Genomic DNA, 56,144 nt, shown 5'->3' on the forward strand with positions numbered 1-56,144 from the left:
TCAAGAGCAGACGCGGCGACGCTCCGCGTCGCAGCCACTGGAGGCGATTCCTCCCCGGCGTAAACGCCGGGGCATCCTCGCCAGAATCAGGTGAACTGACCGTCCACACAAGACCGTGGGCGCCGGTGCTCCCTCAAGCACCGGCGCCCACTCACCCCTGCCCGAGGTGGTCTTGATGAACTTTTTGTTCAGCTACGGGTTCTGTTCAGGTGTCAGGGGACGAGGATGAGGCGGATCGGGTCGCCGATCTTGTTCTCCAGCCGGTTGACCGCGTCGGCGGCCTCGGCGAGCGGGATGTGGTCGGTGATGGAGGGGGCCAGGTCGAGACGGCCTACCTCGGCCAGCCGGACCAGCTCGGTGACGGACTCGGGGCTGCCGCCGTAGTGGCCACGCACCTGCTTGCCCAGGTAGTTGAAGGTCAGACCCTCGGTGATGGTGAGGGGCCTGGGGCTGATGCCGACCAGGATGAGGACTCCGCCCAGGCCGAGTGCGGCGGCGGCCTGCTCGCGGACCGCCGGCACGCCGGCGCAGTCGAAGGCGAAGTCGAGGCCTCGTCCGGCGGTGGCCGCGCGGACCTGGTCGGCGAAGTCGGGGGCGGCCGGGTCGAGGGCGAAGTCCGCGCCGAAGGCCAGGGCGCGTTCCCGGGCGCTGGGCAGCGGGTCGACGGCGATGATCGGTGCGGCGCCGGCCAGGCGGGCGAGGCGTACGTTGTGGGCGCCGACTCCGCCCACGCCCCAGACGCCGACGGACTGGGCGGGGCGTACGCCCGCGGTGGTGACGACGGCGGCGTAGGGGGTGGAGACCGCGTCGGGGATGATCGCGCCCTGGTCGAAGGGGAGGTGGTCGGGAATGGGGATGAGGGTGTCCTCGCGGGCGACGGTGTACTGGGCCCAGCCGCCGTCGTAGTCGATGCCGGCGGTGAGCATCTGGGTGCAGGGGCGGCTGCGCACGCAGCCGGCGCACTGGCCGCAGGTCTTGCCGGCTTCCAGGGTGACGCGGGTGCCGACGGTCAAGCCGCGCTTGAGGTCGGGGCCGAGGGTGTGGATCACACCGGAGACCTCATGCCCGACGGTGACCGTGTCGGAGGTGGCGAACAGCGGGACGAGGGAGCCGTCGAGCAGGTGGACGTCCGAGAGGCAGACGCCTGCGGCCTTGACCTCGATGAGGACTTCGCCCGGGCCGGGCACGGGGACGGGGACCTCTTCCACAGCGAACTTCTTGCTGTCCAGGTGGAAGCGTCCGGCGAGCATGGTGTCCATGGTGCTCTGCTTTCTGTGAGCGGCACTCCCGGCGGTTCGGGCCGACGGGTGCCGTGTGGTGCCTCGTGGGTGAGTGGTGGCCGGGAGGGGTGCGGGGTGTCAGGACCGCCGCACCCTCCCGGCGTCTGGGGGTCAGGCGAAGACGTCCTGCTGGTAGCGCTCGTCCGCTTCCAGCTGGGCGAGCCACTGCTGGGCGGCCTCGTCGTCGCTGCCGGTGTGCTTGCGGTAGATGGCGGCGAGCGCCTCGCGCACGGCGGGTGCCATGCGGCGGCCGTCGCCGCAGACGTAGACGTACGCGCCGTCCTGGATGGCCTGCCACACGGTGTCGGCGGCACCTACGATGGCGTCCTGGACGAACCGGGCCGGGTGTCCGGTCACCGCGGAGAAGGCGGTGTGCACCTGGGCGATCCCGGCCTGCTCCCAGTCCTGCATCTCCTGCCGGTAGAAGTAGTCGTGCTCCGGGTGGCGGCAGCCGACGAAGACCTGGGACAGGCCCACCTGGGTGCCGTTCGCGTGCTGGTGGGCACGCTCCTCCAGGAAGCCGCGCAGCGGCGCGATGCCGGTGCCGGGGCCGATGAGGAGCAGCGGCGTGGCGGGGTCGGCCGGCGGGGCGAACGTCGGGGAGGGCACGCGCACGTAGCCGTAGAAGACGTCACCGGGATTGAGGCCTGCGATGTAGGAGGAGCAGGTGCCGCGGTACCGGCCGTCGCCGGACAGGGCCGGGCCTTCCAGCAGACCGACGGTCAGCCGCACGTGCCGGGGATTGGCCAGCGGGGCGGAGGAGATGGAGTAGAACCGCGGGCGGATCGGGCCCATCATCTCCAGGAAGACCCCCAGCGGCAGTTCGACCGCCGGGAAGCGCTCCAGCAGGTTGAGCACGGAGACTCGCTTGCCCAGGACCTCGGTCTGGTAGCGCTCCTCGGCCTCGGCGGTGTCGGCCGTGTAGGCCTCCAGCTGCGGCCGGGTCCACGGGCACTCGGTGTGCCCGGCCAGCGTCTGTATCTGTGAGCGGGTGGCCACGTCCTGCAGCTCCACGAACTCGGTGAACAGCAGACCCGCGGTGACGGGCGTACCCACCGGGAGGTGCGTGCGGCCGCCGGCGGGCTGGTCCAGACGCAGGACCTGGTCGCGGTCGACGCCGAGCCGCGCGAGGGCGCGGTTGACCAGCGCGGGCTCGTTCTTGGCGAAGACGGCCAGGTGGTTGCCGGTGTCGTAGGTGACACCGTCGGGGAGTTCGATGGTGATGGACTTCGCGGCCGGGCGCGGCGGCTCGATGCTGAAGTCCCACAGCCCGGTCGCGTCGCTGACCAGCTCCTCGTTGGCGACCACGGTGAGGGGGTAGGCCTGCTCGGAGACGATCGCGGGACGCACCTCCGCCTCGGTCAGCAGCTGCACCTCGAAGCGCGGCCCGGTGGTTTCGGAGGTGTCGGCGGCGTACTCCTCGGCCAGGGTGGCCCACAGGGTGTCCATCCAGCGGGTGGCCATGCCGTCGAAGTCACCGGCGGCGTCCGCGATGCCGCGCTCGATGACGCGGGTGGCGCCGGCGGCCAGCAGGCCTGCCTCGATCCGCTTGGGGAAGCCCTGGTAGGTGGCCACCCACTGGGTGTTGCCGGCACCCAGCAGCGCGAACCGCACGTTGGACAGCGAGCCCTCCGGGAGTCCGGCGGCGAGCAGGTCGTCGAAACGCTGCGCGTTGTCCGGAGCCTTGCCGTTGTAGCTGGAGGCCACGACGACGAGCAGGCCCTCGGTGGGCAGGTTGTCACCCAGCTCGTCCAGGCCGACCAGGGTGGTGCCGAATCCGGAGCGCTCACCGCGGTCGGCGATGGTGTGCGCCAGGTCCTCGCACGAGCCCAGGCTGGAGCCGTAGGCGACGGTCAGGTTCACCCCGACACCGCTGACCGCGGCCTGCGCCCGCGTGTCGTCCGTCTGCAGGTCCACTGCGCCGAACACGGTCCGCTCGTGCTCCTGACGGGCCCGCACGTTCAGTTCGAAGCCGCCGGGCTTGCGCGTCAGCGCCTCCTTGACGTCCATCTTGTAGTCGTCGGTGTCGGCGAACTTGAACTTCTGCAGCACCAGCGCGAGGGCCAGACGGGCCTCGGTGAGCGCGAACTGCCGGCCGATGCAGGCACGCACGCCGTTGCCGAATGGCTTGTAGGCGTGCGGGTGGTGGTTGACCCGGTTCTCCGGCAGCCACCGGTTGATGTCGAACTCCTCCGGCCGCTCCCACGCCTTGGGGTGGGTGTGCAGCGGACCTTCAAGAATGTTGACCCGCGCTCCCTTCTTCAGCCCGTAGCAGCCGCCGATGACGGTGTCCTCCAGCGGGGACTTGCCGATCATCGGGATGGGAGCCCACAGGCGCAGGGTCTCCTCCAGGATCCGCGGGATCACGTCCATCTGCATGATCGTGTCGTAGTCCGGGACCGTGTCGCCCGGCAGCAGCCGGTCCACCTCGGCGTATGCCTGGGCCAGGATGTGCGGGTTGCGCATCAGCGAGTACGTGGCGAACGACAGCAGACCGCTGGTGGTCTCGTGACCGGCGATCAGGAACGTCAGCACCTGGTCACGGACGTTGTCGTCCTCCAGCCCCTTGCCGGTCTCCGGGTCGGTGGCCTCCAGCATCAGGCCCAGCAGGTCATCCTCACCGGTGCCCTTCCCATCACGGCGCTCCTTGATCACGTTCTCGACCAGGTCCCGCATCAGCCGGATGTTCTCGCGGTACTTCCTGTCATCGGCCTTGCGCATCTTGGTCATCATCGGCAGCTCCTGCGAGCGCCGCAGCGACTCAACCAGCGCCTGCAGCAGTGCGTTGAGGAAGGGGTGCAGATCCTCCTTGGCGAAGGAGTCGAACCGGTAACCGAACCCCGTCAGGGCGATGGTGTCCAGGGTCAGCCGGGTGTAGTCGTCGGTGATGTTGACCGGCTGGCCCTCCTTGCGCTCCCACTTGCCCACCAGGTTCTGGGCGATCTCCAGCATCTGCCCGAAGTAGCCCTTCATCGCCCGCTGACTGAAGGCCGGGAGGAGGACTCGGTGCGCCATACCCCATTCCTCTTCGTGCTGGTGGGCCGTGAACAAGGCGGCTCCCGCGTAGTCCCGGACATGGGCCAGCGGCGTCTTGTCGATCTGCTTGAAGAACCGCGTCTCGTCACAGACCTCGGCCACCAGGTCCGGGTCCCAGACGAAGACCTGCTCGATGCCGGCGATCTCCATGCCGTAGAGCCCCTCGGGGAACTGCTTGGACAGCTTGCCGAAGTACTCCACCGGGTTGGTGCTGGGGATCTGCGGCGTGTGGCCGAAGAGCGGGACGCCCCGCGGAGACCGGATGGGCCGCAGGTCGGTCTCGGGCTGTGTGGTCATGGCTGGCTCCTCCAAGGGGAAAGGCGGGCAGGGCGCCATTCGGTGTGCCGGGGCGCCGGTACGGCAGCACCCGGTTTCCATACGCTGTATGCCTACAGTAGTACCATACGACGTATGGACACTCAATCGGCAGACCTGGGGTCGAGAAACAGGAATGTTTCGGCTCATCAGGGACGGCGTCGCTCGCCAGCGGGGTCGCATCAAGATCAGGCGCTTCCGAACGCGCTCCCGGCTGGAGGAGGCCAGGAGCGAGGCCGGTCGTCGTCAGCCGGCGGCTTGACCGGGCTTCTCCTGGTGGGTGCGACCCGTGGAGGACATCTACGGTCCGCGACGGCGGCCGCGGCGACATCCCGGTGAGCAGCCAATGCCCCTGCCGGCCAGTACGCATCGCGGCGGTCGGTCCGCACCCCTGCGCGTTGGCGACTGACGGCAGCGCCGGAAAAGCAGGCGCGTGTGCCGCCTCGCGGCGGCGCCTCTGATCTCTACGCCGCGCTCGATCGGTCCGGCATCAGTCCGTGAGAGCGGGCAAGCCGGGTTCGCCAGAGTCCCCTCGGCAGGGCATACCCACGATCTGCTGCCGCAGGCGAGCACACCAGGGAAGGGGGACGGTCGACACGCCTCGCCTGGTTCTATGCCCGCACGCGTCAGGCGGCAGTGCGCCGAGGCCGCTGCTCGAGCGTCTTGTCGCACTCCTCGAGCGCAGGTTCCAGTCGAGCCTTTTCCTGTTCAAGGCGCGCCTTGGGGACCTCGTCGCCCACCAAGGCCAACCGGTCCGGGACTGTCCGCGAAGCCGGAGGACGGGGGGCTGAAAAAGGTGCCACTGCCCTCCACATTGGCGAAGGCTGGTACCGTACACCGTATGGCGACTGAACGGAAGCCCCCTCGGGGCACGAGAAAGCGGGACGTACCGCTCACCAAGGACGGCATCTACGCCATGGCGTTGCAGCTCATCGACGCCGACGGGGTCGAGGCGCTCACCATGCGCAAACTCGCGACCGCGCTCGATGCGAACCCGATGTCGCTGTACCACCACGTGCCGAACAAGGACGCCGTGCTGCGCGGCGTGGCCCAGCGGGTCGGTTCGCAGTTCAGCGCGGAGGAGCGGGGAGACATCCCCTGGCAGGACCGACTGCGTGAACTGGCCCGGGACTTCCGCGAACTGTCGCACCGTCACCCGAAACTGATGGGGTATTCCTTCACGCGCCCCGACTACGTGCAGCCGGAGGACCCCTTCTGGCAGGCACTGATCGACATCCTGGCCACCGCGAAACTGCCCGAGGAGGAGATTCCGCGCGTCGCCGCGACCCTGGTCGGTGTGTTCACAGGTTTGCTGCTCAGCGAACTGAACGGGGCACTGCAGCGGTGGGCCACTCTGCCACCGGCACCGTCGGGCCCCGACGAGGAAGAAGCGCCCCCGCCCTCCAAGGACGTGATCGACACCATGTTCAACTCCACGCTGGACGCCGCGGTCTCCGGAGTGGAGAACCATGTCGCACGAGCCCGCGAGAGGGTGTGACGGAAGCGGAACGGCTCCGGTGGGGCGGTGCGCGGTCGCGGCGTCCCCGCCGGGCCGGCCTGGTGCCGCCGCGACAGCGAAGGGCCATAGTGGAGGCAGGAGCATAGAGAGGCCGCTGCGATGTCCGGAGCGCCGACACAGCAGACGTCAGCCCGGTACCTGCCGATCGCCGAGCACGGCCTGATCGGGGATCTACGCACAGCGGCCCTGGTGGGTACCGACGGGACCATCGACTGGTACTGCTGCCCGTCCTTCGACTCCCCGAGCGTGTTCGCCGCCATCCTGGACGCGGACCTGGGCGGGGCGTTCGAACTGTCCGCGGCCGTGCCTGCCGGCACGAAGCAGTTCTACTTCCCCGACACCAACGTACTGATCACCCGGTTCTTCACCGAGGACGGGCTCGGGGAGATCCAGGACTTCATGCCCGTGACACACGCCGACGAGTCCGACCGCCACCGGCTGATCCGGCGGGTGGTGTGCGTCCGCGGGACGATCCCGTTCCGAGCCCGGGTGGCTCCCCGCTTCGGCTACGGCACCCAACCGCACACCCTGCGGATACTGGAGGGCGCCGCTCTGTTCGCTTCCGAGGCGCTGTCGCTGACGCTGACCGCGACGGTGCCGCTCGAGTCCGACGGGAAGGACGTACGGACCGAGTTCACGCTGTCCCAGGGCGACACGGCGGTCTTCGCGCTCGACCGGGTCACCGACGAGACTCCGCCGCGCGGCTGCCCGCACGCCGAGGCCGAGCGGGAGTTCACCGCCACGGTCGCCTTCTGGCGGCGCTGGCTGCAGCAGTCCCGCTACCGCGGCCGCTGGCGGGAGATGGTGCACCGCTCCGCCCTCACCCTGAAGCTGCTCACCTACGCACCCACCGGTGCGATCGTGGCGGCCCCGACCACGAGCCTGCCCGAGCAGCTCGGCGGCGGCCGCAACTGGGACTACCGCTACACGTGGATACGCGACTCCGCGTTCGCCGTCTATGCGCTGCTCAGACTCGGCTTCGCCGAGGAGGCCGAGGCGTTCATCGGCTTCCTCACCCAGCACATCGACCGGCGCGACGACGGACCGTCCGGCCCGCTGCAGATCATGTACGGCATCGACGGACGGGCCGAGCTCCCCGAACACGAGCTGCCCCACCTGGAGGGCTACCGGGGCTCGGCGCCCGTGCGGGTCGGCAACGGCGCGGCCACCCAGCTGCAACTCGACATCTACGGCGCGCTGATCGACTCCGTGTACCTGTACGACAAGTGGTGCCGGCCCCTGTCCAGTGGCCACTGGCGCGCGGTGTGCGCCCTGGTGGACTGGGTCTGCGAGCACTGGGACCAGCCGGACGAGGGCGTGTGGGAGACCCGCGGCGGGCGGAAGAAGTTCCTCTACTCCCGGCTGATGTGCTGGGTGGCCATCGAACGCGCCATCCGCATGGCCCTGCGCCGCAGCCTGCCCGCCGAACTCGGCCGCTGGGGTCCGGTCCGGGACCGGATCTACTGGCAGATCATGGACAAGGGCTGGTCGCCCACCCGGCAGGCCTTCGTCCAGCACGAGGGCGGCGACGTACTGGACGCGGCGGTGCTGATGATGCCGCTGACCAAGTTCGTCTCCCCCACCGATCCCGTCTGGCTGTCCACCCTCGATGCCCTCGGCAACGAACTCGTCTCCGACTCCCTGGTCTGGCGCTACGACCCGGAGGCCAGCCCCGACGGCCTCGAAGGCGACGAAGGCACGTTCTCCATCTGCTCCTTCTGGTACGTCGAGGCCCTCACCCGCGCCGGACGACTGGACGAAGCCCGCCTGGCCTTCGAGAAGATGCTCACCTACGCCAACCATGTCGGCCTGTACGCCGAGGAGATCAGCCACACAGGTGAGCAACTGGGCAACTTCCCCCAGGCATTCACCCACCTCGCCCTCATCAGCGCGGCCTTCAACCTCGACCGTGCCCTGGGCTGACGACCGACCGGCAGCGTTCCTCGATGAGTCGCCGTGCGAGCCTCCCCTTCCGCCCTCATGCGGGAAGAGGGGGCGGTCAGGAGGTGGTTCCCCTGACTGGCCCCTCGGTGTCAGCGGCACCGAGGCCGGCCCCCGGTTGGCGAACCCGAGAGCGGCCACCTCGCTATGCAGTCCAGTGCGCCTCCAAGGCCGCAGCGACCTCGGCCGGCTTCTGGACTACCGTCCAGTGGTTGCAGTCCAGCTCGACGACGCGCGACGCTCGCACGGCTCCGCCGAGCTTTCCGGCGAACTCGACCGGAGAGGCGGGGTCGAGCGTGCCCCAGAAGACCAGGCACGGCGCAGACACGTTCGCCAGTTCCGGCTCCCACTGCGCACCCACCGTCTCGGCGGAACGGTACAGCTTGAGGATGCTGTCCCTCATGGTCCCGTCTACGCGCAGAACCATGTCCCCGGCCACCTCAGCCGGGACATCGAAGTTCTCCATCAGATCCTTGGCGAAGGACGCCGGGTGGAGCTCGTCCATGAACCGGTTGCCCTCGACCGGGTCCTGCCAGATCTTGGCCAGCGGATGCCAGACGTACTCGGCACTGACCGGAGCGCTGCTGCCGGCCCACGTACGAACGAGATCCGGCCGCAGGGAAGCGACGCGCGCGGTGAGGATGCAGCCCCAGTCGTGGCCGACCAGGTCCACCGGCTCGCCCACCCGCTCCAGCCGTTCGATGAGCCAATCGACGTACTCCTCTTTGGTGGAGCCGAAGCCGCGCGGCCGGGGCGTGCCGAAGCCGGGCAGATCCCAGGCCTCGACGTCGCTCCGGATCAGGTGTCGGCGCACGCCGTCCCACACACGGTGGGTGTCGGGGACACCGTGGATCAGAACTGCAGGCATGACTGAACTCCCTTATCACTGAACAAAAACAGCATGTCTGGGCTTTTGGTACTCACTGCTCTTTCAGGTCGAAACCGGCCGCCATGTCCGAGACGGGATTCCCCGGGGACTCTCCTTCGCAGCGTGCGGCCGGTGGTCGGAGTTGACGGGGGATACGTCCGGAGGCGCGCAGGGAGTCCTGCGGGGGCTGGCCGTCGCGCCCACCGGCGTGATCGGCCGCGAGCCGACTTTCCATACCGCTGATGATCGTGTCGAGCACCAGGCGGAACATCCGGTCCTCGCCAAAGCCCTCGTTCGTCGGCCCGTCCTCGCCGGAGGCGGGTGTGATGGGCTGGAGGTTCGACCACCGGTGGAGCGCGCCGTTGAGCTCGGCGATCATCACGCCGATGACGACGGCGCACACGAGCGCGGCGAGCTGCGGGATATCCGACTGCGGAACCCCTGCGGCGTCCAGCACGGCGGTGAGCGCGACCCAGAAGGGATCTTCGGGCTGGATGAAGTCCGGCTGGCTGAACGAGTAGGCCATGAGGTTGGGATGGCGGTGTGCCAGCGTCCGGAAATCCGTGGCAAGCAGGCGCATGCGCTCCTGCCAGGGAGCGTCCTCCAGTGTCACGGTGCGGAACCGGGCGCCGACCATTCCCGCCACGCCACGCAGCAATGCTTCCTTGTTCGGCACGTGGTGGTACAGCGACATTGGGTTCGCGTCCAGCGCGGCGGCGAGTTTGCGCATCGTGAGCGCCTCGACCCCGTCCGCGTCAATGAGCCGCAGGGCGGAGGTGCAGATCCCTGCCTCGGTCAGAGGCACATCCCTCTTCCGAGTACCTCTAGGGGTACGCTTCGTTCTTTCCATACGGTGTATGTTATCAAGCCGTAGGCCAGCAAGGGGGACTCGCCGCCGTGGTGGCGGTCACTCCTGCGGACCTACGTACGGCACCCGAATGGGCAGGACGGGCCGTGATTCCTGTCCCTGGAGGTCGCCTGCGGCCCGAGGTCGGGCGGGCTGAGGCTGCGGCGCATGAGGAGGCACCCATCACATCCGGGAAGGCCCTCTCCATGCGGCCGCTGCAGATGCGCGGTGTGCTGCGGCTGGGCCGGGCGACCGATCCGTGGCCGACCTGATGGTTACACCGTCGGCGGATCCACGTGCGCGCTCTCCGGACGACAGCCCGCCCTGAGCCACCTCGCGCTCACCCTTGCCGCTGGTTCGCTCGCTTACTGACACGCACTCAACCGGCTCTTCCGCAACTCCCCCGACCTCGCCGATCTCACCCACGCCCGCTGCCTTCCGGCGAGCGCCTTGGCCGAGTTGCACGGCGTTCTGAAACGAACGACAAGTCCCTGCAGACTTCGAGCGGCTCGATACCTGTCACTGCAAGGGTGAGTCGGCGGTGGGCGTCAGCACGGACTCGGCGACGCCGACGATCTGACTGATGTCGAAGCCCTCCATGTCTGCGCGGAATTCGGGGCTGGAGAGGTACGCCTCCAGCCGCTCCTGAACGTCGTCGGCGTCCCGGTAGGAAACGAGGGCATACAGCTGAGGCGCCTCACTCCCGGGGGACGCAGGCACCGTCCAGACGCCATGTGTGGCGATCCTGTGCTTGGCCATACCGGGAATGTGCTTGGCCCAGATGTTCTCGTAGGCGACGAGCGCCTCAGGGCTGCGCAGCGTGTAGACACGAAGCTGGTACTGGGACATGAATACTCTTTCCTTCTCTTCTGCCGCCGGGACAAAGATCCCCAGCGGCACGGCGGTTGGGAGGCTTCTCTCAGCCTTTCGCGAACAGGTTCGCCAGTTCGAGCTCCCAGTCGATGTGCCCGGACTCGGTACCTCGCGGCACCAGCGCCTCCGTGTCCGCCAGGAAGGTCCTGACGTCCTGGATGGGAACCTCGAGCAAGGCGGTGCCCGCGGGAGCCCCGAGGACGATGTACATCACCTGGTCACCACGGCCGGACGCCGGCCAGACCCGGATGTCCCCACAGCCTGCGGAACCCCTCAGGCCATCGGCCAGAAGATCACGCCCCAGGACCCATTCGGCCGGCTCGTCAGTGCCGGTGAAAAAGGCGGCACGGACGACATAGGGATCAGTGGGCTCGTAGCGCAGGCTCATGCACATGGACAGCGAGTAGGTGCGCGAGACGACAAGCTCTACGGCCACCCCCTGCATGACGGTCTTCAAAGACTCCATCGATTTTCACTCCTGCCTGGGCGGCGTTCAGCGACCGCTGATCTCATCCGGGCCGTCGTAGTGCCAGCCATGGATCTCGTCCCAGGAGTAGCCCAGTTCGAGCAGGTAGCCGACACCGTGGTCCCAGCGGTAGTCGCCGGCGTTGACGCTCAAGGCCGGGCGCTGGACGTGCGCGGATGCAGAAGTCGCGGCCGAAGCGGTGCCCCCGGCACCGAGAACGGCGACACCCGCGACCGCCACGGAGAAGGCGGTGACGGCAACGCGCCTCGTGAGCTTCTTCATGATCTTTCCTTCCCGATTGTGCGATCTGCACCATCGGCTGCATGCAGGCGATGTGCGGCGCCTGGCGTGGTCCGAGCTGTTCCATACGGCGTATGGAAGCACTCCCCCAGGATTACCATACGACGTATGGAACTGTCGAGGCGGCGAAAATGGCCCCGCACGGCCGGCAGCGGCATGAACAGCTCGACGTCCTCGCCGAGACCGCGTCGGCCGCCTGGACGAAGCCCGACTGGCCTTCGAGAAGATGCTCACCTGCATCGACCATCTCGGGCTCTACACCGAGGAGATCAGCCACACCGGCGAGCAACTGTGCAGCAATTCCCCGGCGTTCACCCAGCTTTCCCTCTTCGGCGCGGCCTTCGCACTCGGCCACGCCCTGGGCTGAGCCGTCGCCCTGGGCGGACGAGCTCCCCGGGATTTCCGTCTCCGGAGCCGCGGCGTGCGGGCGCCCGGGTCCGGCCCCATGCTGGAAACGAGGGGGTGAGACAACGGAGGGAGTGGTGGGGATGCAGACCGTTGTGGATCTCACGCGCTGCCAGGGCTATGCGCAGTGCGTCTTCCTCGCGCCGGAGGTGTTCGAGCTGCACGGCGAAGAGGGGTTGCTGTACGCCACGGCCGTCCCCGACGACCAGGTCGAGCGCGTGCGCCAGGCCGCGGCGGCGTGCCCGGTGCAGGCGATCCTCCTCGGTGAGGAGGTGAGCGCCGGTGCCCGGTGACCTCAAGGAGGGCCGTATCGTCATCGTCGGCGCGTCGCTGGCCGGGCTCAGGGCCGCGGAGGCGCTGCGCGAGGAGGGCTTCACCGGCTCACTGACCGTGGTCGGGGACGAGCCCCACCCGCCCTACGACCGACCGCCGCTGTCCAAGCAGGTGCTGCTCGGCCAGGCGACGGCGGACACCACCGGGCTGCCGATGCGCCGGGACCCGAACGCCCATTGGCGGCTGGGCGTGCGCGCCACCGGCGTGGATCTGCTCGCGAAACAGGTGCTGCTGGAGGACGGCGAGTCACTGCCGTACGACCGGCTGCTGATCACCACCGGGACCCGCGCGCGCCCCTGGCCCAACCCGGAGGAATCCGCCCTGGACGGGGTGTTCACCCTGCGCACCCGCGAGGACGCCGGGGGACTGGCCCAGCGGCTGGCCGCCGGGCCGGAGCGCGTGCTGGTGATCGGCGCCGGCTTCACCGGCTCGGAGATCGCCTCGGCCTGCCGGGAACGGGGACTGGAGGTCACGGTCGCCGAACGCGGCCCCGCACCCCTGGTGGGCGCGCTCGGTGGCACCCTGTCGAAGCTCGCGGCCGTCATGCAGCGCAACCACGGCGTTGACCTGCGCACCGGGGTGACGGTCACCGCCCTGCGCGGGAACGGCAGCTTCACCGGTGCGGAGCTGTCCGACGGCAGCCGCGTCGACGCCGACGTCTGCGTCGTGGCACTGGGCGCGGTCCGCAACGTCGAATGGCTGGCGGAGTCCGGGCTGGCGGCGGGCCCGCGCGGGATCGCCTGCGACGCCGGATGCCGGGCCTTCAACATGTACGGAATCGTCACCGACGACGTCTTCGTGGCCGGTGACGTCTCCCGCTTCCCCCACCCACTGTTCGATTATCAGATGCTCTCCCTGGAGCATTGGGGCAACGCGGTCGAGCAGGCCGAGGTTGCGGCCCACAACATGGTGAATCCGGGGCCCCTGCAGCGCCCGCACCTGGCCGTCCCGTCGTTCTGGTCGACCCAGTTCGGGCTCAACATCAAGTCGGTGGGCGTGCCCACCTACTCCGACCACGTGGTCATCGCCCAGGGCTCCCTGGAGGCGCGCCGTCTGGCAATGGTCTACGGCTACAAGGGGCGGGTCACCGCCGCGGTCACCGTCGACATGGCCAAGTCGCTCGACTACTACCGGCACCTGATCGAGACGGCTGCTCCGTTCCCGCCCCCGCCCGGCGCCCAGGACCGTGCGATCGCGGCCGACGTCGCGATTCCGTCCGACGTGCCGGATCCGAGCGGGCTGTCCCACGGCCCCACCGTGGCGCTCACCGGCTACCTGCCGGATCGCCGGCTGACGCTGGTGCAGCCCGGCTGACCCACGTCCCGCCCCACCACGAGGAGCCACCATGGCCTCCGACACCCTGCTGGCCCGGATCACCGACTACGCCAACCGCCCCGACCCCTACCCGCTGTACGCCGAACTCCGCGAGGCGGGGCCCGCGGTGCGGCAGGCGGACGGCAGCTACCTGATCGGCACGTACCACGAGATCGTCGCGCTGCTGCACGACCCCCGGATGAGTGCCGATCCGCGCTCGCGCACCGCTCCCGCTCCGTACGAGGTGACACGACAACCGTCGTTCCTGCGGCTCGACGACCCCGAGCACCACCGGCTGCGCAACTCGGCCATGCGGCCGTTCGGCCCGCCGCACAGTCCGGGCCGGGTCGACTCCATGCGCGGCGAGATCGTCCAGCTGACCAAGGAACTGGCGGAAGTGTTCCAGGAGGGCAGGCAGATCGACGTCGTCGACGACTTCGCCTACCCACTGCCCGTGACCGTGATCTGCCGCCTGCTCGGCATCCCGCACAAGGACGAGCAGCTCTTCCAGGGCTGGACCGACACCCTCGTCGCGTCCGCCGACATCGGGCCCGAAGGTGACACCGCCGAACGGGACCAGGCGGCCGGCCAGGCGGAGCAGGAGATGGGCCAGTACCTGGTCCAACTCGCCGAACAGCGCCGCGGTCGGCCCACCGGCGACATGCTCTCCGACCTCGTCAACGAACCGGACCCGGCCGTACGGCTCAGCGAGGAGGACCTGGCGGTGAACACCATCCTGCTGTTCATCGCCGGACACGAGACCACGGTCAATCTGATCGCCAACGGCGTCCTCACCCTGTTGCGCCGGCCCGACCAGCTGGACCGTCTGCGCGAAGACCCCGGCCTGCTGCCGCAAGCGGTGGAGGAACTGCTGCGCTACGAGCCCCCGGTCCACATGCGCGAGCGGGTTCCCCTCGTCGACATCGACGTCGCCGGCACCACGATCCCCGGCGGCACGTCCGTCATCCTGGCGCTGGCCTCAGGCAGCCGCGACCCCATGCGGTTCAGCGAACCCGACCGGTTCGACCCCACCCGCCCGGACAACCAGCACGTCGGCTTCGGCAGCGGTATCCACCTGTGCTTCGGCGCGCCACTCGCCCGTATCGAAGCCGAGGCCGCGCTCGGCGCACTGCTCCCCCACCTCGGCACGGCACGCCTGGTCCAGGACCCGCCCCCCTACCGCCAGAACGCCATGCTCCGCGGACCCCGCCACCTGCCCATCCAACTCTGAGGCTGCGGGGCGGCGACAGCAGGCGAGAGCGGCCAGCCACCCCGGTCCATTACGCAGGCTGCGGGAACCGGTGCGAAGTCGGCGCCAGTCGGCCGGTGCGCGACAGGATCCTCTTCACGCTGCAGCGGGAAGGGGCCGCCGGGCGAGGTCACGGGCCTCATCCGGGGAGAGGCCGAGCATGTGCAGGATCATCTCGGCCATCGTGCCTGCGGCCTGGTCGCTGTCGGCCTCGGGCTGGTTGCACCACAGCTCCAGGAGCGCCAGCAGGCTGCCGTTCAGCACGGTCAGGGCGATCACCGGGTCGACCACGGTGAACCGGCCTGCGGCCATGCCCTCCTCCACGTCGCGCTTCGCCCGCGGAGCCAGTCCGTCGCCGGCGCATATCCGACCGAGCTGGCTGTGGCACAGGATCTGCATGATCTCCGGGTATGACTCGGCCATGCGCGCGCTGAGCCGCACGCCCCCGGCGAGGCGCTCGGCGGGGTCGTCGACGCCGTGCAGGCGTTCGTCGACGGCTTGGCCGTACTCCTCCAGCGCATCGGCCACGGCCGCGTCGAACAGGTCCGGCTTGTCCGTGAAGTGGTTGTAGAAGGAGCCGAGGCCCACGTCCGCGCGTTCCGCGATGGCATGGATGCTGGCGCTGACGCCACCGGACTCGGCCAGGATCTGCCGCGCGGCGCGGACGAGTGCCTGGCGGGTCTCGGCGCGACGGCGTTCGAATCGGTTCCTGCGTGGGGCTGGCATCGGCGTGCTCCATAAATAAGAGCAGCAATTCTGATGAATTCATCATTGCACTGCCCGTCTCAACTGTCCACCCTGGCCCAACAGTCCCGACTCCGCGATGGCGTGACGTGACAGCGCACGGCCATATCTGGGCATTTGATCAGTTTCGGGGGACTTGACGATGAAGCGGTCGTATCTGACTATTTCATCAGAACTGGACAAAGTCGTCCAAGGTTGGCAGACGTCGTGCCGGCTTCCACCACGGCCACAGATCGGGCCGACGCCGCACATGCCGACGCTGTCTCACACCCGTACCGATGGGAAGAACCGGATGACGAAGACCGACCACATGCCACTCGCCGTACCGGTGAGCCCCCGAGAGACACCCGATGCGGCAATAGCGATGCTCGATGCGGAGGGGACCGTCATGGGGTGGACGCACGCCGCCGAGCAGCTTGTCGGGTACTCGGCCGGGGAAGTGGTGGGCCGGTCCGCCGCACACGTGCTGCCACCCGCCGCCGAGGACGCCCCGAGTGCTTCGGCGTTCGCCGAGCAGTGCCGTGCCCAGGAGGGCTGGTCCGGCACCGTGACGGTCCGCCACCGCGACGGCCACCCCATCAAAATGACGCTGCGGATCTCGCTGCTGTGGGGGCAGGACGCCGTCACCCGGTGGCTGGTGTCCGTGACCGACATAGGCACTCTGTCCTCAGGGACGTCCAACGGAGCTGTGCGGGAGTCGCTCCTGGCCCACGCACCGATCGGCATCGCCGTCTATGACCTGCAGCTGCGCTGTACCTGGGTCAACGACGTCATGGAGCGCCACGACGGCACTCCTCCTGAGCGACGGTTCGGACGCCGCCTACGGGACTCACTGCCCGCCGTCGAGGCCGAAGCGCTCGAGGTGGTGATGCGGCAGGTACTGGAGAGTGGCACCACCACGGTCCACGAGTACCGGGCGTGGTCGTCGACGGACCGGCGCCGGGAGCACGCGTTCTCGGCCTCGTTCTTCTGCCTCCAGGACGCGGACGGCACGGCAATGGCAGTGTGCTCCATGAGCGTGGACGTCACCGGCAACCGGCGGGCGCGCGAGCGCCTTGCCATCCTCAGCGAAGCCAGCACGTGCATCGGCAGCACCCTCGAGGTCATGCGGACCGGGCAGGAACTGGCCGACCTTGCCGTGCCCCTGCTGGCCGACCACGCAGTCGTCGACCTGATGGAGTCGGTTCCTTTCGGCGTGGATCCCTCGGCGGTGACCGGCAAGGCGAACGGCCGCCCACCTGTGCTGCGCCGTGCCGGTGTGGCCTCCATCGACCCGGGTGTCCTCAAGTTGCCGTGGGTGCGCCAAGAGGTGATCCGCCCCTTCCCGACCTCGCTGTTCGCCACCGCCCTGCACACGGGCAGGTCTTACCTGGAATCGGTGCTGGACACCTATTCAGGCCCCTGGGTCAGTCACGACCCTGTGCGGACGCAGAAGCTCCGTGACAGCGGCGTCCACTCTTTGATGGTCGTGCCCATCCGTGCGCGGCGCTGTGTGCTGGGACTGGCGGTGTTCGGCCGCTCCGAGGAGACGACGCCGTTCCAGGAGGACGACCTCCTCCTCGCCGAGGAGCTCGTCACCCGGGCCGCGCTCAGCCTGGACAACGCTCTCCAGTACGCCCGCCAACGCACCGCGGCCCTGACGCTCCAACGCGACCTGCTCCCCCACCATGTGGGAGGCGGCGCCGCCCTCGATGTGGCCTCGCGCTATGTGCCGGCTGACATGGACCACGGCGTGGGGGGCGACTGGTTCGACGTGATCAAGCTGTCTGGCGCCAGGGTGGCCCTCGTCGTCGGAGATGTGGTCGGACACGGCATCAACGCCGCAGCGACGATGGGCCGATTGCGCACCGCCGTCCGCACGCTCGCGAACATGGAACTGCCTCCCCACGAACTGCTGGCGCACCTCGATGACACGGTCAAGCGGCTGAGCGACGAAGATGCCGACGCTCCGGACCAGCTCCCCCCGGCGGTGGGCGCCACCTGTCTGTATGCCGTCTACGACCCGGTCACCCGGCGGTGCACGATGGCGCGGGCCGGGCATCCCCCGCCCGCGATCATCGACCCGCAGGGCCGTGCCACTTTCCCCGACATGCCCGCCGGGGCCCCGCTCGGCCTCGGCCTCGGTCTGGTTCCCTTCGAGTCCGTGGAACTGGAACTGCCCGAGGGCACTCTGCTCGCGCTCTACACAGACGGTCTGGTCGAATCCCGGGACGACGACATCGACGTGGGCCTGGATCGACTGGGCGCCGCCCTGGCAGAGACCAGTTCGTCCCTGGAAGACCTGTGCTCTCAGGTGATCGAGACCTTGCCGACTCAGGCCCCGGCCGACGATGTCACCTTGCTCCTTGCACGGACTCGCGGACTCGAACCGGCCCAGGTCGCCTCCTGGGAACTACCGAACGAGCCGGCCGCCGTCCCCATCGCCCGGCAGGCAGCCGCCCGTCAGCTCAGCGAATGGGGGCTTGATCATCTGGTGACCACCGAGGAGCTGATCGTCAGTGAACTGGTCACCAACGCCATCCACTACAGCGGCGGGCCGATCCGCCTACGGCTCATCCAGCACCAGGTCTTGACTTGCGAAGTCTCCGACAGCAACCCCAGCCACCCACGCCCCCGTCAGCCCCACATCACCGACGAGAACGGCCGCGGTCTTTCCCTCGTCGCTCACTTGTCCCGCAGGTGGGGCTCCCGCTCCGCAACGGACGGCAAGGTCGTCTGGGCCGAACAAGACCTGCCCTCCAAAGCCGTTGCGGTGTGACGCGGTTCCGGCCGGGCGGCCGACGGCCGCCACAGCCTGCCGATCTCTCGAGCCGCAGGCTCCCGCAAAGCAAGCCACAGAAGGAAGCCACACATGGACATAGAGAATGTCAAAAACGCCTACTCGGCAGCCGCCTCCCAAGGATCGACAGGCGTCTCCGGTTCCGGTCCCAGCGGCAGGTCGCACGCCTTCGACGGTCCGGCAGCCGCCGTGCTCAACAATCGAGGCGCGGTGGTGCGGTGGACCGAGGCAGCAGAGGAGCTGACGGGGTTCCGCGCCGAGGACGTCTGTGGCCGCCCCGTGCAAGAACTGGTGGCCGACCTCCCGGACGACCTGCGCGACGCGGAGATCCCGGCGTCCGGCCGGGCACGGCTGTGGCACCAGTGCGGCGACACCATCGATGTCACCTTCCGGACCACCAAGGTGGAGGGCTCCGGCTCGGCGGAGATCCTCGTCCTGGCGGCCCCTACACACCACGTCGCCGGCCACGAGCAGGGCGCGGCGCTCCTGCGTGCATTGTCCGCACAGAACCGGATCACCATCGCTGTGTACGACACGGATCTCACCACTGTGCAGACGAACGCCGCGCCGGACATTCTCGACGGCCGTCCAGTACGGCCCGGCGCTCGGCTGAGCGACGTGCTGGACGCCAAGGACGCCGAGAACCTCGAGGCACTACTGCGCCAGGTAATCGAGACGGGTGCCCCAGTGGTCCGCAGAGACCAGCACGTGGGCTGTCGGCACGGTTCGGCGCGGCAGCGCGCGCTGTCGCTGTCCGCCTTCCGTCTGGAGGACGCGCGAGGACGCCCCACGGGGGTCGCAGCCCTGTACTTCGACAACGCCGACCAGATGCGTGCCCGCCGCCATCTGGATCTCGCCCGCGAGGTGGCCGAGCGAGTAGGGGGATCTCTGGATGTCCTGCACACTGCGCAGGACCTTGCGGACGTTCTCGCACCTGCGTTCGGGGATCTCGCCGCAGTCGACCTTGCGCACCCCGTTCTCGACGGGGACGAACCCTCCAAGCAGCTGGGCGGTGGAGACATGAACAACGCGGCCCTTGCGCCGACCACCGCGGTGTGGCCGGCCGGCATCAAGCGCGGCGGGTCCATCCCGCCCCTTCCCGACCACCCCCTGCTGCGCAGCTTCCGACACGGCGAGCCAGTCGTCTTCGGCCTTGACGACTTCATCGCCATGGTCAGAGACCCGCAGCTGGTCGAGTATCTCGTCCCGAAGGACACCCATTCGGTGATGGTGGCACCGTTGCATGCCCGCGGGCACACGCTCGGCGCCATATCGGCCTGGCGCTGCGGCCGATCCGAACCCTTCGCCGAGGACGAGGTGGATCTCATGAAGCAGATCGCCTCGCGGGGTGCGCTCGCCATCGACAACGCCCGCCGTTACACGCGCGAGCACCGGGCGGCCGTAGCGCTGCAGCAGCGCCTCCTTCCCCCGGCCACGACCGACACGCCGGGAGCCGAGACCGCCGGCGTCTACCTGCCCGCGGGCGGGGGAGCGGTCAGTGGCGACTGGTACGACGCCATCGCCCTGCCCTGTCTCAGGGTGGCCCTTGTCGCCGGAGACGTGGTCGGCCGCGGCATGTCCGCAAGTGCCACCATGGGCGGCCTGCGCGCCGCCATCAGGACGCTCACGGAGCTGGAACTCGAACCGGACGAGGTGCTCACCCGGCTCGCGGACCTGGTCCAGCGCCTCGCGGCCGAAGCGCCGCCCGGCGACCGCGATATCGTCGGCGCCACCTGCCTGTACGCGATCTACGACCCGGTCACCAGGCGCTGCGCCATGGCCAGTGCCGGGCACCCGCCACCCGTCCTTATCCGGCCCGACGGGACCGCCGAAGCAGTCGCGATCTCCCCGGGGCCACCACTGGCCCTCAGCGGCATGCCGTACGAGACCACCGTGATCGACGTCGAGCCGGGCAGCGTCCTCGCTCTCTACACCGACGGCCTGGTCGAACGGGGCGACCGCGACACCGGCCAAGGCCTGCGGCGCCTGACGGATGCCCTCGCCGCGTCCTGCCGTCCGGATCGTGCCCTGGACGAGACCGGCCGGGCCCTCCTCGCCGACCTGGCAGACCAGGCGCCGCGCGACGACGCGGCCCTGCTGCTGGCCCGCACCCGCGCCGTCCCAGCGGCGGACACCGCTCACTGGGAGATCCCGGCCGATCCGGCCGCCGTCTCCAAGGCTCGAAAGTGGATAACCCGCCAACTCACAATGTGGGGCCTGGACGACCTCCTCTTCACCACCGAACTCATCGTCAGCGAACTGGTGACCAACGCCATCCGCTACGGTCGTCCGCCGATGGACCTCCGTCTGATTCGCCACAACGTCCTGGTGTGCGAGGTCACCGATTCCAGCAGCACCCAACCCCGCCTGCGGCGTGCCCGCATGACCGACGAGGGAGGACGCGGCCTGTTCCTCGTCGCTCAACTCGGCGGACGTTGGGGCTGCCGCCATGGCCAGAACGGCAAGACGATCTGGTCCGAGCAAGCCATACAGGCTTCCCCCTGAAGCTACGGCGCACCGAGGTGGGTAGCGGCAGAGTCACTCACAGCTCTGATGTCTCTCGACCCGGTGTGCCATGACAGCAGCTAACAGGGGGGGGGCGTGTACGGAACTTGTGTAAGTCCTCGACTTTCACTTGGGGTTGAGCCGGTCCTCGAAGAAGAGTGAGAACTGGTTCAGTGCCTTCTTCCAGTGTGCCGCGACCTGGTTGACATCGCGGGCCTTGGGGGTGATCTGCTCGCGGACGGCGAGGTAGAGCACCTTCAACGCGGCTTGCTCGGAGGGGAAGTGTCCGCGGTTGCGGGTGGCTTTCCGCAGCCGTGCGTTGATCGACTCGATGAGGTTCGTCGAGTAGACGACCTTCCTTATCTCCGGCGGGAAGGCGAGGTAGGGGGTGAATTCGCTCCACGCGGCCTGCCAGGTCCGCACGATCGCGGGGTAGCGCTGGCCCAGCTCGCCTGCGGCGAAGTCGGCGAGGGCCTGCTCGGCGACCTGGTCGGTCGGGGCTGTGTAGATGGCCTTCAACTCCGTGACCAGCTTTGCGTGGTGCTGTTTGGAGGCGAACCTCAGCGAGGCACGGATCAAGTGGATCACACATGTCTGAACGGTTGCTTTGGGCCAGGTCGCGGTGACCGCGTCGGGCAGGCCCTTCAGTCCGTCGCAGGCGACGATGCACACGTCTTCGACCCCGCGGTTGCGGAGCTCGGACAGCACGGTCATCCAGGTTGTGGCGCCTTCGCCCTCGTCGCCGGCCCACAGGCCGAGCACGTCCTTGCAGCCGGGTTGGCCCACGACTCCTCCACCAAGTCAGCGCCCCACCAAGGAAACCCGCCAAGGACGCGGGGCCTGGCGAGAGGAACTACTAGGACAGCGCCAGCCGCCGCCATTCCCGGCGGCGGATCATGATGGAACACGCCATCGCCGAGCCGAAGCAGTGGCGGTCGCTGCGATGCTGGATCGGCCGTCGCGAAATCCTGCCCGCAGTCATGGCCGCCATTGGCAGCCTGCTGATGCTTGGACCCAAATCGCCAGGCGAACACATCGCAAGCTCAATGTTTTGACGACCCGTCGGAGAACTCGGCATCGGGTGTCAGCATCCGTCCGGCCAAAGCTGCCCACACCCTGGAAACGCGGACAGCCTCGGAGGTGTCCGTGCGGCCGCATCCGAGGGCCCGCGCCACCGGAGATCGTCGCTGAAGGACAGGCGGAGAGTTCCCGGACTCCTCGGACCGGAGCCCGGCTCTTCCCAGGTCAACGCACCCTTCCGCGCGCCTTCAGTGGCACCGGCGGGAGTCCGGGAGCAGACAGTGGGTCACCGTCGTACCCCTTCACTTCTCCGAAGCGCGAGCCCGTCATCCAGTCCTGGCGTGCCTGCTCGATGTCCTCCTGGGTGCGGCCGATGAAGTTCCACCACATGATCAGCTCCTCCTCGAAGGGCTCGCCACCCAGGAGCATGAGGGCCGCGTCCGACTCGGCGCGCAGGGGGAGTTCGGTGCGGCCGCAGCCGAGGTAGAGCATCGAGCCCGGGAGTACCGGTACGCCGTCGACGTGGGCCTCGCCGGACATGGACAGGACGGCGTACTCGAAGTCGGGCTCCAGCGGCAGTCGTACGTCGGTGCCGCTCGCCAGGGCCAGGTCGGCGCCGACGATCGGGGTGTACGTCGTGCCGGGCGAGGTGGTGCCGTCGACGGTGCCCAGGATGAGCGTGGCCTTGAGGCCGGGAGCCGTGACGACGGGCAGTTCGGCGTGGTGCTCGAAGTGCGGGTCGGTGTGGCGGTGGGGGTCCGGGAGGGCGACCCAGAGCTGCGCGCCGTGCAGGATGCGGGCGTGCGACTTGGGACTCTCCTCGGAGTGGCTGATGGCCCGGCCCGAGGTCATCAGGCCCAGCTCGAGCGGGCGGATCGTCTGGAGGCTGCCCGTGGAGTCGCGGTGCAGCACCTCGCCCTCGTGCAGCCAGCTGACGGTCTGCAGGCCCATGTGCGGGTGCGGCGGGACCTGCATGCCGGGCTCGTCGGCGATGTCGTCAGGCCCGTAGTGATCGACGAAGCACCACGCGCCGACCATGCGACGGCCCAGGTTGGGCAGCAGACGGCGGACTTCAGTGGACTCGCCGAGCTTCACCCGGCGGGGGCTGAGGAGTTCGCGCACCGGCTCGGCCACCACAAACCCGCGGCCACCGCAGAGGGAGGGAACCGCCTCGCGATCAAGATTGCTCATGGCGCCAAACCTAACCCTGTCGGGGACCATCCGTCAGGCCATCGACCCGCCCATTGAGGGGCGCTTGACTCAGAACGGACGCGGTCCTACGACCTCGGTCCCAGGTGTGTACGCCGCTGGGCGGACCAGCCTCCGAAATAGTAGCCATGGATATAGTAGCCATGTACTGTTTCTCGCATGAGTTCGGTGACCTCGGTATCCGAGAACGCGACGCCCGGCTTCCTCGTCTGGCGCCTGTCGATGAAATGGCGCGTGGCCGTCGACCGGGCCCTCGTCCCGCTGGGCCTGACACACGCGCAGTACTCGCTGGTGGCGTCGCTGTACGGCATGCACAGGGACGGGCGGCGCCCCAGTCAGCGCCAGTTGGCCGACCACACCGGACTCGAAGCGCTCTACGTCTCGAAACTGGCCCGCGCCCTGGAGACGGCCGGCCTTGTCGATCGCACCCGGGATCCCGCGGATCCCCGGGCGGTCCAGTTGGCCCTCACGGCGGAGGGGCGCGAGATCGCCCGCCGTGCGATCCGGGTGGTCCAGGGCCTCCTGGACCAGCTTCTCGAGCCCCTCGGCGGGCTCGACGGCGAGCGCACCAAGGCGTTCAGCCACGAACTGGCCACCTTGCTCGACGTACCACTCGATCCACCGTCAGAGAAGACGCATTCCACGAGCGAGCACTCCGAGAAGGAGCAGTCATGACCACCACCACTCCCCTCGTCAACGGCCAGGTCATAGGCCTGGCCCACTATGCGAGCCGCGCCGCCCTGGAGGCCGTGCTGGCCCGCACCGGGACCACCTTCAACCAGTCGGTGGCCCTCAGGGCCGTCTCGGACAACGGCGGGACGGTCGAGCGCGACCGGCTCGTCGGGCGGCTGACCGGTGCGTTGAAGATCGAGGAGGCGGCGGCCCGGGAGACCGTCGACGAGATGACGGCCCTGAAGCAGTTGACGGAGCCGACGCCCGGGCAGGTGTCGCTCACGGACAGCGGCCGCGAGCTGTTCGAGGCGATCCGCGCCGGCGGCAACGAGATCGCGGCACGGCTGTACGCGGACATTCCCGCCGAGGATCTGGCGACCGCGGGTCGTGTGCTGACCCTCATCACGGAGCGGGCCAACGCGGAGCTCACCGGGGCATAGCCGCGACCCGAGGTCGTGGAATATTCAACCAACACATCCGGTTGTGGCCCGTCGAAGGAGGTCAGCAGTGGAAACGACGTACTACGACCACGGAACGGCCGCGGAGCGCTGGGAGCGGGCGCGGATGTTCTTCGACGCCAAGGACTACGCCGCCGCGGCGCGGACTCTGGGCGGGCTGGTCGAGGAGGTACCGGAGCAGGTCGGACCCCGGCTGCTGCTGGCGCGCTCCTACTACCACTCGGCTCAACTGCGCCGCGCCGAGGCGGAGCTGCGCGTGCTCGTGGAGCTCGACCCGGTCGAGCACTACGCCCGGCTGATGCTGGGGCGCACGCTGCAGCGCCAGGGGCGGCACGACGAGGCGGAGTCGCACATCCGCATCGCCTCGGCGCTTGCGGGCGACTTCGCGCAGGTGTGATCCGACCCTTCTCGGCGCAGGTGTGATCCCACCGTCCTCCGCGCAGGTGTGATTCCACCTTTGAGGGCCCCTTCGGGGGTGGGCCGGTCACTTCGGTGACCGGCCCTTCGCGTGTGCCTCGAGGCGACGGCGGCCAGCAGCCGGGGGCCGTCCGCGGGTCCAGATGCAGTTCGGCGAGGCGCGCGATGGGCCAGGCGCTGAGCGGCAGGACCAGTGGCAGGAAGACGGGGACTCCCACGAGACGTCGGTCTTCCGTACCGCCTGCCGTCCCGTCGGCCCCACCCGGCACGGGACCCTCACCGGTCGCTTCGCCCGCCTCCGTTTCCTCCGTCGTCTGCGCCGCTTCGAGCAGCGCGCGACACCTCTTCGTCGCCCGGCGGCCGCGCGGTGACGAAGCCGGCGAGGACGGCCTCGCGGTCGCGTTCACCGTCGAGCAGCCGCCGCATCTTGAGCGCGGCCCGGCCCGCGACGTCGGCGGTGGGCGTCCAGGTGAAGGAACGTCCCTGCCGTTCGCGGGCCACCGCGTCCTTCGCGAGCAGCCGGGTCAGGATGGTCACGACGGTGGTGTACGCAAGGTCGCCGCCCAGGCGCTCCTGCACCCAGACGGCGGTCACCGGGGCGTCCGCCTCGCGCGGCGCCCCGAGTACCTGGACCTCCAACTCGCCCTGCCCGCGGCGTCGGGAGCGCCGGTGCGGCTCCTCGCGGTTGCGGTGCGCCATGTCCGTCTCTCTCCGGCGTGCGCGTGTCTGATCACGCCACCTGGCCGCCGTGGGTGCGCTTCCCCTTCCGGTACGCGATCTCGCCGAGGAGCACGTCCGCGGCGATGAACACCGCCAGCGGGATGCCGAGAAGCGGGACGAAGTAGCCGAGGACCGCGACGGCCGCCATCGCCGGGACGAGGATCTGCGGCGGGACCTGCTGCCAGGCGCCGCGCGGGATGGGTCGCCCGAACGCGGAGGCGCGGCCCCGCTGCCACCACATGCGATAGCCCCACACGATGAGCAGGATCAGCGAGAGCGCGAGGGCCATCAGGGCGATCTGGTTGATCAGGCCGAAGAGGGTGCCGGTGTGGGCGTCGATGCCCCAGCGGGTCAGCTTGGCGAGCAGCGGGTAGTCGGCGAAGCGGAGTTCGTCGGTGACCTTGCCGGTCGCCGGGTCCACGGCCACCGAGTCCTGCTTCTCGGGCCAGCTGCGCTGGATCTGCTTGACGACGTATGCGGAGTCGGCGTCGGCGGGCGGGACGATCTCGACGGGGTCACCGATGCCCTTGGCGCGGGCGGCCGCGAGGATCTTGTCGATGTCGAGGGCGATGTCCCGTGCCGTGGCCTCACCGGTTCCCGCGCCGGTGTGGCCCGCGTGCTCACCGCCCGTCGCCGCCGACACCGAGGGGGTCGCCTGGCCGAGCGAGGTCCTGAGGGTGTCGATGTTCGCGCCGGCATACGTCGACCACGTCAGACCGGTAGCCGAGAGGCAGACGAACCCCGCGGCCGCCCAGACGCCGACCGTGCCGTGCAGTCCCAGGGTGCGGCGGCGTCCGCTGGTGCCGCGTACCTTGCGCTGGGAGCGTCGGCGGCCGAACCACAGCACGAGTCCGCCGCCCGCGATCACCCACAGCCAGCTCGCGGCGAGTTCGCTGTAGAGCCGGCCGTTCTCGCCCACCTGCAGATTGGCGTGGAGCCCGTCGATCCAGGTGCGCAGCGGCAGCGCGCCGGTGGAGCCGTACTGTTCGAGGGCTCCGCGTACCTTCCCGGTGTACGGGTCGACGAAGACCGCGAGGGTGTGGTCGGCGCCGACGCCGGGGACGCCGGAGAGCAGCACGCGGGTGGTCGCGTCGGCCTCCGGTGCAGGGCGTACCGCCGAGACCGCGCCCTCGGGGTGGGCCTTGCGGGCGGCGGCCACCTGCTGGGACAGCGTCAGTTCGTGGTCGCCGACGGGGACGGTCAGCTCATGGGAGTACACGATCTTCTCGGCCTGGAACGAGGCGGCGTACAGGAAGCCGGTCGCGGCGGCGACCAGCAGGAACGGGGCGACGAGCAGTCCGGCGTAGAAGTGCAGGCGCAGGACCAGGGGGCGCAGCGGGGACCAGGCTCTTCGGGACGGTGCGGGGGTGACGGACTGCGGGGACTCGTCCGTCGCGGTCGAGGGAGCGGTGGACATGCGGCGGGTTCTCCGGTCGGGCAGGGGACGGAAACGGGCCGTGGGTCAAGGAGTTGGGCTCCTTTCGCCGGTGGCGGTCCAGTAGTCGGGGCACAGCGGCGCCCAGTTCCCGGGCAGATACGTGGTGCGCGTCACATGCGGGAAGATGCGGGACTCGCCTGGCTCCGCCTCGCTCAGCGCGGTCCGTGTTGGCATCCTGGCGCGATGGCATCCGAACGTGACCCCAGCCCCTCACGCCCCCTGAGCGACCGGGTCGAGGAACTCCTCGCCCACGAAGGCCCGTTGCCGATCGTCGCCGCCGGTGACCCGGTGCTGCGCCGACCGGCCGAGCCCTTCGACGGCCAGCTGGGCCCGGGGCTGCTGACCCGCTTCGTGGCCGCCCTGCGCGCGACGATGCACGCGGCACCGGGCGTCGGCCTCGCGGCGCCGCAGGTCGGCGTACCGCTGCGGCTCGCCGTCATCGAGGACCCGGCTCCGGTCTCCGAGGAGGTGCGGCTGACACGCGGGCGGGTGCCGCAGCCGTTCCGGGTGCTGGTCAATCCGTCGTACGAGGGTGTCGGCGCGGGTCGGTCCGCGTTCTTCGAGGGCTGCCTGAGCGTTCCGGGTTGGCAGGCGGTGGTGGCCCGGCACTCCGAGGTGCGGCTGAGGGCGCTGGACGAGCACGGCCTCGCGGTCGACGAGGTGTTCACCGGCTGGCCCGCGCGCATCGTCCAGCACGAGACGGACCACCTGGACGGCGTGCTCTACCTCGACCGCGCGGAGTTGCGCTCACTGTCCTCGAACCAGGCGATGGCCGAGCACTGGAACCAGCCGACGCCTCAGCGGGCTGCCGAGGCACTGGGGTTCGAGCTGCCCGAAGGAACCGGCGGACGCCGAAAGCCGGCATGAAGTGAAGCCCGACGGAGGCCGAGAGCGCGCACGGGCGGAAAAATCCGTCGCGCCCGAGCGAGCCCCTCGCTAGCCTGGCCCCCATGTCTACGCCCCGCATCTCTTAGCTCAAGGACCCGCTTCCACGCCACCCGTGTGTCCTTTTGCTGATTGATTCCCCGGAGCGTATTCCCATGATCACCGTTCGCGGTGTCGACGTGCGCGTGGGCGCCCGTCTGCTGCTGTCCGACATCTCCTTCCACGTCTCCCCCGGCGACCGCATCGGCCTGGTCGGCCGCAACGGCGCCGGCAAGACCACTCTCCTGAACACTCTGGCGGGGCAGACGCGCCCCGCCGCCGGTTCCGTCTCCCGTACGGGGGCGCTCGGTTATCTGCCCCAGGACCCCCGCGCGGCCGACCCGACGGTCACGGTCACCGACCGGATCCTGTCGGCGCGGGGCCTGGACGAGGCCGTACGCGCGCTGCGTGCCGCCGAGGCCTCGATGGCCGACGGATCCGAACGGGCGATGAACGCCTATGTGCGTGCGGAGGCCGAGTTCCAGTCGCGTGGCGGGTACGCGGCCGAGGCGGAGGCATCCCGGGTCGCCGCGGGCCTCGGGCTGCCGACGCGGGTCATGCACCAGCCGGTCGGCGCCCTGTCCGGTGGTCAGCGCCGCCGTGTCGAGCTGGCCCGCATCCTGTTCGCGGACCACGGCACCCTGCTGCTGGACGAGCCGACGAACCACCTGGACGCCGACTCGGTCGCCTGGCTGCGCGGCTTCTTGACGAACCATCAGGCGGGACTCGTGCTCATCAGTCATGACACCTCGCTGCTGGCCGACGTCGTCAACCGTGTCTTCCACCTCGACCCGCGGCGGGCCACGCTCGACGTCCACAACACGGGCTGGCAGGCCTACCTCGCTCAGCGGGATGCCGACGAGCGCCGCCGCTCCCGGGAGCGGGCCCATGCCGAGCGCAAGGCGGCGGCGCTGCACGCCCGGGCGGACAAGATGCGCGCCCATGTGTCGACGGCCGTGGCGGCCAAGAACATGGTGCGCCGCGCCGAGCGCATGCTCGCCGAGCTCGAACCGGTCCGGCAGACGGAGAAGGTGGCCAGAATCCGGCTGCCCGAGCCCGCCCCCTGCGGACGCATGCCTCTCGGCGCGGTGAGCCTGACCAAGTCGTACGGGGATCTCCGCGTCCTGAGCGGAGTCGACCTGGCCGTCGACCGGGGCAGCCGGCTGGTGATCCTCGGCCTGAACGGCTCGGGCAAGACCACGCTGCTGCGGCTCCTGGCCGGCCACGACACCCCGGACAGCGGGCGTGTGGTGCACGGTCATGGGCTGCGCCTCGGCTACTTCGCTCAGGAGCACGACACGCTGGACCCCGCCGACACGGTCCGCGGCCAGCTGGCCGCCGCGGCGCCGCATCTCACCCTCGGCGAGGTGCGGCGGGTGCTCGGCTCGTTCCTGTTCACCGGCGACGACGCCGACAAGCGCGTAGGCGTCCTGTCCGGCGGCGAGAAGACCCGCCTCGCCCTCGCGGGTCTGGTGCACTCGGGCGCGAACGTGCTGCTCCTGGACGAGCCCACCAACAACCTCGACCCGGTCTCCCGGGCCGAGGTGCTGGCCGCGGTGGGCACCTACCCGGGCGCGATCGTCATGGTCACCCACGACGAGGGCGCCATCGAGGCCCTGCGTCCGGACCGGGTGCTGCTCCTCCCGGATGCCGACGAGGATCTGTGGAGCGAGGAGTATCTGGAGCTGGTGTCGCCGGCGTGACGCCGAGGGTGCCGCCGGGACCGGCGGCACCCGGCGGGTCGGCTATGCGTCCCGGTACGCCTCCAGCAGCCGCAGCCACACCTCGCTCACCGTCGGATAGGACGGGACCGCGTGCCACAGGCGGCTGATCGGCACCTCGCCCGCGACCGCGATGGACGCCGAGTGGATCAGCTCGCCCACGCCGGGGCCGACGAGGGTGAGGCCGAGAATGATCTCGCGGTCGATGTCGACGACCATGCGGGCCTTGCCGCGGTAGCCGTGCGCGTACAGGCCCGCGCCCGCCACCGAGGACATGTCCACGTCCACGGCCCGGACACGGTGGCCGGCCTGCTGCGCCTCGGCGAGCGAGAGGCCCACGGCCGCGGCCTCCGGGTCGGTGAAGACGACCTGCGGGACGGCCGCGTGGTCGGCGGTCGCGGCGTGCGCGCCCCAGGGATCGGTCTCCAGGAGGGGTACTCCCGCGGCGCGGGCGGCGATGGCGGCGCCCGCGATCCTGGCCTGGTACTTGCCCTGGTGGGTGAGGAGCGCGCGGTGGTTGACGTCGCCGACCGCGTACAGCCACTCGCTGCCGATGACCCGGAGGCTGTCGTCGACGTCGAGCCACGAACCCGGCTCGAGGCCGATCGTGTCGAGGCCGATGTCGTCGGTGTGCGGCACGCGGCCGGTGGCGAAGAGGATCTCGTCGGCCTCGATTCGGTCGCCTGTGTTCGTCAGGACCACCACGGTCGAGCCCTCGCGGGTCACGGCCGTCACCGAGGTGCCGGTGCGGACATCCGCGCCCGCCTCCTTCAGGCCCTCGGCGACCAGTTCCCCGGCGAAGGGTTCCATGCGGGGCAGCAGGCCCTTGCCGCGGACGAGGACAGTGACCTGGGAGCCGAAGGCCTGCCAGGCCGTGGCCATCTCGGTGGCGACCACACCACCGCCCACCACGATCAGCCGCCCGGGCGCGGCGGGCGCGCTGGTGGCCTCGCGGCTGGTCCAGGGCTTGACCTGAGCGAGCCCCGGCAGGCCGGGGAGCTGGGCGCGGGTGCCGGTGCACACGACGACGGCATGCCGGGCGGTCAGCCGGTGCCGCTCGCCGTCCGGTCCTTCGACGGTCACCGTGCGAGGCCCGGCGAGCCGCCCGTGTCCGCGGTACAGGACGGCTCCGATGCCGTCCAGCCAGCCGACCTGGCCGTCGTCCTTCCAGTGGGAGGTGTAGTAGTCGCGGTGGGCGAGCACCGCGGGGACGTCGAGAGGGCCCTGCACGGCCTGGCTCAGGCCGGGCACGCGGCGGGCGTCGGCACGGGCGATGACCGGGCGCAGCAGGGCCTTGCTGGGCATACAGGCCCAGTACGAGCACTCGCCGCCGACCAGCTCGCTCTCCACGACCGCGGTGGAGAGGCCGGCCGCGCGGGCGCGGTCGGCCACGTTCTCCCCCACGGGCCCGGCACCGAGCACCACGACGTCGTAGGCGATGGATTCCGTTTCCGTCATGGGGCCAGTCTGGTTGCTGGTGTGCGCCGTGGCCACACGGGTACGTGCGCGGAATACGCCCCCGGTAGGCGGCGTTGTGCAGACCGGCATGACCCGGACCCGAGGAAGAGGGAAACACACATGAGCAGCACCGTGGAGCTCACCAAGGAGAACTTCGACCAGACGGTCACGGACAACGAGTTCGTCCTGATCGACTTCTGGGCGTCCTGGTGCGGGCCGTGCCGTCAGTTCGCCCCCGTCTATGAGAAGGCGGCGACGGCCAACCCCGACCTGGTGTTCGCCAAGGTCGACACCGAGGCACAGCCGGAGCTGGCCGCCGCCTTCGACATCCAGTCGATTCCCACGCTGATGATCGTCCGCGACCAGGTCGCGATCTTCGCCCAGCCCGGAGCGCTGCCCGAGGCCGCCCTGGACGACGTCATCGGGCAGGCCCGGAAGCTGGACATGGACGAGGTCCGCAAGTCGATCGCGGAGCAGCAGGCTCAGCAGACCGGCGAGTAGGACCCGCTCCGCGGATCAGAACGGGTACGCCGCCACATCCCCGCGCACCGTCGTCCAGCGCACGTCGGTGAAGGCCTCCAGGTTGGCCTCACCGCCGAAGCGGGCGCCGGTGCCGGAGGAGGCGATCCCGCCGAAGGGCGCGACGGCCTCGTCGTTGACGGTCTGGTCGTTGATGTGCGCGATGCCGGTGGGGATGCGCTCGGCGAGGTCGAGGCCGCGGGCGGTGTCCCGGGTCACGATGCCCAGCGAGAGGCCGTAGGGTCCCGCCGCGGCGAGGGCCGCGGCCTCGTCGAGGGCGCTGAACGAACGGACCGGCGCGACCGGCCCGAAGACCTCCTCCGTGTACGCGGGAGTCGTGTCGTCGACGCCCGCGATGACCGTCGGGCGGTAGAAGAGCTTCTCGTGCGTGCCGCCCGCGGCCAACTTGGCCCCGTGTGCCGTGCTGGACTCCACCAGCCCCTGGATCTTGGTGAGTTGGGCGCTGTCGATGATCGGCCCGAGGTGCACCTGCTCGCGGTACGGGTCTCCGACGGCGAGGGAGTCGGCCTTGGCGGCGAGCCGCTCGACGTACTCCTCGTAGAGGGAGGCGTGCACGAGGTGGCGCCCCGTCGTCATGCAGATCTGCCCCTGGTGGAAGAAGGAGCCCCAGGCCGCCGTGGAGATCACTGCGTCGAGGTCGGCGTCCTCCAGGACGATCAGGGCGGAGTTTCCGCCCAACTCCAGGTGTGCGCGCTTGAGATGACGGCCCGCCGCCTCGCCGACCGCCCGTCCGGCGGCAGTCGATCCGGTGAAGGAGATCACCGGCACCAGCGGGTCGGCGACGAGTGCCTGGCCGGCCTCGGGGCCGCCGGGCAGGATGTGCAGCAGCCCCTCGGGAAGACCCGCCTCGGCGAAGACGGCGGCGAGCGCGAGGCCGCCGCACACCGCGGTGCGCGGGTCCGGCTTCAGCACGACGCCGTTGCCGAGGGCAAGCGCCGGGGCCACCGAGCGGATCGAGAGAATCAGCGGGGCGTTGAAGGGGGCGATCACGCCGACGACGCCCACCGGGACGCGCCGTGTGTACGACAGGCGCGGCGCCTCGGACGGCAGGACCTGGCCTGCCGGACGTGAGGCGAGCGCGGCCGCCTCGTAGCACTCCTGGGCGGCGACATGCAGTTCGAAGTCGGCCTTGCCCGGGATGGAGCCGGACTCGCGCACGATCCAGTCACGCAGTTCGTCGGCGTGCGTGGCGAAGAGGTCCCCCGCCTTGCGCAGAACGGCGGCGCGGACGAAGTGCGGGGCCCTGGCCCACTCGGCCTGGGCGGCGCGGGCGTCCCGCGCGGCCGTCGCGACGTCCTCGGCGGCGGCGAGCGTGACGGCGCCGAGCGACTCGCCGGTGGCGGGCTCGGTGACGGCGTACTCGCCTCCCGAGAGGGTGCGGGACTGCCAGGTCTTGGGGTCGAGCAGCGGCATGACGGCTCTCCGATCGATCACTGATCACCAGCGGGACTCGGCACGGTCATGGGCTTCGGCGAGCTCACACACTCGTCGAGCTCATGACGCGAGCGGAAGTCCTGTGTAGTTCGCGGCAAGTTCGGCTGCCGCGTGACGGGATGCCGTGATCCGGCGCAGCCGTGCGAGCTGCATCCGGCGGTCGAAGACATCCCCATCTGGTTGAGCATGCAACATCCTAGTCATGTCGTACGAGAAACGCGTGGCCTGCCACACCCGCTCCAGGCACAACTCCGAGTACTGGTCGAGAAGTTGCGTCGATCCCGTGCGATGGAACTCGGCGAAGCAGCGGGCCAGGACCCGTACGTCGGACACGGCGAGGTTGAGGCCCTTGGCGCCCGTCGGCGGCACTATGTGCGCGGCATCCCCGGCCAGGAACAGCCTGCCGTGGCACATCGGCTCGTGGACACAACTGCGCATCGGTGTCACGGACTTGGAGGTGATCGGGCCGCGCTCCAGCCGCCAGTCGCCGTCGATCGCGAAGCGAGCGCAGAGTTCGTCCCAGATGCGCTCGTCGGGCCAGTCCTCGACGTCGGTGCCGTTCGGGACCTGCAGGTACAGCCGGGAGACCGACGGTGAGCGCATGCTGTGCAGGGCGAAGCCGCCCGGGCCACGGGCGTAGATCAACTCCTCGCAGGAGGGCGGCACATCGGCCAGGATTCCGAGCCATGAATAGGGGTAGTCGTGCGCGTACGTGCGGCTCGCCTCGACCGGGAAGGCGCCCTGCGCGATGCCGTGGGAGCCGTCGCAGCCGACCACGTAGTCGCAGCTCAGCGTCTGTTCGCGGCCCTCGTGCACAAATCGCACGACGGGTGACTCGCTCTCCGGCTTCTCGACGGCGAGCGCCTCGGCCCCGAACAACAGCGGCGGCCCCTCGGCGAGTTGGAGAGCGATCAGGTCCTTCACGATCTCCGTCTGGGCGTAGATCGTGACGGTGCGGCCGCCGGTGAGCACCGGGAAGTCGATGCGGTGGCGCTCGCGCTCGAAGCGCAGCTCGATGCCGTGGTGGATCAGGCCCTCGGCGTCCAGACGCTCGGCGGCGCCGCACTCGCGCAGCGCGTTCACCGTGCCCTGCTCCAGCATTCCGGCGCGCTGGCGCTGCTCGACGTAGGCCTGGGCCCTGCTCTCCAGGACGACGCAGTCGATTCCCGTCCGATGCAGCAGCCGGGCCAGCAGCAGCCCGGCCGGGCCGCCGCCGATGATGCCGACCGTGGTCCGCATGACGCGCCTCCCGCTTCTGGTCCGGCCGGGGACCGGTTACAGCCTCTCTCAGCTCGAGTCGCGATGCACGACCCGCGCGCCCAGCACCTCGTGCGTCTCGGGCGTCGCGCCGGGTTCCCGCACCGCGCGGTCGACCAGCTCGGCCAGGTCCCGTCCGGACGGCAGCTCGATGTGGACGGTGCTCAGCCGGGGCCGCAGCAGCCGGCCGAGCATCAGGTCGTCCGCGCCGATGACGGCCGTCTCGTCCGGGATGCCGATGCCCTCGTCCTGCAGGGCGCGCATCAGCAGCATCGCGTACTCGTCGTTGTACGCGAACACGGCGTCGAGGCCGAGGGAGCGCCAGCGGGCCGCGAGACGGGCGGCGGCCTCCTCCTCGTAGGCCAGCGGCAGCTCGGTCACCGACGCGTCCGTGCCGTGCAGGGCGCGGCGCACACCTTCGAGACGGGGCTGGGAGAAGATCTCCAGGCCCGCTTCCTCGGGTACCACGACACCGATGCGGCGGCGGCCGCGGGCCGCCAGGTGGGCGCCCGCGCAGTGGCCGACCCGGTCGTGGTCCATGAGCAGCGCGTGCGCGCCCTCGACGCCCTCGGGGCCCAGCGTGACGACGGCCCGTGCACCGGAGCGCTTGAGGACGGCCACGCCCTGCGGGCCGAGCCCACTGCCGGGCACCAGGACGGCGACCGGGCGCAGCTCCGCCCAGACGCGGGCCGCCTCGTCGCCGTGCAGGCCGACGCTGCCGTACTGCACGACGGTGTAGTCCAGACGGCTGAGGGCCCACTGGAGCTCGTTGAAGAACTGGCTGTACAGAGGGCCCACGGGCACGGACGGCGCCGGCATCAGAACCATGCGGCTGTGCCCGGCGCGCAGGCTGCGGGCGGCGGCGTGCGGGACGTACCCGAGCTCCTTGGCGGCCTCGTGGACGCGGCGCCGGGTGGGTTCGCTGATCCGGACGGCGCTGGTGTTGTTCAGGACGTACGAGACGGTCGCGCGCGAGACGCCCGCGAGGCGGGCCACATCGGCACTCGTCGGCACGGGTCGTTGTGCGGGCGACGGCGGGGCGGACTGCTTCGGTATCTGCACCATGACGTAGCGCATCCTTGCAGAAGCACGGCGCGCCGCTTTGCGCCGGGGGAGCTTCGGGTCCCCAGGGCAGCGGAACTCCCGCTTCCGCAAGGGAACTCACGCTTCCCGTACCGCAGAGGCCTTCCGGAGGTTACCGTTCGGTAGACGACGTGCTTCGGAGGTGTCCCGGATGGCTCCCGACCGTGCCACAGGCCTGGCGGAGTGTGCTCGCGCCCTCGCCGACGGTGAGGTGACCGCGCGCGAGGTGGTCGAGCGGGCGCTGGCCCGGATCGAGGCGACTCAGCCCACCGTGAACGCCTTCCGGGTGGTGCGCGCCGAGGCGGCGCTCGCCGAGGCCGACGCGGCGGACAAGGAACTGGCGGCTGGGGTGCGACGGCCGCTGCTCGGGGTCCCGGTGGCGGTGAAGGACGACATGGACGTGGCGGGCGAGCCGACCGCGTTCGGCTGCCGGGGCGACTTCCCGCCCCAGGTCGAGGACGGGGAGGCCGTACGCCGGCTGAGGGTCGCCGGAGCCGTCGTCATCGGCAAGACCAACACCTGCGAGCTCGGCCAGTGGCCCTTCACCGAGGGGCCCGCCTTCGGCGCCACCCGCAATCCCTGGCACCACGACCACACCCCGGGCGGGTCGTCCGGGGGCTCCGCGGCGGCGGTCGCGGCAGGGCTCGTCCCGGCGGCGCTGGGTTCGGACGGCGCGGGCTCGGTGCGCATTCCGGCCTCCTGGACGCATCTGATCGGGATCAAGCCCCAGCGCGGCCGGATCTCGACCTGGCCGCGCCCGGAGTCCTTCCAGGGCATCACGGTGAACGGAACGCTCGCCCGCACGGTCGCCGACGCGGCCCTGCTGCTGGACGCGGCGAGCGGCAACCACGACGGCGATCTGCACCGCCCGGCCGCGCTGCGCGTGTCCGACGCGGTGGGCCGCGACCCGGGCCGGCTGCGGATCGCGCTGTCGCTGAAACCGCCGTTCACCGCCCTGCCCGCCCGGCTCGACCCCGCCGTACGGGCGAAAGTCCTCGCGCTCGCGGAGCGGCTCGCGGCGCTCGGGCACGAGGTGGAGGAGGCGGAGCCGCGGTACGGGCAGATCGGGCTCACCTTCATCCCGCGCGCGACCGTCGGCCTCGCCGAGCGGGTGCGCGACGTGCCGTTCCCGGATCTCCTCGACCGGCGCACCCGCGACGCCGCCCGCCTCGGCCGATTGCTCGGCGGCGCGCCCCTGCGGGCGGCCCGCCGGGCGGAGGCCACGCTGCACCGCCGGATCGGCGCGCTCTTCGACACCTACGACGTGCTGCTGGCGCCGACGACCGCCGCTCCCCCGCCACGGATCGGCTCGATGGTGAACCTCGGCGGCCTCGGCACCGACCGGGCCATGATCGCCGCTTGCCCGTACGCCTGGCCGTGGAACATCCTGGGGTGGCCCGGTGTGAACGTCCCCGCGGGCTTCGTGGATGGGGGCACCTCCCTGGCCGAGCGAGGCCCGGACCATGGGGGAAGGCTGCCCGTCGGCGCCCAACTGCTCGGACCGGCGAACAGCGAGCAGCTTCTGGTGTCGCTGGCGGCCCAGTTGGAGGCGGATCTGCGCTGGCACGAACAGTGGCCGCCGCACGAGGCTCCGGCGAACTCTCCGGCGGCATGAGCGAGTTCCAGCCCTGCGACGGGCAACAGCGGGCGTCCTGCCCGCATCCTCGGTAGCGGACGGCGCTCTGCAGCAACGGTGGATACACGGTGGACGCCGCACCGTCGACGGTAGTGCCCGCGAACTGCGGCATCGCCCGCAGTTCGCCGTGCATCGGTGCCGGGTAGCCCAAGGCCGGGGCCGAGACCTCGTCCAGCGCGCGGAGGTGTTCGGGGGCGAGCGCCGCCTCCAGGCCGGCGAGGTTGTCGGCCAGGTGTTCCACCCGCCGGGCAGCCGAGGATGAGCACCACGGTGCCCTCACGGGCGCGCAGCCAGGCCGGCGACACCGCCGCGGAGGCGCCGCGCGTCTGCGCGCGGACAGTCACCCGCACGACATCCGACACCTGCCCCAAGGACCGGAGTCGACCGTCGACGAAGGTTGATGCGCCGTCATTCCCGTCGCGGACACAGACTCACCGCGTTGCCGGTCGTTAGTCTGTGACCATGGACGATGCGTCGATGGTCGGGTTGATGGGGCGGGTGACCGGCACGGTCGGACCCGGGCTCGTCGGCGAGGTGATCGTCCGGGTGCGCGGTGGCGCCGAGCACTTCCTCGCGTATCCCGCGTCCGCGAAGGAGCGCATCGAGCGGGGCACGGTCGTGATGGTGGTGGAGTATCTGCCGCCGCGGACCGTCTACGTCTCCGCGGCGTACGACAGTTGACAGCTCGTCTGCGCGGCGGACGACAGTTGACAGCTCGTCTGTGCGGGTCCCGTCCCAGGTGAGAGCCGTCCGCGTCAAGATTGCAACAAGGATTCGTCCGCGTCTGGATCCCGGCCTTGCGCAGGAGCACACTCCCGTTCGTTCGGTGCCGATAGGGCACCATGCAAAGGGGGCGTATGCCGATGGTTGTCGGCGTCGTGGCGGGGGCGGTTGTCCTCGCACTGATCTTCATCGTTGTGGTCTTCAAGCTCATGTGGCGCGTCGCGGAGCCCAACGAAGCACTGATCATCTCCGGTTCGAAGCATCGGACCGAAGGCCTTGAAGAGGGCATGGGATTTCGCATCGTGACGGGGCGCGGCACGCTCGTGCTGCCGGGCGTGCAGGCGGTGCGCAAGATCTCGCTCGACCTCAACGAGACCGAGCTGCACGTGGACTGCGTGACCACCCAGGGCATTCCGCTGAAGGTGCGGGGCGTCGTCATCTTCAAGGTGGGCGACGACTTCGTGTCGATCGCCAACGCAGGGCGTCGTTTCCTCGACCAGCAGAAGATGATGTCGGAGCGGGTGCACAACGTGTTCGCCGGTCATCTGCGGTCCATCGTCGGCGGGTTGACCGTCGAGGACATGATCCGCGACCGCGAGAAGCTGACCGGCCAGACCCGGGCCGCGTGCGGTACGGAGATGGAGAAGCTCGGTCTGATCGTCGACTCGCTGCAGATCCACGAGATCGAGGACCCGACCGGGTACATCAAGAACCTCGCCATGCCGCACGCAGCCGCCGTCCAGCGGGACGCGCGCATCGCACAGGCCGAGGCGAATCGTCTCGCCACCGAGGCCGAGCAGCAGGCCGCGGCCCGGATGTCGGAGGCCACCCGGGACAGCGAGATCCTGCAGGCCGGTTACCAGGCCGAGCGCGACAAGGCGGCCGCCAAGGCCCAGCAGGCCGGACCGCTCGCCTTCGCCGCCGCCCAGCAGGACGTCGTCGTACAGGAGACGCGCGTCGCCGAACTCGAGGCGCACCGTCGTGAGCAGCAGCTCCAGGCGGACGTCCGCAAGCCTGCGGACGCGAAGGCGTACGAGATCCGCGCGCGGGCCGAGGCCGAGCGCGATGCCCGGATCTCGGCCGCGCAGGCCAACGCACGGGAGACCGAGCTCGCGGCCGCGGCCGAGGCGACCAGGGTCACGACAGCCGCCAACGCCGAGGCCGAGGCGACCAAGGCCCGGGGTGCGGCCGCCGCGACGGCGACCCGCGCCACGGGTGAGGCCGAGGCCGCAGCCGCTCAGGCCAAGGGTCTGGCGGAGGCCGAGGCGACGCGTGCGCAGGGTCTGGCGGAGGCCGAGGCCATCAAGGCGCGGGCAGCCGCCCTCGCCGAGAACCAGGAGGCCGTGGTCGCCCAGCAACTCGCCGAGAACTGGCCGGAGATCGTCCAGGCGGGCGCGAGCGCGTTCGGCAACGTCGAGCACATGGTCCTGCTCAACGGCGCCGACGGCATGTCGGACATGTTCGCCAAGGCGCTCACCATGGGCGGTACGGGCCTCGGCCTGGCACGCCAGTTGCTCGCGTCGATGAACCAGAACGGATCAGCGGGCAGCGGCACACAGGCCGGGCTCAACGGATTCGTGCCGCCGCGTACGGAGAAGGTGCCGGTGGAGACGGACGAGGTGTGAACAGCTGAGACGTGACGCTTCGGGCGTACGGGAGTTGATCTCCGTACGCCCGAAGTCGCGTGTGTACGGCCCTGGTCGGCGAGCCGTCGGACACAGGCTCTAACGTGGCCCCCGTGACTGCCTTTACCGATGAAGACGTGCCCGGCCGCTACGGGCCCACGGCGACCACCGAGGCCGAGCCCCGCGAGGTGGGCCGGGTGCGGACGGAGTACTCCCCCGCGCATGACGGCGACCCCGATCCTGGTGAGATCGTCTGGACGTGGGTGCCCTTCGAAGAGAACGACGGACGGGGCAAGGACCGTCCGGTGCTCGTCGTCGCCCGGGAGGCCGCCGGAACCTTCCTCGCCGTGCAGCTCTCCAGCAAGCGGCACGACGGCGACCGGGAGTGGGTGCCGATCGGCTCCGGTCCGTGGGACCGGTCCGGGCGCGACTCGTGGGTGGACGTGGATCGCGTGCTGCGGCTGCACGAGGAGGGGATGCGGCGGGAGGCGTGTGCGCTGGATCGGATGCGGTTCAATTCGGTCGTGCACCGGTTGCGGGAGCGGTACGGGTGGCGGTGAACTCCGCGTTTCCGGGGCCATGAAGACACCGCGGGTCCGTTGCGGCTGGTCGCGCTCACGTGGCCGAGCCGTATATGTCACAGCCCCGCGCCTCTGTGACTGTGCGGCAGTTGGTTGTGGCCGCGTGTCCGTGACATCTACGGCTGGAGGAGTATGCGGGCTCTGAGCAGGGTGAACGAGGCGCGGCCGCACATCTGACGCTTGATCGTTTCAATTCTGTTGACGTGGCCTTCGACGATGCCGGAGCTGAGGTCCGGGCCAGACGGCCGAGGCGTCGTCCCGGTGGGGCCCGGGCAGCCGGATCGGGCGTACCGGGATCGCACGGCTGTGTTCTTCGGTGACGGCTGTCCACAGGGCGGGATGCCCGGAGTAGCACAGGGTCGTGAGGGCGAAGACGTTGTCGGCGTAGACCTCGACGTATTCGCCGACGGTGAAAATACGCAGGGTGGCGGGGGGCTCGGCCAGGATGGTCTCGCCGATGCGGGTGCCACCAGGGCCGGTGATCCAGAGGTTCTTGCCGTCGCAGGCCACGGCAAGGACGGATCGACCCCTGCCGGGGGTGTCGGTGCGCAGGGTGATGTCGACGGGCCCGGTGATGTCGATGTCGCCGACGGCGTGCAGGGCTGGCTGGTCGGTCTCCTCGCCGAGCCAGGCGTCCAAACCGGGCCACCATTCGAGGCGGGGCGCCGAACCCTCCTGTACGACAAGGGACTTGGGCTGGGCGAGCATGCCGCGGCAGCGGTCACCGGTGTCGGTGAGGCCAACCTGGCGGGGGGTGGTGTGCAGCACGACTCGGGAGCCGTCGGGCGCGGCGATGACGCGAGGGGCGTACGAACCGGTCGGACCGAGAGAGCCGCGCCGAGTCCAGGGGCCCCGCAGGCTCGGGGCGGTCCACGACTCGAAGCCCCGGGTCGCGCCGATGGAGCCGAGCAGCAGCCAGCTTCCGTCGTCGAGGCGTTCCAGGACCGGGCACTCCAACTCGTCGACGTCGCCGGGTGAGATGAGCGGCGGGTGGACGGTCCAGTGCTCCAGGTCGTCGGAGGTGGCCCAGGCGACGCAGCCGCCGACCTCGACCGGGAGGGAGGCGTCGCTTGCGCAGACGACCATCACCCAGCCGTCCGTCTCGTCGTCGCGTACGACGAAGGGATCGCGCCAGGCCATCTGCTCCCCGGTGCGGTACCAGCGCGAGTCCGCCTCGACGACCGGTCCGGTGCCGTGGCGGCGCCAGCCGGTGCCGTCGGTGCGGTCGGAGTACGCGAGGCCGACGGACTGGAGCGGCCAGCCGCCCGGCGTCAGCCCGCTCACCCCGGTGTAGAACATCGCCATGCCGTCGCCGTGCCGAACGGGGTGCATGGTCCACACCGCCTGCTGGTCGAAGCGGCCGGGCAGGCCGACCCCGAAGGCGGTGCCATGCGGCTGCCAGCCGACCAGGTCGGTGGAGGTGGCCCGGCCATAGGAGGTCTCCATCCGCAGATGGTCGAACTCAGCCGTCCAGGGCCCCTGCAGGTGCAGCACCGCGTACGTGCCGTCCTCGTCCCGCAGCAGGGCGAAGTCGTTCACGCAGAGGCCGGGCGGGGCGTATCGCATGCGCAGTTCCTGTCGGCTCACAGCGCCCAAACGCATGCGCTGACCATCGATCAAAACGGACTCTCTTTGGAATCGGACCAAGTAAATATGAACGCAAACGCTTGCGCAACAAGGTAGGCGGGTTTACGGTCACGTCACCCACAGATCACACCGCCGTGAAATCAACGGGAGGAACTGAGCCGTGACGGCCAGCATCAACGACGTCGCCCGCGCCGCCGGCGTCTCCGCGTCCACCGTGTCCCGCGCCCTGCGCGGCCGGCCGGGCGTGTCCGACGAGGTGCGGGACCAGATCAAGGCCGTCGCCGCCCAGCTCGGCTACACCGCCTCCCGCTCCGCCTCCAGCCTGGCGAGCGGCCGCACCTACACCATCGGCGTCCTGGTCCCGTATGTCGGCCGCTGGTTCTTCGGCACCGTGCTGGACTCCGCCGAGAAGGTGTTCAGCGCCGCCGGATACGACGTGCTGCTGTACAACCTGGGCTCGCCGGAAACGCGCAAGCGCTTCTTCACCAAACTGCCTGTCCGCAAGCGAGTGGACGCGGTGCTGACGCTCCTCATCCCCGACGAAGAGGAGTCGGCCGCACTGCGCTCACTGGGGGTGCCGCTGGCCACCACAGTCGGCGGCCCCCGGCCCGGCTTCACCGTCGTCGGCATCGACGACCGGGCCGGCACCGAAAGCGCCGTACGGCATCTGGTGAACCTCGGCCACCGCCGCATCGGCATGATCTCGGGGGCCAGCGGCCCGCTGCACTGGACCACCCCCATCGAGCGCCGCAACGCCTATCTGGACGTCCTGGCCGACGCCGGGATAGAGCACGATGCGGCCCTGGAGGCGAACGGCGACTACACCGTCGAGGGCGGCGAGCGGGCCATGACCGAACTGCTGGCCGCATCCCGCCCGCCGACCGCCGTGTTCGCACAGTCCGACGAGATGGCGATGGGCGCCCTGCGCGCCCTGCGCCGCCACCGGCTCAAGGCGCCGGACGACGTGTCCGTCGTCGGCTTCGACGACCACGAACTCGCCGACGTGCTGGGACTGACCACCGTCGCCCAGCCGGTCGCCGAGCAGGGCGCCGAGGCCGCCCGGCTGCTGCTGCGCCAGCTCGACGAACCCGACGCCGCACCACCGGGGCATGTGCAGATGCCCATCCGGCTCGTCCTGCGCGAGACCACCGCCCCGCCCCGTCCGCGCGGGCCGCAGTAGACCCACCTCCCTTGAGGCCCACACCCCCACGCCTCGAAAGCACGCCCGCACCACAAACCCTCGCCACAGCACGGAGGCACACACATGAGCTCGACCAGCAGAAAGTACCGCCGCACAGCCTGTACGGGCCTGGCTCTCGCCCTGCCCCTGGCGGCACTGGCCGCCTGCGGCGGGGGCGGCGGCACCGACGCCTCCGCGGAGGCAGGCAGCGGCAAGGGCACCATCAACGTCTGGGCCCACCAGGGCCAGAAGAGCGAGGACGCGGCGCTGCAGGCCGCGGTGAAGTCCTTCAACTCCTCGCAGAGCAAGATCAAGGTCGAGCTAAAGCTGCTGCCCGGCAACGATTACACCAAGACGATCACCACCACCGACGCGTCCAAGCTGCCGGACGTGATGGAGTTCGACGGCCCGACCATGGCGAACTTCGTCTACAACAAGAAGCTCGCCCCCATAGACGACTACGTCTCCTCCAAGACGATGGCCAACGCCACCGACGCCGGCAAGACGCAGGGCGAGATCGGCGGCAAGCACTACGGCCTGGGCATGTACGACTCCGGCCTGGGGATCTACGGCAACAAGAAGCTGCTGGACACGGCCGGGGTGAAGTACCCGACGAGCGTGGACGACGCCTGGACGGCGGACGAGTTCACCGCCGCGCTTAAGGCGCTGAAGGACAAGGACTCCGACGGCAAGACCCTCGATATCCAGGAGAACAACGGACTCACCACCGAGTGGGGCACCTACGGCTTCGCCCCGATCGTCTCGTCGGCCGGCGGCTCGCTGCTCAAGGACGGCAAGGCGGAAGGCGCCCTCGACTCGCCGAAAGCCGTGTCGGCGCTGAAGACCTTCCAGTCCTGGAAGACGTACGTCGACCCCAACACCGACGGCAACGCCTTCACCAAGGGCCGCGTCGCCCTGAGTTGGGTCGGCCACTGGATGTACCCCGCCTACAGCAAGGCCCTCGGTGACGACCTCGTCGTGCTGCCGCTGCCCGACTTCGGCAACGGCCCCAAGACCGGCCAGGGCTCGTGGGCGTGGGGCATCGGCGCCGACAGCAAGAACGCCAAGGCCGCCGGCGCGTTCATGGACTACCTGCTCAACGACACCAACGTCTCCGCGATGACGACGGCCAACGGCGCCCCGCCCGCGACCAAGTCGGCACTCGCCGCGAGCTCTCTGTACAAGCAGGGCGGCCCGCTCCAGCTCTTCGCCGACCAGCTCGCCAAGCCCTGCGGCGACAGCGACATCACCAAGTCCTGTGTCGCCGTCACCCGCCCGGTGACCGCCGGATACCCCACCATCACCACGAAGTTCGGTGAGGCTCTGAACTCGATCTACGGCGGCGCCGACCCGAAGAGCGCCCTGTCCAAGGCCGCTCGCGCCATCGACCAGGACTTCTCCGACAACGCCGGCTACAAGATCCCGTAGGACCATCGGCCGGGGGCGGGCCCGTTTGTGCCGCGCCCGCCCCCGCCGGGAACAGGACCCATCCGTGACATCCGTCGAACCGGCGCACGCCGCGCCCCACGCTCGGGAGAAGTCCCCACCCGTGACCGCCGTCAAGCCCGCGCGTCCGGCGCGCTCCGTGCGCAAGAACCGCGACTGGTTGCACGGACTGCTCATGTCCACGCCCGCCGTCGCAGGACTCATCGCCTTCGTCGGCATCCCGTTCGGCTATGCCGTCGTCCTCTCCTTCTACAACGTCCGCCTCGGCTCCCCGCTCGCACCGTCCTTCTTCGGCCTGGAGCAGTACCGGCGGCTGTTCACCGACCCCGACCTGTCCGGCCCGTTCCTGCGGGCCCTGCTCAACAACCTGACCTTCGCCGTGGTCGTCGTCCCCGTCCAGACGGCTCTGGCACTCGGGCTGGCGATCCTGCTCAACCGCAAGCTGAAGGCGATCGGTCTGTTCAGGTCCTTCTTCTTCATGCCGGTCGTCTTCCCGATGGCGCTGGTCGCCGTGATCTGGCGGCTCATCCTCGCCCGCAGCGACCAGGGCATGCTCAACTCCGCGCTGCACGCGGTCAGTTTCGGCAACTGGGGCGCCTTCGACTGGCTCGGCGACTCCGCCACCGCGATGGCCTCGATCATCGTGCTGTCCATCTGGCAGGGCGTCGGCTTCCAGATGGTCATCCTCCTCGCCGGCCTCCAGCAGATCCCGGGCGAGCTCTACGAAGCCGCCGAACTCGACCGGGCCTCCCGCTGGCAGCAGTTCCGCCATGTCACCCTGCCCGGCATCCGCGGCACTCTCGTCTTCGTCGCCATGCTCACCTCGGTGCTCTCCTTCCGCGTCTTCGACCAGGTCTACGTCCTCATCCGCGGCGGCGGCCTCAACGAGGACGCCACTCGCACCGTGATGTACCAGGCCGTCACCACCGCCTTCGACCAGAACAACGTCGGCCAGGCATCCGCGATCACCGTCGTCTTCTTCCTGATCGTCGTCGCCCTGACCCTCATCCAGCGCCGCGTCGTCCGGCCCGACAACGAGGACTGACCATGAGCACCAACACGGGCCTCACCCGCACACCCCTGCGCCGCTTCCTCGACTACGCCGTCCTCTCCGTCCTGGCGTTCACCTTCGCGCTGCCCGTCCTCTACCTGTTGATCGGCAGCCTCAAGCCGTCCGACGAAGTACTCAACGGCCTGTCCGGCTTCCTCCCCACCCACCTGTCCTTCGACAACTACACCGCCGTCCTCGACAGCCTCAACTCCGACAGCACCGGCCACTTCTGGCGCTTCATGGGCATCTCAGTGCTGCTCGCGTTCGTCGTCGTCACCGGCGGCCTGTTCGTCAACTCGATGGCGGCGTACGGGTTGTCACGGCTGAAGTGGCGTGGCCGGAACGCGGTCTTCACCCTCGTCCTGCTGCTGATGCTGGTCCCGTTCGAGTCGGTGGCCGTTCCGCTGTTCTACATGTTCAACGACCAGCGCAACACGCTCTACATCCTGGCGCTCCCCTTCATCGCCAACGCCTTCTCGGTCTACCAGTTCCACACGTTCTTCCGCTCGATCCCGCCGAGCATCGAGGAAGCCGCCCGCATCGACGGCGCAGGTCCCTGGCGCACCTTCTTCGCGATCGTCGTCCCGATGTCGAAGCCGGCCTTCGCCTCCGTGGCGATCCTGACCTTCCTCACCCAGTGGGGCTCCTTCCTCTGGCCGGTCCTGATGGTCTCCGACCCCTCGGTACGCCCGCTGCCGCTGGAGATGAGCGTCTTCCAGGCCCAGCTGCCCCAGGACTGGGGTCAGACCCTCGCCTTCGGCGTCCTGCTCGTGCTGCCCGTACTGATCGTCTTCGCCTTCTTCCAACGCTGGTTCGTCCAAGGTGTCGCCAGCTCCGCCGTCAAGGGCTGAGGATCCGTTCCGGCGGAAAGGCAGTTGCCACCGTGGGCGGCTGAGCTGTAGCCCGACACCTCGCTCAGCTTCGTAGTTCAGAGCGCGGTCGCCGTGTGCCCCGGACTTTGGCCCCTCACCCTCTCCTTCTCCGCCCCCATGCTGTCCCGTTCGGCGGGACGATCATCCGCCGGACCGATCAGCCGAGGACGAGCGGGAGTTTCGCGGCCAAGTCACCCAGTTCGGCCTTCTCCGCCTCGGCCGGGGCGCGCCGTCCGGTGCCGATCAGCAGCGCGTCCCTGTCGGTGAACGACGAGGGAAACTCCGCACCGGCGATCTTCTCCAGCAGTTCGCGCGACCGGGCTAGCCCCTCAGCGGGCGGTTCCGCCGCGTCCGGGAGGTGCGCGATCAGGTCCAGGTGGTGCAGCGTCCATTCCAGGACGTACGCCAAGAGGTGGTCGCCCGCGGTGAGCACCTCGTCGCGGGTGCCGACCCGGACCGCGGGATCCGCGAGTTCGGCGGCGCGACCGGCGGCCGAACCGACGTCGTCGAGGTGGAACTTGAGCAGCCACGGCTCTTCGTACGCGGACGCCAGGCGGACGATCAGCGCGTCGAGCGGGTCGTCGGCGGCCGGGACTTCAAGGATGTCCCAGTAGGTCACCGCGTCCCGGGTCGGTTCCGTTTCGGCGGGGGTGACGAGGGTGATCAAGACGTCCTGAGCGTCGATGATCAGGTGGCACACCAAGTCCCGTACGAGCCAGCCGGTGCAGCCGGACGGCCGCGCGAAGTCCTCGTCCGCGAGTTCGGCGACCGCTGTGCGCAACGCTGTCCAGGAGAGTGAGAAGAGATCCACGGCGGCAAGCTAGCAGCGCCCTGCTCCCGCTGCGATCGAAACCATCGCGGTCGTCGCTCACGTCGTCGACCGCACCGTCACCCGGCTAGGCACCCTCGGCTCCGGGGTACGGGGAATTCCGCCGCCCCGCGCCGAGCCCTGCCTCGTGGAGTGGGCTGACCTCGAACGAGTCGGCCTGCTGGGGTTCACGCGGCCGGCAGAGGTGCCGGCTCAGCGGGGGTCGTTCCACCAGACGAAGACCTCGGTACTCGGCAGACGTTCGGAGAACCGGCCCGACGCGGAGACGTCGCGCAGCAGCCGCCGCAGGTCTGCCTCGAATGCGTCGCGGCGCGGGCCGAACAGGTGCGGAGCCGAGAACGACATCGAGAACACTCCCGCGACGGCGTCGTCAGCCGTGCGTTCAAGCGGCTGTCCGCCGGCAACGACCTGGCGCTGCGGACCGGAGAAGCCCACCCGCGCGAGCACCGCGGCCTCACCGCCGGGTGTTCCCTGCGGCAGCACGCCCCGGCCGGCTCGTCGGACCGGTCCGAGGTAGTGCCTGACCAGCTCCTCGATCGCCGCACGGGGCACTGCCGGATAGGGCAGATCGTCGACGGTTCGGGTCTCCGTCTTCAAGTCCGAGATGTGCACCAGCGCCCCGCCGGGCTGGAGCATGTCCCTGGTGGTTGCCGCCACCAGGTCGCGATCCATCCAGTGGAAGGACTGTCCGAAGGTCGCGACGGTGAACGTGCCAAGATCTGCGGGCAGTTCCTCGGCCCGGCCCTGGACCCACTGCGCCTTCCCGGTGACAGCGCGCTCGGCGGCCCCACGCCGGGCTTCGGCGATCATCTCGCCGTCCGGGTCCACTCCGACGATCTCACTGAACAAGTGCGCCAGGCTCAGGGCAAGGATGCCGGGTCCGCATCCCACGTCGATGAGGCGTCCTCGCCCGTCGAGCTTCAGAACATCTGCGAGCGCGTCCGCCAACCCGGGGGCGTATGGGAGCCTCCCGCGCCGGTAGTAGGCGGCCGTGCCCGAGAACAACGTGTCGTCCCACTCCCAGTCGGTGGCCACGTCACCCGCCCCTCCTCACAGAGATCATGTGCCGATCCGGCGGCCCGATGATTCCACGGCTTGACCGGGGTTGAAGCACTCGGTCGCTCAGCCACAGCCCGTAGAGTCGCTCAGCCACAGCCCGAAAGGGGGCGCGTCAACAGGCCCTTGCCGCAGATGCGAACGCTTGATCGAACGCCGTGCGGGTCGCCCCACCCGCCGTGCGGTCCAGGATCCCGAACACCACGTACTCGAAGTACCCCTCGAAACGGCCCTTGACCAGCAGGTTCTTGAACGCCTCGGCAACCTGCGCGGGGTCGTTCCGAAAGACCCCGCAACCCCACGCGCCGAGCACCAGCCGCCGGTAGCCATGGGCAGCGGCGGTCTCCAGGACCCGCTCCGCGCGACCCGCGAGGACCCGAGGCAGTTCGGGCGCGCGCTCCGGGGCTGTGCGCAGGACCACGCCCGCGTTGGGTGCCGCGGCGGTCAGGAATCCGGCCGTGTACGGCTCGTCGAGGAGTCGGCCGCGGTCGTCGCGGAAGACGGGCACGGCGGGTGAGTGGATGACCCGGTCCGTGTAGAACGGGTCGCGGTGGGCTCGGTGGTGGTCGTAGAAGTCCCGGGCCCGCAGGAGGCACGTGTGGAGCGCGGAGGCCCGGCACAGGGCCTCTTCCTGGGCCTGCGCGCCATTCAGATAGCCACCGCCCGGATTGCGTGCCGAGGAGAAGTTCAGGACGGCGAAGGGGCCGCTGTCCAAGGCGAGCCTTCGAGCGGCCTCCAGACTGCTCTCGCCGGTCACCTCGAACACAGTGTCGACTGGAGTGACCGACGGTGTCCCCACCGGCTCCGGTCCATGCATCCGCGTTCCGGCCCGGGCGGCCTCGACCGCCGCGGCGATCGGCACCTCACGCCCGTCGGACGCGCGGTACGCCCCCGCCGTGACGATTTCCTCCGTCTGCTGCGCGATCGCGCGCAGGCGCGCGCTCATGGCGCGACCCCCGTACACGCCATGAGCGCGCCCCGTGCGATCTCCCCCGCCGTGCTCATGAACGCATCGTGAGCGATGCTGGTCGTGCGGCGCAACAGAGTTTCGCGGCTCCGCAAACAGTGTTTCCCGGTCCCGGCAGCGACGATCTGCACTCTTGTGCGAACCGCCGTGAGGGTCTTGGGTGGGACGAGCAATTGCCGGTTCGGCCCACAAGTCGCCGGGCCGGCGACATGGTGGAATCTCAGGAGGATCCCGACATGTCCGATTCGGTGAGTGACTGTACGGAGCGCCGCTCCGCCGTCACCGAGGCCGAGGTGGAGGCGCTGGTCCGTGGCATTTGCTTCAAGACCGGTCCACCCCGCTACCTCGGTGTCGAAGTGGAATGGCTCGTCCACGAGCTGCGGCTGCCGCAGTTCCCGGTACCACCCCAACGACTCGAAGCGGCATATGCCGCACTGCGGGCCCTGCCTCTGCGTTCGGCGCTCACCGTCGAACCCGGCGGCCAGCTGGAGCTCAGTTCCGCTCCGGCCGCCTCCCTGATGGAGTGCATCGGGTCCGTCTCGGCCGACCTCGACGCCGTACGCGCGACGCTGCGCGAGGCGGGTCTCGGCCTCAGTGGTTACGGCCACGATCCCTGGAACCCCCCGAGCCGGTTCCTCCATGAGCCGCGCTACGACGCCATGGAGCGGTGCCTCGACCGCGCGGGACCCGAAGGCCGCGCCATGATGTGCAGCTCGGCCTCCGTCCAGGTGTGCCTGGACGCCGGGTACGAGGAGCCGGGACCGCTCGGGCACGGGCGCCGCTGGTGGCTGGCGCACCAGCTGGGCGCGGTCCTGGTGGCCGCGTTCGCGCACTCTCCCCTCGCCCACGGGCGGCACACCGGCTGGCGCTCCACGCGGCAGTCGCTGTGGGCGGCGATGGACCCCGGGCGGTCCAGCGCGCCTCCCTTGGGCGGCGAGCCGCGCGCCGCCTGGGCCCGTCGCGTACTGGACGCGCCGGTGATGTGCGTACGGGCGCCGGACGGCCCCTGGCGCGTACCGGAGGGCATGACGTTCCGGGAGTGGACCCGGTCCGACGCGCCACCGGACCGGGCGGACCTCGACTATCACCTGACGACCCTGTTCCCGCCGGTGCGTCCGCGCGGCCATCTCGAACTCCGCATGATCGACGCGCAGCCGGGCGATGACGGGTGGATCGTTCCGCTCGCCGTCACTGCGGCTCTCTTCGACGACGCGGAGGCCGCCGAGACCGCCTACCGGACCGTCAAGCCCCTCGCCGAGCGGGCGGACTCGCAGCCGGCCCCGTGCAACCCGCTGTGGCAGGACGCCGCGCGAAACGGCCTGGCCGACCCGGAGCTGCGCGAAGCCGCCGTCACCCTTTTCGCGGCGGCGGCCGAGGCTCTGCCCCGGCTCGGTGCCACCACCGAAGTCCTGGACGCCGTGGCGGAGTTCACCGACCGCTATGTGGGCCGGGGCCGCTGCCCCGCCGACGATCTGCTCGGCCAACTGCACGGTCAACCCCTCGGCCAATCCCACGGTCGATCTCACGGCCGGTCGCACGGTCAGTTCCACGGGAAGGACATCCGCACATGACCGCCCCCGAAACCCTCCCCGCATCACTCACGGACCCGGAGTCGCTCAGGGATCGCGCGCTGGAGGCGCTCACGACGGCCCGCGACCGCACCGCGCTTCTCACGTCCTGTGTGGAAGAGCCCGAACTGACCGCACAGCACTCGCCGCTGATGTCCCCGCTGGTGTGGGACCTCGCGCACATCGGCAACCAGGAGGAGCTGTGGCTGCTGCGCGCGGTCGCGGGGCGTGAGGCGATGCGTCCCGAGATCGACGGGCTGTACGACGCGTTCGAACATTCGCGCGCCGAGCGGCCCTCGCTGCCGCTGCTGCCGCCCACCGAGGCCCGCCGGTATGCGGCCGAGGTGCGCGACCGGGCGCTGGACGTCCTGGAGAGCACCGCGTTCCAGGGCACGCGGCTGACCGAGGCGGGCTTCGCCTTCGGGATGATCGCGCAGCACGAGCAGCAGCACGACGAGACGATGTTGATCACGCATCAGCTCCGCAAGGGACCGGCCGCCCTGACGGCACCGGATCCCGCGCCGGCGCCGCTGTTCACCGGTCCCGCCGAAGTCCTGGTGCCCGGCGGCCCGTTCGTGATGGGCACGTCCACCGAGCCGTGGGCGCTGGACAACGAGCGGCCCGCGCATCGGCGTATGGTCCCGTCGTTCTTCATCGACACCACGCCGGTCACGAACGCCGCGTACCAGGCCTTCATCGAGGAGGGCGGCTACGGCGACCGGCGCTGGTGGACCGCGGAGGGCTGGGACCACATCCGCGCCCACGACATCGAGGCGCCGCTGTTCTGGCGCCGTGAGGGCGGGCAGTGGCTGCGGCGCCGCTTCGGTGTCACCGAGGTCGTCCCACCCGACGAGCCGGTGCTCCACGTGTGCTGGTACGAGGCGGACGCGTACGCGCGCTGGGCGGGGCGGCGGCTGCCCACCGAGGCCGAGTGGGAGAAGGCGGCCCGCCACGACCCGGCGTCCGACCGTTCCACCCGCTATCCCTGGGGGGACGCCGACCCCACCCCCGAGCACGCCAACCTCGGCCAGCGCCATCTGCGTCCTGCCCCGGCCGGCAGTTATCCGGCGGGCGCCTCGCCTTTGGGCGTACGCCAGTTGATCGGCGACGTGTGGGAGTGGACGTCGAGCGATCTGGAGCCCTATCCGGGCTTCGTGGCCTTCCCCTACCGGGAGTACTCGGAGGTCTTCTTCGGGCCGGAGTACAAGGTGTTGCGCGGCGGTTCGTTCGCGGTGGACCCGGTGGCCTGCCGCGGCACGTTCCGCAACTGGGACTACCCGATCCGGCGGCAGATCTTCTCCGGCTTCCGTACGGCGCGGGACGCCGGGACCGGGAGTTCCTGATGTGCCGTCATCTGGCGTTCCTGGGACCCGAGGAGCCGCTCGGCGCGCTCCTCGTGGAACCACCGCACAGCCTGTACCGGCAGTCGTGGGCACCACGGCGACAGCGCTACGGGACGGTCAACGCCGATGGTTTCGGGGTCGGTTGGTACGCCGAGGGCGACCCGGAGCCCGCCCGGTACCGCCGTACCGGCCCCATCTGGGGTGATCAGTCCTTCGCCGACCTGGCGCGTGTCGTCAAGGCATCCGCCCTGCTCGCGGCGGTGCGGGACGCGACCGTGGCGGGCGCGGACGGGGAAGCCGCGGCGGCGCCGTTCGCCGCGGGCCCCTGGCTGTTCAGCCACAACGGCGCCGTGCTCGGGTGGCCCGGCTCCCTCGCCCCGCTCGCCCCGACCCTGCCGGCGGTGGAGCTGCTGTCACTGGAGGCCCGCTGCGACTCGGCGCTCGTATGGGCGCTGGTCCTGCACCGGCTGCGCGCCGGCGACGACGAGAGCCAGGCACTGGCCGACACGGTCCTGGAGGTCGCCGAGGCGGCCCCCGGATCCCGGCTCAACCTGCTGCTCACCAACGGCGACACGATCACCGCGACCGCCTGGGGCGACACCCTCTGGTATCTCACCCAACCCGGACGCCGCACCGTCGTGGCCTCCGAGCCCTACGACGACGATCCGAACTGGCAGGAGGTCCCCGACCGCACACTCCTCACGGCGAGCCGCACCGAGGTGCTGCTCACCCCGCTCAAGGACATGACCGACGACATGGCATCCGCACCATCGAAGGAGCCCCGTACGTGAGTCCGTTCCTTCTCACCCGCACCCTGCCCGAGGACGCCACGGAGGCCGCGCTGCGCGCGGACGTCCTGCACGGCCTCACCCGCACGCCGAAGACGCTTCCGCCGAAGTGGTTCTACGACGCCTACGGCAGCGAACTCTTCGAGAAAATCACCGAACTGCCCGAGTACTACCCCACGCGCGCCGAGCGCGAGATCCTGATCACCCGCGCCGACGAGATCGCCCGGGCGACCGGCGCGCGCACCCTCGTCGAGCTGGGTTCGGGCTCGTCGGAGAAGACTCGGTATCTGCTCACAGCACTGGCCGAGCTGCACACGTACGTACCCGTCGACGTCAGCGAGAGCGCCCTCACACAGGCCGGGCAGGCGCTGATCGCCGAGCATCCGGACCTCAGTGTGCACGCGCTGATCGCCGACTTCACCGGTGGTCTCACGCTTCCCGGCACGCCCGGGCCGCGGCTCGTGGCCTTCCTCGGCGGCACGATCGGCAATCTGCTGCCCGCCGAGCGCGCCACGTTCCTGGCATCTGTACGGGCCCTGCTGTCACCGGGCGACGCGCTGCTGCTGGGCACGGACCTCGTCAAGGACGAGTCGGTCCTCGTCGCCGCCTACGACGACGCGGCCGGGGTGACCGCCGCGTTCAACAAGAACGTGCTGACCGTCGTCAACCGCGAGCTCGGCGCCGACTTCGACCCCGACGCGTTCGACCATGTCGCCCTCTGGGACGCCGAGCAGCAGTGGATCGAGATGCGCCTGCGGTCGCAGGCCGCGCAGACCGTGAAGATCCCCGCCCTCGACCTCGTCGTCGAATTCGCTGACGGCGAGGAACTGCGCACCGAGATCTCGGCGAAGTTCCGCAAGGAGGGCGTGAGCGGTGAACTGGCCGACGCGGGCTTCGAGTTGACCCATTGGTGGACGGACGAGGAGGGCCGCTTCGCGCTGTCGCTGAGCACGGCCGGGTAATCCGGGTGACCCGGCAACTGTGACTGCGGACGACAGTGGTCACATACTGAGGCCCCTGTCACCGTGATCATCTCTGTGTGTCGGAGACCGCCCGGGTGCTGAACCTGGTCGGCATCGGGCGCCGCAAGCGGATACCGCCGGCGCCCGATGCCGGCGACCGGCATCGGCATGTGGCCGAGCCGCAGTTGGGTCACGTCTCCGCCGAGTCGAGAGGCGCCGGTACGACGTGCTCGGCGAGCACGCTGCGGAACAGGCCGGCGAACAGCATCGACTGTCCGTGCCCCGACCAGGGCGAGCGGCCCCGACGCCAAGTACCCCTCCTGGATCGTCAACCCCTGGGACGGCGTCTACATGGACGTCCCGGACTACCAGTGGGGCGTGGCCGTCGAGATCTGGAAGGAGATCGACGCGCTGGCCCGGGAGAACGACGTTCGGGTCGCCATCGAGATGCACCCCCACAACCTCGTCTTCTCCCCGGTCACCCTCAAGCGGCTGGTCGACGAGGCCGGCACGACCGACATCGGCGCCGAGATGGACCCCTCCCACCTGATGTGGCAGGGCATGGACAAAGTCGCCTCCATCAAGTGGCTGGGCCCGTTGGTCTTCCACGCCGCCGCCAAGAACGCGACGCTCTGCCCCGGCGCCGACATCCGTGGTGCTCCGGACACGTCGTTCGCCCGCGTGCCCGCCGAGGCACCCGGCAAGGTGCCCACCGGCTACGGCTTCTGGTGCAACGCCTGGCCGGAGAACCCGGCCTGGAAGTTCGTCGCCGTCGGCCTCGGAAACGACGTCCCCTTCTGGACCGAGTTCCTGCGCGCCCTCGCCGAGATCAACCCCGACATGGCCGTCAACATCGAGCACGAGGACGCCGCCTACTCCCAGACCGAAGACCTCGCCCTGGCCGCCAAGAACCTGCACAGCGCCGCGGCAGCCCTCTGACCACCCGCAGAACTGGCCCCGTTCCCGCCGACCGGGGGCCCACGTCTCTATCGGCGTGGGCCGACACACCGCCGCAGGTGCGCGGTGTGCCGCTTCGCGAGGAGGCTGTCCGTCCGCAGCGGACGACAAAGGGAGAAGGAAAGGAGGTCACCCACTCCTTTCCAACCTCAACGTATAGCGCACCGGGGGGCTTGCGGCAACGCCCGGGTCATACCGCAGAATCGCCGACCGACGCCAGAATCTGCGGAAACGGGAGTCGCGAAATGCGTGTGTTCTTGTCGACCTATGGGTCGCGCGGGGACGTCGAACCGCTCGTGGGACTCGCGATGCAGTTGCGGGCACTCGGCGCGGAGGTGCGGATGTGCGCGCCGCCGGACAAGGAGTTCGCCGAGCTGCTGGCCGGTGTCGGCGTGCCGCTGGTGCCGGTCGGCCCGCCGATGGGCACGATGGTGGCACCGTCGTCGGCGGCGGATGCCTCCCGGCGCGTGTCCGAGCTGGCCGCGCAGTTCGACCCCGTCGCCGCGGCAGCCGAGGGATGTGACGTCCTCTTGGCAACCGGATTGGCGCATTTCGCCTCGCGGTCGGCGGCCGAGAAGCTGGGCATCCCTTACGTGTACGCGACCTTCTGCCCGTTCCTGCTGCCGTCGCCGCACCACGCGCCGCCGACGATGCTGCTGCCGGGCCAGTCGGTGCCACCGGAGGTGACCGACAACGGGGTGCTGTGGGACCTGAACGCCCAGAGCTTCAACGCGCTGCACGGCGAGGCGCTCAACACCCACCGGGCGTCGATCGGTCTGCCTCCGGTGGACGACGTCCGCAACTTCATCTTCACCGACCACCCGTGGCTGGCCACGGACCCGGCCCTGGGCCCGTGGCAGGAGACCTCGGACCTCGACGTCGTGCACACAGGTGCGTGGATCCTGCCGGACGAACGCCCGCTCCCGGACGAGCTGGTGGCATTCCTGGACGCCGGTGCACCACCGGTGTACGTCGGCTTCGGCAGCATGCGCCGCGTCTCGGAGGACATCGCCAGGGTGGCCATCGAGGCGATCCGCGCGCAGGGCCGCCGCGCACTCGTCGGGCGCGGCTGGGCGGACCTGGCCCTGATCGACGACCGGGACGACTGCTTCGTCGTCGGCGAGGTCAACCAGCAGGCACTTTTCGGCCGGGTGGCCGCCGTCGTGCACCACGGCGGCGCGGGCACGACGACGACGGCTGCCCGGGCCGGCGCGCCCCAGGTGGTGGTACCCCAGGCGGCGGACCAACCGTACTGGGCCGGCCGGGCGGCCGCGTTGGGCATCGGCGCGGCACACGACGGTCCGACGCCGACCACCGAGTCCCTGTCGGCCGCGCTCAGGACGGCCCTGACCCCCGACACCCGCGCACGAGCGGCCGCCGTGGCCGGCACGATCCGCACCGACGGGGCGACGGTGGCCGCGAAGCTGCTGCTCGACGCGGTCAGCGGTTCATGAACCGTGAGGTCGTCCGGATCACGCCGACGTGGGTCCGCGCCTGGGGACTCGACCCCGACGTGCAAGGCCGGCAGGTCCGTTCGACCGCGGCGAAGGCGTCGGGGAACCACGGTTCTGCCACGCCTTCGCCCGGCAGGGCGCGCACCTAGCCACAGTGTGAGGTGCTGAAGGTCCCGGGTCTCGGATTGCTCCTCGGCCCGGTTGTCACATGCGCGGGTCCGGCGGTGTCTTCATGCCGAACGGTCAAACAGGCACACGTACAAGGAGGACACCATGACGCTACGCGTCCCGAAGGCCGAGCTCCCCGCCGAGCTCCGCGAAAACATGATCAAGGTGCTCGGTGCCGTGCCCGAGCCCGTCGAGGTGCTGTGGAACAACCCCGAGCTCGCCGAGG

At 70.1% G+C, this 56,144-nt stretch carries 50 protein-coding genes and 1 pseudogene (1 of these 51 running past the window's edge); 30 read left to right on the forward strand and 21 right to left on the reverse strand.

What is annotated here, in order from left to right; genetic code table 11:
• Positions 1-212 precede the first annotated feature (212 nt).
• Together ACIBK0_RS43130 and ACIBK0_RS43135 are read right to left on the reverse strand one after the other, a co-directional pair.
• Entirely contained in the window at positions 213-1,259 is a 1,047-nt protein-coding gene (locus tag ACIBK0_RS43130) for a zinc-binding dehydrogenase (RefSeq protein WP_399093047.1), read from the reverse strand.
• Positions 1,260-1,391: 132 nt separating this feature from the next.
• Complete coding sequence (locus tag ACIBK0_RS43135) at positions 1,392-4,613, reverse strand: cytochrome P450 (RefSeq protein ID WP_399093050.1); 3,222 nt, start codon at positions 4,611-4,613, stop codon at positions 1,392-1,394.
• 859 nt (positions 4,614-5,472) lie between these two features.
• Between ACIBK0_RS43135 and ACIBK0_RS43140 the strand changes: the two genes are divergently transcribed.
• Together ACIBK0_RS43140 and ACIBK0_RS43145 are read left to right on the forward strand one after the other, a co-directional pair.
• Positions 5,473-6,129: a TetR/AcrR family transcriptional regulator gene (locus ACIBK0_RS43140; protein WP_399093053.1), complete on the forward strand. Its 657-nt coding sequence runs from the start codon at positions 5,473-5,475 to the stop codon at positions 6,127-6,129.
• A gap of 120 nt (positions 6,130-6,249) precedes the next feature.
• Entirely contained in the window at positions 6,250-8,073 is a 1,824-nt protein-coding gene (locus ACIBK0_RS43145; protein WP_399093056.1) for a glycoside hydrolase family 15 protein, read from the forward strand.
• Positions 8,074-8,236: 163 nt separating this feature from the next.
• Here the strand turns inward: ACIBK0_RS43145 and ACIBK0_RS43150 are convergent, their stop codons facing one another.
• From ACIBK0_RS43150 to ACIBK0_RS43170, 5 genes are all read right to left on the reverse strand, one after another.
• Positions 8,237-8,959, reverse strand: a complete 723-nt coding sequence (locus ACIBK0_RS43150; protein WP_399093059.1) for an alpha/beta fold hydrolase — start codon at positions 8,957-8,959, stop codon at positions 8,237-8,239.
• A 52-nt stretch (positions 8,960-9,011) separates the two neighbouring features.
• A complete protein-coding gene (locus ACIBK0_RS43155) occupies positions 9,012-9,809 on the reverse strand; it encodes a TetR/AcrR family transcriptional regulator (protein ID WP_399093062.1) in 798 nt (265 codons plus the stop codon).
• A 516-nt stretch (positions 9,810-10,325) separates the two neighbouring features.
• A complete protein-coding gene (locus ACIBK0_RS43160) occupies positions 10,326-10,655 on the reverse strand; it encodes an NIPSNAP family protein (RefSeq protein ID WP_399093065.1) in 330 nt (109 codons plus the stop codon).
• Between the two features lie 70 nt (positions 10,656-10,725).
• The gene (locus ACIBK0_RS43165; protein WP_399093068.1) at positions 10,726-11,145 is read right to left on the reverse strand and encodes an SsgA family sporulation/cell division regulator; all 420 of its coding nucleotides are present in this window, start codon (positions 11,143-11,145) and stop codon (positions 10,726-10,728) included.
• 27 nt (positions 11,146-11,172) lie between these two features.
• A complete protein-coding gene (locus tag ACIBK0_RS43170) occupies positions 11,173-11,427 on the reverse strand; it encodes a hypothetical protein (RefSeq protein ID WP_399093071.1) in 255 nt (84 codons plus the stop codon).
• 202 nt (positions 11,428-11,629) lie between these two features.
• Between ACIBK0_RS43170 and ACIBK0_RS43175 the strand changes: the two are divergent.
• The 4 genes and pseudogenes from ACIBK0_RS43175 to ACIBK0_RS43190 form a co-directional block, all read left to right on the forward strand.
• Positions 11,630-11,812, forward strand: a pseudogene (locus ACIBK0_RS43175) (hypothetical protein); the annotation flags it as partial.
• A gap of 121 nt (positions 11,813-11,933) precedes the next feature.
• Positions 11,934-12,143: a ferredoxin gene (locus tag ACIBK0_RS43180; protein ID WP_369251164.1), complete on the forward strand. Its 210-nt coding sequence runs from the start codon at positions 11,934-11,936 to the stop codon at positions 12,141-12,143.
• Positions 12,133-13,497 (forward strand): NAD(P)/FAD-dependent oxidoreductase, encoded by a 1,365-nt coding sequence (locus ACIBK0_RS43185; RefSeq protein WP_399093074.1) that lies wholly within the window; start codon positions 12,133-12,135, stop codon positions 13,495-13,497. The genes ACIBK0_RS43180 and ACIBK0_RS43185 overlap by 11 nt, the downstream gene beginning before the upstream one ends.
• A gap of 31 nt (positions 13,498-13,528) precedes the next feature.
• Entirely contained in the window at positions 13,529-14,728 is a 1,200-nt protein-coding gene (locus tag ACIBK0_RS43190; protein WP_399093077.1) for a cytochrome P450, read from the forward strand.
• Between the two features lie 114 nt (positions 14,729-14,842).
• Here ACIBK0_RS43190 and ACIBK0_RS43195 read toward each other — a convergent pair whose 3' ends face one another.
• A complete protein-coding gene (locus tag ACIBK0_RS43195; protein ID WP_399093080.1) occupies positions 14,843-15,472 on the reverse strand; it encodes a TetR/AcrR family transcriptional regulator in 630 nt (209 codons plus the stop codon).
• A 310-nt stretch (positions 15,473-15,782) separates the two neighbouring features.
• Between ACIBK0_RS43195 and ACIBK0_RS43200 the strand changes: the two genes are divergently transcribed.
• Complete coding sequence (locus ACIBK0_RS43200) at positions 15,783-18,248, forward strand: SpoIIE family protein phosphatase (protein ID WP_399093083.1); 2,466 nt, start codon at positions 15,783-15,785, stop codon at positions 18,246-18,248.
• A 93-nt stretch (positions 18,249-18,341) separates the two neighbouring features.
• Positions 18,342-20,774, forward strand: a complete 2,433-nt coding sequence (locus ACIBK0_RS43205; RefSeq protein ID WP_399093086.1) for a SpoIIE family protein phosphatase — start codon at positions 18,342-18,344, stop codon at positions 20,772-20,774.
• A gap of 126 nt (positions 20,775-20,900) precedes the next feature.
• Here the strand turns inward: ACIBK0_RS43205 and ACIBK0_RS43210 are convergent, their stop codons facing one another.
• On the reverse strand, positions 20,901-21,560 hold the full coding sequence (locus ACIBK0_RS43210) for an IS256 family transposase (RefSeq protein WP_399093089.1): 660 nt from the start codon (positions 21,558-21,560) through the stop codon (positions 20,901-20,903).
• Positions 21,561-21,670: 110 nt separating this feature from the next.
• On the opposite strand from ACIBK0_RS43210, the gene ACIBK0_RS43215 reads away from it, so the two are divergent.
• Positions 21,671-21,829 (forward strand): hypothetical protein, encoded by a 159-nt coding sequence (locus tag ACIBK0_RS43215; protein WP_399093092.1) that lies wholly within the window; start codon positions 21,671-21,673, stop codon positions 21,827-21,829.
• A 190-nt stretch (positions 21,830-22,019) separates the two neighbouring features.
• Here ACIBK0_RS43215 and ACIBK0_RS43220 read toward each other — a convergent pair whose 3' ends face one another.
• Positions 22,020-22,985, reverse strand: coding sequence for a pirin family protein (locus tag ACIBK0_RS43220; RefSeq protein ID WP_399093095.1), 966 nt, complete (start codon positions 22,983-22,985; stop codon positions 22,020-22,022).
• 177 nt (positions 22,986-23,162) lie between these two features.
• On the opposite strand from ACIBK0_RS43220, the gene ACIBK0_RS43225 reads away from it, so the two are divergent.
• The 3 genes from ACIBK0_RS43225 to ACIBK0_RS43235 all read left to right on the forward strand — a co-directional run bounded on the left by ACIBK0_RS43225 (position 23,163) and on the right by ACIBK0_RS43235 (position 24,530).
• Positions 23,163-23,678, forward strand: coding sequence for a MarR family winged helix-turn-helix transcriptional regulator (locus ACIBK0_RS43225; protein ID WP_399093098.1), 516 nt, complete (start codon positions 23,163-23,165; stop codon positions 23,676-23,678).
• The gene (locus tag ACIBK0_RS43230) at positions 23,675-24,115 is read left to right on the forward strand and encodes a MarR family winged helix-turn-helix transcriptional regulator (RefSeq protein WP_399093101.1); all 441 of its coding nucleotides are present in this window, start codon (positions 23,675-23,677) and stop codon (positions 24,113-24,115) included. The genes ACIBK0_RS43225 and ACIBK0_RS43230 overlap by 4 nt, the downstream gene beginning before the upstream one ends.
• A 67-nt stretch (positions 24,116-24,182) precedes the next feature.
• A complete protein-coding gene (locus ACIBK0_RS43235) occupies positions 24,183-24,530 on the forward strand; it encodes a tetratricopeptide repeat protein (protein ID WP_399093104.1) in 348 nt (115 codons plus the stop codon).
• 296 nt (positions 24,531-24,826) lie between these two features.
• Here the strand turns inward: ACIBK0_RS43235 and ACIBK0_RS43240 are convergent, their stop codons facing one another.
• From ACIBK0_RS43240 to ACIBK0_RS43250, 3 genes are read right to left on the reverse strand one after another with little or no spacing between them, the layout of a single operon-like run.
• The gene (locus tag ACIBK0_RS43240) at positions 24,827-25,249 is read right to left on the reverse strand and encodes a BlaI/MecI/CopY family transcriptional regulator (protein WP_399093107.1); all 423 of its coding nucleotides are present in this window, start codon (positions 25,247-25,249) and stop codon (positions 24,827-24,829) included.
• Between the two features lie 31 nt (positions 25,250-25,280).
• Complete coding sequence (locus ACIBK0_RS43245) at positions 25,281-26,687, reverse strand: PepSY-associated TM helix domain-containing protein (RefSeq protein ID WP_399093109.1); 1,407 nt, start codon at positions 26,685-26,687, stop codon at positions 25,281-25,283.
• A gap of 45 nt (positions 26,688-26,732) precedes the next feature.
• On the reverse strand, positions 26,733-26,882 hold the full coding sequence (locus tag ACIBK0_RS43250) for a hypothetical protein (protein WP_399093112.1): 150 nt from the start codon (positions 26,880-26,882) through the stop codon (positions 26,733-26,735).
• Positions 26,883-26,891: 9 nt separating this feature from the next.
• Between ACIBK0_RS43250 and ACIBK0_RS43255 the strand changes: the two genes are divergently transcribed.
• Entirely contained in the window at positions 26,892-27,575 is a 684-nt protein-coding gene (locus tag ACIBK0_RS43255; protein WP_399093115.1) for a peptide deformylase, read from the forward strand.
• A 173-nt stretch (positions 27,576-27,748) separates the two neighbouring features.
• Positions 27,749-29,335, forward strand: coding sequence for an ABC-F family ATP-binding cassette domain-containing protein (locus tag ACIBK0_RS43260; protein ID WP_399093118.1), 1,587 nt, complete (start codon positions 27,749-27,751; stop codon positions 29,333-29,335).
• A 42-nt stretch (positions 29,336-29,377) separates the two neighbouring features.
• On the opposite strand, the gene ACIBK0_RS43265 is transcribed toward ACIBK0_RS43260, so the two are convergent.
• Positions 29,378-30,811 carry a dihydrolipoyl dehydrogenase family protein gene (locus ACIBK0_RS43265; protein WP_399093121.1) on the reverse strand — a complete coding sequence of 478 codons (1,434 nt, stop codon included), beginning with the start codon at positions 30,809-30,811 and terminating at the stop codon, positions 29,378-29,380.
• Between the two features lie 120 nt (positions 30,812-30,931).
• Between ACIBK0_RS43265 and trxA the strand changes: the two genes are divergently transcribed.
• Positions 30,932-31,312 (forward strand): thioredoxin, encoded by a 381-nt coding sequence (gene trxA, locus ACIBK0_RS43270; protein ID WP_399093124.1) that lies wholly within the window; start codon positions 30,932-30,934, stop codon positions 31,310-31,312.
• Between the two features lie 15 nt (positions 31,313-31,327).
• Here trxA and ACIBK0_RS43275 read toward each other — a convergent pair whose 3' ends face one another.
• The 3 genes from ACIBK0_RS43275 to ACIBK0_RS43285 form a co-directional block, all read right to left on the reverse strand.
• A complete protein-coding gene (locus ACIBK0_RS43275) occupies positions 31,328-32,764 on the reverse strand; it encodes an aldehyde dehydrogenase family protein (RefSeq protein ID WP_399093127.1) in 1,437 nt (478 codons plus the stop codon).
• Positions 32,765-32,845: 81 nt separating this feature from the next.
• The gene (locus tag ACIBK0_RS43280) at positions 32,846-34,024 is read right to left on the reverse strand and encodes a 4-hydroxybenzoate 3-monooxygenase (protein WP_399093130.1); all 1,179 of its coding nucleotides are present in this window, start codon (positions 34,022-34,024) and stop codon (positions 32,846-32,848) included.
• Positions 34,025-34,072: 48 nt separating this feature from the next.
• Positions 34,073-35,107 carry a LacI family DNA-binding transcriptional regulator gene (locus tag ACIBK0_RS43285; RefSeq protein WP_399093133.1) on the reverse strand — a complete coding sequence of 345 codons (1,035 nt, stop codon included), beginning with the start codon at positions 35,105-35,107 and terminating at the stop codon, positions 34,073-34,075.
• Between the two features lie 169 nt (positions 35,108-35,276).
• Between ACIBK0_RS43285 and ACIBK0_RS43290 the strand changes: the two genes are divergently transcribed.
• The 4 genes from ACIBK0_RS43290 (at position 35,277) to ACIBK0_RS43305 (ending at position 39,669) form a co-directional block, all read left to right on the forward strand.
• Positions 35,277-36,740, forward strand: a complete 1,464-nt coding sequence (locus tag ACIBK0_RS43290; RefSeq protein ID WP_399093136.1) for an amidase — start codon at positions 35,277-35,279, stop codon at positions 36,738-36,740.
• A gap of 477 nt (positions 36,741-37,217) precedes the next feature.
• Positions 37,218-37,442 (forward strand): hypothetical protein, encoded by a 225-nt coding sequence (locus ACIBK0_RS43295; RefSeq protein WP_399093139.1) that lies wholly within the window; start codon positions 37,218-37,220, stop codon positions 37,440-37,442.
• Positions 37,443-37,618: 176 nt separating this feature from the next.
• Entirely contained in the window at positions 37,619-39,109 is a 1,491-nt protein-coding gene (locus tag ACIBK0_RS43300; RefSeq protein ID WP_399093142.1) for an SPFH domain-containing protein, read from the forward strand.
• A 113-nt stretch (positions 39,110-39,222) separates the two neighbouring features.
• On the forward strand, positions 39,223-39,669 hold the full coding sequence (locus ACIBK0_RS43305; protein ID WP_189185576.1) for a type II toxin-antitoxin system PemK/MazF family toxin: 447 nt from the start codon (positions 39,223-39,225) through the stop codon (positions 39,667-39,669).
• Positions 39,670-39,879: 210 nt separating this feature from the next.
• Here the strand turns inward: ACIBK0_RS43305 and ACIBK0_RS43310 are convergent, their stop codons facing one another.
• Positions 39,880-41,256: a mucin-1 gene (locus tag ACIBK0_RS43310; protein WP_399093146.1), complete on the reverse strand. Its 1,377-nt coding sequence runs from the start codon at positions 41,254-41,256 to the stop codon at positions 39,880-39,882.
• Between the two features lie 181 nt (positions 41,257-41,437).
• Between ACIBK0_RS43310 and ACIBK0_RS43315 the strand changes: the two genes are divergently transcribed.
• From ACIBK0_RS43315 to ACIBK0_RS43330, 4 genes are all read left to right on the forward strand, one after another.
• Complete coding sequence (locus ACIBK0_RS43315) at positions 41,438-42,457, forward strand: LacI family DNA-binding transcriptional regulator (RefSeq protein WP_399093149.1); 1,020 nt, start codon at positions 41,438-41,440, stop codon at positions 42,455-42,457.
• A gap of 84 nt (positions 42,458-42,541) precedes the next feature.
• Positions 42,542-43,885: an ABC transporter substrate-binding protein gene (locus ACIBK0_RS43320; RefSeq protein ID WP_399093152.1), complete on the forward strand. Its 1,344-nt coding sequence runs from the start codon at positions 42,542-42,544 to the stop codon at positions 43,883-43,885.
• 64 nt (positions 43,886-43,949) lie between these two features.
• Positions 43,950-44,948: a carbohydrate ABC transporter permease gene (locus tag ACIBK0_RS43325; protein WP_399093155.1), complete on the forward strand. Its 999-nt coding sequence runs from the start codon at positions 43,950-43,952 to the stop codon at positions 44,946-44,948.
• A 2-nt stretch (positions 44,949-44,950) separates the two neighbouring features.
• Positions 44,951-45,805, forward strand: a complete 855-nt coding sequence (locus ACIBK0_RS43330) for a carbohydrate ABC transporter permease (protein WP_399093158.1) — start codon at positions 44,951-44,953, stop codon at positions 45,803-45,805.
• Positions 45,806-45,983: 178 nt separating this feature from the next.
• Here the strand turns inward: ACIBK0_RS43330 and ACIBK0_RS43335 are convergent, their stop codons facing one another.
• From ACIBK0_RS43335 to ACIBK0_RS43345, 3 genes are all read right to left on the reverse strand, one after another.
• Positions 45,984-46,637, reverse strand: a complete 654-nt coding sequence (locus tag ACIBK0_RS43335) for a maleylpyruvate isomerase N-terminal domain-containing protein (protein ID WP_399093161.1) — start codon at positions 46,635-46,637, stop codon at positions 45,984-45,986.
• A 210-nt stretch (positions 46,638-46,847) separates the two neighbouring features.
• Positions 46,848-47,690, reverse strand: coding sequence for a class I SAM-dependent methyltransferase (locus ACIBK0_RS43340; protein WP_399093164.1), 843 nt, complete (start codon positions 47,688-47,690; stop codon positions 46,848-46,850).
• 136 nt (positions 47,691-47,826) lie between these two features.
• A complete protein-coding gene (locus tag ACIBK0_RS43345; RefSeq protein WP_399093167.1) occupies positions 47,827-48,657 on the reverse strand; it encodes a TIGR02452 family protein in 831 nt (276 codons plus the stop codon).
• Between the two features lie 257 nt (positions 48,658-48,914).
• Here ACIBK0_RS43345 and egtA point away from each other — a divergent pair, with 257 nt between their 5' ends.
• The 7 genes from egtA to ACIBK0_RS43380 all read left to right on the forward strand — a co-directional run.
• Complete coding sequence (gene egtA, locus ACIBK0_RS43350) at positions 48,915-50,249, forward strand: ergothioneine biosynthesis glutamate--cysteine ligase EgtA (protein WP_399093170.1); 1,335 nt, start codon at positions 48,915-48,917, stop codon at positions 50,247-50,249.
• Entirely contained in the window at positions 50,246-51,589 is a 1,344-nt protein-coding gene (egtB, locus tag ACIBK0_RS43355) for an ergothioneine biosynthesis protein EgtB (RefSeq protein ID WP_399093173.1), read from the forward strand. Before egtA ends, egtB begins: the two co-directional genes overlap by 4 nt.
• The gene (gene egtC / locus ACIBK0_RS43360) at positions 51,589-52,380 is read left to right on the forward strand and encodes an ergothioneine biosynthesis protein EgtC (RefSeq protein ID WP_399093176.1); all 792 of its coding nucleotides are present in this window, start codon (positions 51,589-51,591) and stop codon (positions 52,378-52,380) included. Before egtB ends, egtC begins: the two co-directional genes overlap by 1 nt.
• Entirely contained in the window at positions 52,377-53,339 is a 963-nt protein-coding gene (egtD, locus tag ACIBK0_RS43365) for an L-histidine N(alpha)-methyltransferase (protein ID WP_399093179.1), read from the forward strand. The genes egtC and egtD overlap by 4 nt, the downstream gene beginning before the upstream one ends.
• A gap of 351 nt (positions 53,340-53,690) precedes the next feature.
• Entirely contained in the window at positions 53,691-54,278 is a 588-nt protein-coding gene (locus ACIBK0_RS43370; RefSeq protein WP_399093182.1) for a sugar phosphate isomerase/epimerase family protein, read from the forward strand.
• 263 nt (positions 54,279-54,541) lie between these two features.
• Positions 54,542-55,750, forward strand: a complete 1,209-nt coding sequence (locus ACIBK0_RS43375; protein WP_399093185.1) for a glycosyltransferase — start codon at positions 54,542-54,544, stop codon at positions 55,748-55,750.
• Positions 55,751-56,023: 273 nt separating this feature from the next.
• Positions 56,024-56,144, forward strand: the 5' portion of a protein-coding gene (locus tag ACIBK0_RS43380; protein ID WP_399093187.1) for a carboxymuconolactone decarboxylase family protein. Its footprint extends 458 nt past the window's final position; only the first 121 of its 579 coding nucleotides appear in the window; its start codon is at positions 56,024-56,026; the stop codon falls past the right edge of the window.

It is taken from the genome of Streptomyces sp. NPDC050564, assembly GCF_044457265.1.
Classification (GTDB): Bacteria; Actinomycetota; Actinomycetes; order Streptomycetales; family Streptomycetaceae; genus Streptomyces.

Bases quoted from the DNA above. Each gene is read 5' to 3' on its own strand.
- ACIBK0_RS43195 (WP_399093080.1), bottom strand. From the start codon at position 15,472: ATGCCAGCCCCACGCAGGAACCGATTCGAACGCCGTCGCGCCGAGACC.
- ACIBK0_RS43140 (WP_399093053.1), top strand. From the start codon at position 5,473: ATGGCGACTGAACGGAAGCCCCCTCGGGGCACGAGAAAGCGGGACGTA.
- ACIBK0_RS43260 (WP_399093118.1), top strand. From the start codon at position 27,749: ATGATCACCGTTCGCGGTGTCGACGTGCGCGTGGGCGCCCGTCTGCTG.
- ACIBK0_RS43320 (WP_399093152.1), top strand. From the start codon at position 42,542: ATGAGCTCGACCAGCAGAAAGTACCGCCGCACAGCCTGTACGGGCCTG.
- trxA (WP_399093124.1), top strand. From the start codon at position 30,932: ATGAGCAGCACCGTGGAGCTCACCAAGGAGAACTTCGACCAGACGGTC.
- ACIBK0_RS43130 (WP_399093047.1), bottom strand. From the start codon at position 1,259: ATGGACACCATGCTCGCCGGACGCTTCCACCTGGACAGCAAGAAGTTC.
- ACIBK0_RS43145 (WP_399093056.1), top strand. From the start codon at position 6,250: ATGTCCGGAGCGCCGACACAGCAGACGTCAGCCCGGTACCTGCCGATC.
- ACIBK0_RS43160 (WP_399093065.1), bottom strand. From the start codon at position 10,655: ATGTCCCAGTACCAGCTTCGTGTCTACACGCTGCGCAGCCCTGAGGCG.
- ACIBK0_RS43290 (WP_399093136.1), top strand. From the start codon at position 35,277: ATGGCTCCCGACCGTGCCACAGGCCTGGCGGAGTGTGCTCGCGCCCTC.
- ACIBK0_RS43200 (WP_399093083.1), top strand. From the start codon at position 15,783: ATGACGAAGACCGACCACATGCCACTCGCCGTACCGGTGAGCCCCCGA.
- ACIBK0_RS43155 (WP_399093062.1), bottom strand. From the start codon at position 9,809: ATGGAAAGAACGAAGCGTACCCCTAGAGGTACTCGGAAGAGGGATGTG.
- ACIBK0_RS43220 (WP_399093095.1), bottom strand. From the start codon at position 22,985: ATGAGCAATCTTGATCGCGAGGCGGTTCCCTCCCTCTGCGGTGGCCGC.
- ACIBK0_RS43285 (WP_399093133.1), bottom strand. From the start codon at position 35,107: ATGGTGCAGATACCGAAGCAGTCCGCCCCGCCGTCGCCCGCACAACGA.
- ACIBK0_RS43370 (WP_399093182.1), top strand. From the start codon at position 53,691: ATGGACGTCCCGGACTACCAGTGGGGCGTGGCCGTCGAGATCTGGAAG.
- ACIBK0_RS43225 (WP_399093098.1), top strand. From the start codon at position 23,163: ATGAGTTCGGTGACCTCGGTATCCGAGAACGCGACGCCCGGCTTCCTC.
- ACIBK0_RS43165 (WP_399093068.1), bottom strand. From the start codon at position 11,145: ATGGAGTCTTTGAAGACCGTCATGCAGGGGGTGGCCGTAGAGCTTGTC.
- ACIBK0_RS43135 (WP_399093050.1), bottom strand. From the start codon at position 4,613: ATGACCACACAGCCCGAGACCGACCTGCGGCCCATCCGGTCTCCGCGG.
- egtB (WP_399093173.1), top strand. From the start codon at position 50,246: ATGACCGCCCCCGAAACCCTCCCCGCATCACTCACGGACCCGGAGTCG.
- ACIBK0_RS43345 (WP_399093167.1), bottom strand. From the start codon at position 48,657: ATGAGCGCGCGCCTGCGCGCGATCGCGCAGCAGACGGAGGAAATCGTC.
- ACIBK0_RS43205 (WP_399093086.1), top strand. From the start codon at position 18,342: ATGGACATAGAGAATGTCAAAAACGCCTACTCGGCAGCCGCCTCCCAA.
- ACIBK0_RS43330 (WP_399093158.1), top strand. From the start codon at position 44,951: ATGAGCACCAACACGGGCCTCACCCGCACACCCCTGCGCCGCTTCCTC.
- ACIBK0_RS43230 (WP_399093101.1), top strand. From the start codon at position 23,675: ATGACCACCACCACTCCCCTCGTCAACGGCCAGGTCATAGGCCTGGCC.
- egtC (WP_399093176.1), top strand. From the start codon at position 51,589: ATGTGCCGTCATCTGGCGTTCCTGGGACCCGAGGAGCCGCTCGGCGCG.
- ACIBK0_RS43300 (WP_399093142.1), top strand. From the start codon at position 37,619: ATGCCGATGGTTGTCGGCGTCGTGGCGGGGGCGGTTGTCCTCGCACTG.
- ACIBK0_RS43150 (WP_399093059.1), bottom strand. From the start codon at position 8,959: ATGCCTGCAGTTCTGATCCACGGTGTCCCCGACACCCACCGTGTGTGG.
- ACIBK0_RS43240 (WP_399093107.1), bottom strand. From the start codon at position 25,249: ATGGCGCACCGCAACCGCGAGGAGCCGCACCGGCGCTCCCGACGCCGC.
- ACIBK0_RS43275 (WP_399093127.1), bottom strand. From the start codon at position 32,764: ATGCCGCTGCTCGACCCCAAGACCTGGCAGTCCCGCACCCTCTCGGGA.
- ACIBK0_RS43250 (WP_399093112.1), bottom strand. From the start codon at position 26,882: ATGCCAACACGGACCGCGCTGAGCGAGGCGGAGCCAGGCGAGTCCCGC.
- ACIBK0_RS43170 (WP_399093071.1), bottom strand. From the start codon at position 11,427: ATGAAGAAGCTCACGAGGCGCGTTGCCGTCACCGCCTTCTCCGTGGCG.
- ACIBK0_RS43215 (WP_399093092.1), top strand. From the start codon at position 21,671: ATGATGGAACACGCCATCGCCGAGCCGAAGCAGTGGCGGTCGCTGCGA.
- ACIBK0_RS43265 (WP_399093121.1), bottom strand. From the start codon at position 30,811: ATGACGGAAACGGAATCCATCGCCTACGACGTCGTGGTGCTCGGTGCC.
- ACIBK0_RS43180 (WP_369251164.1), top strand. From the start codon at position 11,934: ATGCAGACCGTTGTGGATCTCACGCGCTGCCAGGGCTATGCGCAGTGC.
- ACIBK0_RS43255 (WP_399093115.1), top strand. From the start codon at position 26,892: ATGGCATCCGAACGTGACCCCAGCCCCTCACGCCCCCTGAGCGACCGG.
- egtA (WP_399093170.1), top strand. From the start codon at position 48,915: ATGTCCGATTCGGTGAGTGACTGTACGGAGCGCCGCTCCGCCGTCACC.
- ACIBK0_RS43190 (WP_399093077.1), top strand. From the start codon at position 13,529: ATGGCCTCCGACACCCTGCTGGCCCGGATCACCGACTACGCCAACCGC.
- ACIBK0_RS43245 (WP_399093109.1), bottom strand. From the start codon at position 26,687: ATGTCCACCGCTCCCTCGACCGCGACGGACGAGTCCCCGCAGTCCGTC.
- ACIBK0_RS43310 (WP_399093146.1), bottom strand. From the start codon at position 41,256: ATGCGATACGCCCCGCCCGGCCTCTGCGTGAACGACTTCGCCCTGCTG.
- ACIBK0_RS43280 (WP_399093130.1), bottom strand. From the start codon at position 34,024: ATGCGGACCACGGTCGGCATCATCGGCGGCGGCCCGGCCGGGCTGCTG.
- ACIBK0_RS43375 (WP_399093185.1), top strand. From the start codon at position 54,542: ATGCGTGTGTTCTTGTCGACCTATGGGTCGCGCGGGGACGTCGAACCG.